A 57,538-nucleotide genomic window follows, 5' to 3' on the forward strand; every position below is an offset into this window, starting at 1 on the left:
GTCGCAAAGGCTCGCGATACGCTCGGCGTCGAGGCACCGCTTCTGGATGAGCGCGCGCTTTCCGAGCGCTTTGCTTGGTTCCGTTTCCCCGAAGGTTTTGCCGGCATCCACGAGGCGCAAGGGGCCGGCTACATCAATCCGCGGGCGCTTGTTCTGGCGCAGACGATCTGCGCGGAAAAGGCCGGCGCCCGGATCGTGCGCAGCGAAGTGGCGACCGTATCGCAAGCCGGCGACCGCGTCGTCGTCACGACGATCGATGGCGCAACGCTCAATGCGGGACGCGTGATCGTTGCCGCCGGTGGCTTCTCCCTTTCCGATACGCTTCTTCCCCGGCCGATCGATCTCGTCGTCAAGGCGCGTACCGTGTTCTTCGCGGAAGTGGCCGATAGCGATCTACCAACCTATGACCATATGCCATCGCTGATCGGTGCATCGCCCGAGCAGGCGAAGAGCTACTATCTGCTGCCGCCGGTCGCCTATGCCGACGGCAAGCATTACATCAAGATCGGCGGCGATCCGACTGACCGCATTCTCAAGAGCGAGCCCGAGGTGCGGGCGTGGTTCCGGGGCAACGCCGGCGCCGGGGCAGCGGAGCACATGGGCGGGTTGCTCGCCGAGGTGATGCCCGGCTTCAAACCCGTTTCGACGCATTTCCGCCCCTGCGTGACGTCGTTCACCCGCCATGGCTTTCCCTATATCGGCTTTGCCGGCGGCGACCGCGTTGCCGTCGTGACGGGCGGCAACGGCCAGGCGGCAAAAAGCTCCGACGAGATCGGCAGGCTCGGCGCCATGCTGGTGATGGACGGCCGGATCGACGACCCGGCCTATGAGACGGATTTCGCCATCTCGTTCCGCTAAGCGCGAAAGTGCCGAGGAGGAAACGTCGAAGCTGCCGTTTTTCTCTGGCGCTCCGCCTTCCGGTCGGTTAAGGACCGCCTGCCAGTTGGCCGGGCAGCCGCGCTCCGCAAGTGCCGAAAGGCCGCGGGGGGAGGAAAGTCCGGGCTCCACGGAAATACGGTGCCGGATAACGTCCGGCGAGGGCGACCTCAGGGAAAGTGCCACAGAAAGCAAACCGCTCCGCTTGCGGAGTAAGGGTGAAAGGGTGGGGTAAGAGCCCACCGCGGACATGGCGACATGGACGGCACGGCAAACCCCACCGGGAGCAAGACCGAATAGGGATGACGCGGACGCGCAAGCGTCCAGCCTGTTTCCGGGCCAGTCATCCGGGTGGGTTGCAAGAGGCTGCGTGCAAACGTAGTCCCAGATGAATGGCTGCCACGTTCTGCTGTCTTCGGGCAGCGGGGCCATACAGAACCCGGCTTACAGGCCAACTGGCAATTTTTCCCCTTTTTTGCCCGGCGATGTTTTCGGCTGCGACGCGGCTTGAGGCGGCACGTGGTTCGGCGTTACCTCTATGCTCGCGGCGCTGGCGGTTGGTGAAAACCGCGCCCACGAAACGCGCGCGCTCCATTTCCGCGATCTTGCTGATATTCTGATTTCCCAACGATTTGAAGCCGTTTGGCCGTCGCATTCCGAGGCATCGGGGGTGCTTTCGTAACTCTTCATTAAACTTAACAGCTTATCAATTTTTGATCAGTCCGACGGCTGTTTGAGACCCAATCCCATTGACGCCCATATGGTCCCATGATATCCCATAATGGTACTGCGCAAGGGCCGCTTCGTGGCCCATCATCGCAAAATTCCAAGGTCTCCCGGGTTCGGGAGATGGGCGGACATGTTGGTGTCCGGCGGGGGCGTTTTGTGAGTGTGGTTGAGTGTTCTCGCGGGTCGATGATTATGGCCCGTCAGTCTTGGGCGGCCGTTTCGCGTCATGAACCGCTTCTTGTCAAATGCCACCAATCGGATCGATGCAAAGGGGCGGGTGTCCGTGCCTTCGGCGTTTCGATCCGTTCTGTCGGATGGGGGCGTCCGAGAGTTATACTGTTTCCAGGATTTCGTCTTTCCGGCGATCAGCGTCGGCGGGCCGGAGCTCCTGGATCGGTTCGAGAGGCAGATGGCGGCCGAGGATCCATTTTCTCCGGCGGCCAACGAGATGTCGCTGCTCGTTCACGGGGGCGGGGTCTTCGTCAAGCTCGATCCGGAAGGCCGGTTGATGGTGACGGATTTCATCCGCGACTTCACCGGTATCTCGACCGACGTGATGTTCGTCGGGCGGGGCGATTATTTTCAGCTCTGGGAGCCGCAGGCCTTTGCAAAGGCGCAAGCGGCGGCCCGGGAAGGGCGCAAGTCACGGGGGTTGCGTCCGGAATAGAATGGAGAGGCGGAATGGTGACGGAACAAGGCGGAGGGACTTCTGAAGCCGATGGCGGACCGGTCCGTCACATTCCCGTCCTCTTGAGCGAGGTTCTCGCCGCGCTCGATCCGGCCCCCGGCAAGGTCATTCTCGACGGCACGTTCGGTGCCGGTGGTTATGCATCCGCCATCCTCGATGCTGGCGCCGATGTGATCGCGCTCGATCGCGATCCGACGGCGATCGCCGCGGGCCAGCCGATGGTTGCGGCTGCGGGTGGCAAGCTCAAGCTCATTCACTCCCGCTTTTCGCAGCTCGCCGAGCATGCGCCAGCCGGCAGTCTCGATGGCGTGGTGCTCGATATCGGCGTGTCGTCGATGCAGATCGACGAGCCCGAGCGCGGCTTCTCCTTTCAGAAGAAAGGCCCGCTCGATATGCGCATGTCGGCAGCCGGCGTCTCTGCCGCCGATGTCGTCAACCGGGCCAAGGTTTCCGACCTCATCCGCATCTTCGGCTTCCTCGGTGAGGAAAAGCAGTCGGGCCGGATCGCCCGCGCCATCGAAAAGCGCAGGGCAGAAACGCCGTTCGAGACCACCCGCGATCTCGCCGGGCTCATCGAAATCGTCACGCCGCGCAAGGCCAAGGACAAGATCCATCCGGCCACGCGCGTTTTCCAGGCGTTGCGCATTTTCGTCAATGACGAACTCGGCGAGCTCGCCCAGGCGCTTTTTGCCGCCGAGCGGGCGCTGAAGCCGGGCGGCCGCCTCGTGGTCGTCACCTTCCATTCGCTCGAAGACCGGATCGTCAAGGCCTTCTTCCAGGATCGCTCGGGCAAGGCTGCAGGCTCGCGGCATCTGCCGCTGGTGACAGCGCGTGCGGCAACCTTCACACCAGTTGGAAAGCCTATGGTGGCTGCCAGCGAGGAAGAAGCGTCCCTCAATCCGCGCGCCCGGTCTGCCAAGCTCAGAGCCGGTATTCGCACGGAAGCGCCATCGCCGGGAAACGATCTATCCATTTTCAATCTGCCGGAACTGGCGAGCCTTGCACGGTTGGGGGGCTGAGAGAGATATGCTGCGAACACTCGACATAGTCCTGATCGTCGTCATGACGGCAGCCGCCACGGTCACCTACACGATCAAGCATCGTGCCGAAAACAAGCTGGAAGAGGTGCGCAAGCTAGACGCGGCCATCAAGCTCGAAGAGGACACGATCGATCTTCTGCGTGCCGACTGGGCGCTGCTGACGCAGCCGAACCGTTTGGAACGTCTGGTTGGTGCCTTCGGCGCCGATCTGCAGCTGGCGCCGACGCCGTCCACCCAGCTCGTCCGCCCGCAGGAGCTGCCGATGCTGAAGGCCGATCTGCCGCCGACGGAAGAAGAAAAGAAGCTCGCCGCCGAAATGGCGTCGGAAAAGACGACCGATAATATCGCAACAGGTTCGGTGGCGCGCTGATGTCGTTTCTCTCCCGCATCATGGTTCTGAAGAGCAAGGCGCATTTCTCCGCAGGCGGCAACAACCTGCCGGCCGAGGCCAAGCTCAACGTCACTTTCCAGGGCACGCGCAAGAAGACCACCAATCAGGCGAAGAACCGCGTCGCGATCATCATCGCCAGCTTCGGCATCGTCTATGCGGTCATCGGCGGCCGGCTGGTGCAATACGGCATGGCGCAGCCGGAGACGGTGTCGAGCATCGGTCGCGCCGACAACCTGATGGCCTCGCGCCCCGATATTCTCGACCGCAACGGCGAGATCCTCGCCACCGACATCCGCACGGTCTCGCTTTATGCCGAGCCGCACAAGATCGTCGATGCCGACGAGGCGGTCGAGCGTCTGGCAACGGTTCTGCCCGATCTCAATGCCCGCGACATCTACAACAAGCTGAAATCTAAATCGCGCTTCCAGTGGCTGCGCCGCCAGTTGACCCCGAAGCAACAGAGCGAGATCCTGGCGCTCGGCATTCCCGGCGTCGGCTTCCGTCCGGAAAAGCGCCGCTTCTATCCCGGTGGCCCGACCGCCGCGCATATCCTCGGCCACGTCAACATCGACAACCGCGGCGTTGCCGGCATGGAACGCTACATCGACGGACAGGGGCTCGCCGATCTCGCCGCCATCGGCATGACCAGCGATGCCAAACTCGAGCCGGTCAAGCTGTCGATCGACGTTCGGGTGCAGAACATCGTGCGCGACGTCATCGACTCGGGCATGAAGAACTACCAGGCGCTGGCCGCCGGCGCCGTCGTGCTCGACGTCAACACCGGTGAAGTGCTGGCGATGGCGTCAGTTCCAGACTACGATCCCAACAAGCCGGCCGAAGGTGCGGAAGAAGGCTGGATGAACCGCATGTCGAACGGCACGTTCGAGATGGGCTCGACCTTCAAGACCTTCACCATCGCCATGGGGCTTGATTCCGGCAAGGTGACGCTGAACGACAGCTTCGACGCCACAGCACCGATCCGCATCGGCGGCTTCACCATCAAGGACTTCCACGGCAAGCGCCGCGTGCTGACGGTTCCGGAAATCTTCCAGTATTCGTCGAACATCGGCACGGCGAAGATCGCCGACCTCATCGGCATTCCCGGCCACAAGGAATTTTTGACCCGCATCGGCCTTCTGTCGAAGCTGCCGACCGAATTGCCTGAGGTCAAATCGCCGAGCCAGCCGCGCGAATGGAAGAAGATCAACTCGATCACCATCTCCTTCGGCCACGGCGTCTCGACGACGCCGCTGCAGACGGCGGTTGCCGGTGCAGCACTCGTCAACGGCGGCAAGCTGATCCCGCCGACCTTCCTGCCGCGCTCGGAGGCACAAGCCGACGAACTGGCGACCAACGTCGTCAAGAAAAGCACCAGCGACGACATGCGCTTCCTGCTGCGCTGGAACGGCATCGCCGGCTCGGGCAAGCGCGCGCAGGTGCCGGGCTTCAACGTCGGCGGCAAGACCGGCACCGCCGACAAGGTCGTCAACGGCCGCTATGCCAGCGACCAGAACTTCAACGCCTTTCTCGCAGCCTTTCCGATCGACAATCCGAAGTACATCGTGCTGACTTTCATCGACGCGCCGAAGACCGGCGAAGGCGGCGGACGGACCGCCGGCTCGAATGCCGCGCCCATGGTTCGCGACATCATCAGCCGCTCTGCACCGCTTCTCGGCGTCGAACCGAAGTTCGGAGAAGATGGTTCTGCCATGCTTGTGTCTTATTAGGCATGAAATGAGAATGCGGGACGATTCGCGATTCCGGCGGATTGAGAGCGATGTGAGACGTGCGGTTCATGAAGATAATAGACCTGGCGGGAACGAGCTTCCCTGAACTTTCTGCGCAACTGGATGGCGCTTCCTCGCAGATCGAGGTTGCCGGCATTACGGCCGACAGTCGGCATGTGCAGCCAGGGGATCTTTTCGTTGCCGTCTCCGGCACCAAGGCGAACGGCACCAGCTATATCGCCGATGCGCTGGCGCGCGGCGCCGTGGCCGTCGTTGCCGAAACCAATGCAAAGCCGGATGGCGCTTCAGCGCCCGTTCTCTCACTCGGCAACCCGCGCGCTTTTCTGGCGCGCGCGGCCGCTGCCTTCTACGGCCGCCAGCCAGAGACGATGGTTGCTGTGACAGGGACTGCCGGCAAGACCTCAGTCGCCTCCTTCACCCGGCAGATCTGGGCGCACTCGGGCCTCGCGGCCGCGATGATCGGCACCACAGGCGTGGTTGCGCCCGGCCGCAACGACTATGGCTCGCTGACCACGCCCGATCCTGTTTCTCTGCACAAGCTTCTCGCCGAGCTCGCTGACGCCGGTGTCACCCATGCGGCGATGGAGGCTTCCAGCCACGGCCTCGACCAGAGCCGGCTCGATGGCGTCAAGCTTTCGGCAGCCGCCTTCACCAATCTCGGCCGCGACCACATGGACTACCACCCGACGGTCGAGCACTACATGGCCTCCAAGATGCGGCTGTTTGAAGCGTTGCTGCCGACGGGCGCGCCCGCGGTGATCTTTGCCGACGACCAGTGGTCGCAACAGGCGATCGCCGCTGCCCGCAAGGCCAAGCTCGATGTGCGCACCGTCGGCCGCAAGGGCGAATTCATCTCGCTGAAGCGGGTCGAGCATTTCCGCCACAAACAATCTGCTGAAGTCCATGTCGGCGACGACATCTTCGAAATCCACATTCCGCTTGCCGGCGACTTCCAGGTTGCCAACGCGCTTGTCGCCGCTGGCCTGGCGATCTCGACCGGCATCAGCGCCAAAGCGGCGTTCTCGGCGCTTGAAAAGCTGCAGGGTGCCTCCGGCCGCCTCGAACTGGTCGGCCAGACGCGCGATGGCGCGCTCGCCTATGTAGACTACGCCCACAAGCCCGATGCGCTCGAAAACGTGCTGGCGTCGGTGCGGCCGTTCACGACAGGCCGGGTGATCGTGGTCTTCGGTTGCGGCGGCGACCGCGACAAGGGCAAGCGGCCGATCATGGGCGAGATCGCCACGCGGCTTGCCGACGTTGTGATCGTCACGGATGACAATCCGCGCTCGGAAGTGCCGGAGGTGATCCGCTCGGAAATCATGGTTGCTGCTCCAGGCGCGACCGAAATCGGCGACCGTGCCGAAGCGATCCGCGCCGCCGTCGGCATGCTGGCTAGCGGCGACACGCTCATCATCGCGGGCAAGGGACATGAGGAAGGCCAGACGGTCGGTTCCGTCACGCTGCCGTTCTCGGATCATGCGGAAGTCCGCAAGGCATTGGGAGGTCTGTGATTTGAACTGGCTCTGGACAAGCAGCGATCTTCTGGCCGCAATGAACGGCCGTCCGGTTGGAAACCTGCCCGAAGGAGTAAGCGGGATATCGATCGACAGCCGCTCGGTCGGCAAGGGCGAAGCCTTCTTCGCGATCAAGGGCGATCGGGTCGACGGCCACGACTATGCCGGCCTTGCGCTCGCCAATGGCGCCGCACTTCTGGTGGTCAGCGAAGGCAAGCTGCCGGCGCTCGGCCGCCTCAGCGCGCCGATGATCGTCGTCGACGACGTGCTTGAAGCGATGATCCGGCTTGGATGTGCGGCGCGCGATCGCAGCGCCGCCAAGATCATCGCCGTCACCGGTTCGGTCGGCAAGACCACCACCAAGGAGATGCTGCGGCATGTGCTGGTGCCGCAGGGACGCGTGCATGCCTCCGTCGCCTCGTTCAACAATCATTGGGGCGTGCCGCTGACGCTTGCGCGCATGCCCGAGGCCACGGATTTCGGCATTTTCGAAATCGGCATGAACCATCCGGACGAAATCCGGCCGCTGACGAAGATGGTCCGCCCGCATGTGGCAATCGTCACCAGCATCGCGGCCGCCCACCTCGGAAACTTCGAGAGCCTGGACCAGATCGCCGAAGCCAAGGCCGAGATCTTCGAGGGCGTCGTCAACGGCGGCCACGCGGTCATCAATCACGACAGTGCCCAGTACAAGCTGCTCGAGAAGGCCGCCGGCACGGCAGGCGTCAGCTATATCCACTCGTTCGGCGTCAACCCGAAGGCGGAGTTCCGCCTCGTCGAGTTTGCCGGTGCTGCGGATGGATCGGTACTTTGGGCAGCCCTTGGCGGCCGGACGATGGAAATCACCATCGGCGCTCCCGGCCGTCATATCGCCGAAAACGCCCTTGCGGTGCTCGCAGCCGTGAAGCTCGTCGGCGCCGATGTCGACTACGCCGCCTCGTCGCTCGCGACCATACAGGCCGAAACGGGCAGGGGACGCAGGCACCAATTGCTGGTTGGCCCCAGCACGCTGACGCTGATCGACGAAAGCTACAACGCCAATCCGACCTCAATGCGCGCGGCGATTTCGCTGCTGCAGGATGCTGCACCCGCACCTGGCGGGCGCCGCATCGCCGTGCTCGGCGACATGCTGGAGATGGGCGACCACGCGGTCGACGTTCACGCAGCACTCGCCAGGCCGCTGGTCGAAGCCGGCATTACCGATGTCTGGCTTGCCGGGCCGCTGATGGCGCACCTGCGCGACGCGCTGCCGCCGGAAGTCTCCGTCGTCTACCGCGAAACCGTCGACGATCTGAAGGCCTATGCACTCGGCGCGGTTGCGGCCGGCGACGTGGTGATGGTCAAGTCTTCGAAGGGCACGGGCTGCGTCAAGATCGTGCACGCACTGATCGAAGCCTATCCGGAGCCTGAGGCCGAGGGGAACGAAGCGACTGCGTGATTGCCGTGCCGCAAGCGGTTCAGGGGCGATGACGCAGCCGACGAAATGACTGCCGCGACCTCCGCGCGCCTCTTGCAGCGCGCAGCGTTGCGGTGGTCGCCGCCGATGCCGGCGGCGGTGGATACAGCCTTGGGTTAGGCAGCGCGGCCTAACACTTTTGTATACAAGCGCGTATCGTTTTTCAGATGATTCTGTTGGACGGTGTCCGATTTTAAACCTTTGGGGAAAGGTCCCTTAATGCTCATCTGGCTCGTGGAACTGGCGGACCACTTTCAATTTTTCAATCTCTTTCGCTACATCACGTTCCGTACCGGTGCAGCGCTTTTCACTTCGGCTTTGATCGTTTTTCTTTTCGGTCCGCGCATGATTGCCTCGCTCCGCATCCGTCAGGGCAAGGGCCAGCCTATCCGCGCCGATGGACCGCAGACGCATTTCAAGAAGGCCGGCACGCCGACGATGGGCGGGTTGATGATTCTGGCGGGCATCGTCGTGTCGTCGCTTCTGTGGGCCGATCTTTCGAGCGTCTATGTGGTGTCGACCCTTCTCGTCACGCTCGGTTTCGGCGCCATCGGCTTTTATGATGACTACCTCAAGGTCACCAAGCAGTCGGACAAGGGCTTTTCCGGCAAGGCGCGCCTCGGTTTCGAGTTCATCATCGCTGCGATTGCGGTGTTCTTCATGATGCAGGCATCGCTGTCGGGCGGTACCGCCGGCTCGACCTTCGGCTCCTCGGTCACGTTCCCCTTCTTCAAGGATCTGGTGATCAATCTCGGCTATTTCTTCGTGCTGTTCGGCGGCTTCGTCATCGTCGGCGCCGGCAATGCGGTGAACCTGACGGACGGTCTCGACGGGCTTGCCATCGTGCCTGTCATGATCGCCGCGGCCGCCTTCGGCCTCATCGCCTATCTCGCCGGTAACGCCGTTTTCGCCAACTATCTGCAGATCCATTTCGTGCCCGGTACGGGCGAGCTTGCCGTCATCCTCGGCGCGGTCATCGGCGCCGGCCTCGGCTTCCTATGGTTCAATGCGCCGCCGGCGGCCATCTTCATGGGCGACACCGGTTCGCTGGCGCTGGGCGGCCTGATCGGCACCGTTGCCGTCGCCGTCAAGCACGAATTTGTCATGATCATCATCGGTGGCCTGTTCGTCATGGAAACGCTGTCGGTGATCATCCAGGTGTTCTGGTTCAAGCGCACCGGCCGCCGCGTCTTCCTGATGGCGCCGATCCACCACCACTTCGAAAAGAAGGGCTGGACGGAAAGCCAGGTCGTGATCCGCTTCTGGATCATCGCCGTCATCCTGGCGATGGTCGGCCTGTCCACCCTGAAGCTGCGGTGATCAGACGATGATTGCGGTCAGCACATTCAAGGGCAGGAAGGTCGCTCTCTTCGGGCTCGGCGGCTCGGGGCTGGCGACCGCGCAGGCGCTGGTCGCCGGCGGGGCCGAGGTAACGGCCTGGGACGACAATCCCGACAGCGTCGCCAAGGCCGGCGAAGCGGGTGTGCCGACGGCGAACCTGCACGGCATCGACTGGCGCGCCTTTGCCGCCTTCGTGCTTTCGCCCGGCGTGCCGCTAACCCATCCGAAGCCGCACTGGACCGTTGACCTCGCGCATGCCGCCGGTGTCGAAATCATCGGCGACGTCGAGCTTTTCGTGCGCGAGCGCCGGGCCCAGGCGCCCGATTGCCCGTTCATCGCCATTACCGGCACCAACGGCAAATCGACGACCACGGCGCTGATCGCCCATATCCTGAAGGAAAGCGGCCGCGACACGCAGCTCGGCGGCAATATAGGCACCGCCGTGCTGACGCTCGAACCGCCGAAGGCTGGCCGCTTCTACGTGGTCGAGTGCTCGTCCTACCAGATCGATCTGGCGCCGACGCTCAACCCGACGGCCGGCATCCTGCTCAATCTCACGCCCGATCATCTCGATCGCCACGGCACCATGCAGCATTATGCCGAGATCAAGGAGCGGCTGGTGGCCGGCAGCGGCACGGCGATCGTCGGCGTCGACGACAGTTTCTGCGCGCTGATTGCCGACCGCGTCGAGCGGGCGGGCACCAAGGTGGTTCGCATCTCGCGCCGGCATGTGCTGGCCGACGGGTTCCATGCCGACGGCTCGCGCATCCTGTACGCGCAAGGTGGAACCTCGCGCCTCTTCGTCGATCTCGATGGCATCCAGACGCTGCGCGGCGGCCACAATGCGCAGAATGCGGCAGCCGCAATCGCCGCCTGCCTTTCCGTCGGTGTCAGCGAGGATGAGATACGCCAGGGGCTGAAAAGTTTTCCCGGCTTGAAGCATCGCATGCAGCCGGTCGGCCGCAAGGGCGCGGTGGTGTTCGTCAACGACAGCAAGGCGACCAATGCCGATGCGGCGGCGCCGGCGCTGTCGAGCTACGAGCGGATCTACTGGATTGCCGGCGGCCTGCCGAAGGAGGGCGGAATCACCTCGCTGTCGCCGTTCTTCCCGAAGATCGTCAAGGCCTACCTGATCGGCGAGGCCGCACCGGCCTTTGCCGCGACGCTCGGCGAGGCTGTGCCATTCGAGATATCCGGCACGCTGGAAAAGGCCGTGGCCCATGCCGCGGCGGACGCGGAAGGGGACGGCAAGGGCGCTTCGGCGGTGATGTTATCCCCGGCTTGCGCAAGCTTCGACCAGTATAAGAACTTTGAAATACGCGGCGATGCCTTCGTCGGACACGTTAGGGCATTGCAGGGCGTGACGATGCTGATCTGACGCTGCCCCGACCGCGCGCTCATCCGGCGCGCGACGGGTCTGTGATGCCGGGGTTTCGGACGTTTGGCGCAGGCGCGCCTGATAAAGGGGACTGACAAGATGGTAAGCCGAGCCGAACGTGGCCCTGTGGCCGACTGGTTCTGGACAATCGACAGGTTCTTCCTGGCGACCTTCATCCTGTTGATGGGCGTGGGCTTCATGCTGTCCTTCGCGGCAAGCCCGGCGGTCGCCGAACGCATCGGCCTCGACAGCTTCCACTTCGTCAAGCGCCATGCCGTCTTCCTCCTGCCCTCGCTGGTGGTGATGGTCGCGATCTCCTTCCTCTCGCCAAGGCAGGTGCGCCGCGCCGCGATCATCCTGCTCGGCGTCTCGCTTGCCATGATGGTGCTGGTCCTGTTCATCGGCCAGGAGGTCAAGGGCTCGATGCGCTGGATCTCGATCGCCGGCATTTCCATCCAGCCCTCCGAATTCATGAAGCCGGCCTTCGTGGTCGTCTGCGCCTGGCTGTTCTCTGAACATGCGCGCCAACCGGAAATTCCCGGCAATCTCTTTGCGATCCTGCTTTTCGGCATCGTCGGCGCGCTGCTCGTCGCTCAGCCCGACCTTGGCCAGACGATCCTGACGACCGCGGTCTGGGGCGGCATGTTCTTCATGGCCGGCATGCCGTGGCTGTGGATCATCGTGCTCGCCGGTGCTGCCTTCGGCGGCTTCTTCGTCGCCTATACCATGCTGCCGCACGTGGCCGGCCGTATCGACAAGTTCCTGACCGGGGAGGGCGATACCTTCCAGATGGACACGGCGCGCGAGGCGATCATCCGCGGCGACTGGTTCGGCCGCGGCCCGGGCGAAGGCATCGTCAAGCGCATCATTCCGGATAGCCACACCGACTTCGTATTCTCGGTGGCAGCCGAGGAATTCGGCATCGTCTTCTGCATGCTGATCGTGATGATCTTTGCCTTTCTGGTGCTGCGCGGGCTCAACCACGCCTTCCGTGAGCGCAACGACTTCAACCGCTTCGCCGTTGCCGGTCTCGTGCTGCAGATTGGCATCCAGTCGATGATCAACATCGGCGTGAACCTCGAACTGCTTCCGGCTAAGGGCATGACCCTGCCGTTGATCTCCTATGGCGGCTCGTCCATGGTGGCGATCTGCGTCACCGCCGGCTTCATCCTGGCGCTCACGCGCCATCGCCCGGAGAAGCGCGCCGTGGAGCGCAGCCTGTTTCGGTCCGGCATTGGCGTGCCGGCGGAGTAAAATATGACCAAAGGCATTATCCTTCTTGCCGCCGGGGGTACCGGCGGCCATCTGTTTCCAGCCGAGGCGCTTGCGCACGAGCTGAAGGCCAACGGCTATTCGGTGCATCTGGTGACCGACAGCCGCGCCGAACGTTTTGCCGGCAAGTTTCCGGCCGACGAGGTGCATGTGGTGCCGTCGGCGACGATCGGCTCGAAGAACCCCATTCATGTGGTGCGCTCGCTGTGGACGCTGTGGACCGGCATGCGCGCTGCGCGCCGGCTGATTGCCCGGCTGCGGCCGAAAGCCGTCGTCGGCTTCGGCGGATACCCGACCGTGCCGCCGCTTCTGGCGGCAACGGGCATGGGCGTGCCGTCGATGATCCATGAGCAGAACGCGGTGATGGGCCGTGCCAACAAGGCGCTCGCGTCCCGCGTCAAGGCGATCGCCGGCGGCTTCCTGCCCGAGGGCACCGGCGCCTTTGCCGCAAAGACGGTGACGACGGGCAACCCGGTGCGCCCGGCCGTGCTCGAGGCTGCCAAGGTCCCCTATGTCGCGACGGCCGGTGAGGCGCCGTTCCACCTCGTCGTCTTCGGCGGCAGCCAGGGCGCGCAATATTTTTCGAAGGCGATCCCGCAGGCGATCTGCCGTCTGGACGACGCGCTTCGCCAGCGGCTGAAGGTGACGCAGCAGGCGCGCCCGGAAGATCGTGACGGCGTCGTCGCCACCTATGAGAAGCTTGGTGTTCCCGCCGACGTGTCACCGTTCTTCACCGACATGGCCGAGCGCATCGCCGATGCCCAACTCGTCATCTGCCGCTCTGGCGCCTCGACGGTTTCAGAACTTGCCGTGATCGGCCGGCCGGCGATCCTCGTTCCCTATCCTTACGCGCTCGATCACGATCAGGCAGCCAATGCAGCGGCGATTGCCGCCAAGGGCGGCGCAAAGGTGATCACCCAGGCGGAGCTGACCGCCGAGCGCCTTGCCGGCATTCTTGCCGATGCCATGGCCAATCCGCAATCGCTGGCGCAGATGGCCGCCCATGCGCGCGAAACCGGAAAGCCGGATGCCGCACGCTTGCTTGCATCCCTGGTAGAGGCTATTGCCAGCGGTTTGACAGTCGAGACATTCAAGGAAAAGCGCTCATGAAAATGCCGAAGACGATCGGTCTGGTCCATTTTATCGGTATCGGCGGTATCGGCATGAGCGGTATCGCCGAGGTGCTGCATAATCTCGGTCACCGGGTGCAGGGCTCCGACCAGTCTGATAGTGCCAATGTCCAGCGCCTGCGCGACAAGGGCATCGAGGTGTTCGTCGGCCACAAGGCCGAAAACATCGGCGATGCCGAAGTCGTCGTCGTTTCGACCGCGATCAAGAAGGATAATGCCGAGCTGATCGCCGCGCGCGAGAAACTGCTGCCGGTCGTGCGCCGCGCCGAGATGCTGGCCGAGCTGATGCGCTTCCGCAACGCGATCGCCATCGGCGGCACCCACGGCAAGACGACGACGACCTCGATGGTCGCCGCCCTTCTCGATGCCGGCGAGCTCGATCCGACTGTGATCAACGGCGGCATCATCAATGCCTACGGCACCAATGCCCGCATGGGCGAGGGCGAGTGGATGGTGGTCGAGGCCGACGAGTCCGACGGCACCTTCCTCAAGCTGCCTGCCGATGTCGCCGTCGTCACCAATATCGACCCTGAGCATCTCGACCACTACGGCAATTTCGACGCCGTGCGCGCCGCGTTCCGCCAGTTCGTCGAGAACGTACCGTTCTACGGCTTTGGCGTGCTCTGCCTCGATCACCCCGAAGTGCAGACCATGGTCAGCAAGATCGAGGACCGCAAGGTCGTCACCTACGGCGAAAACCCGCAGGCCGACGTGCGCTTCCACAACATCCGCATGGACGGCGCCACCTCCGTCTTCGACATCGAGATCCGCCGCCGCCGCACCGGCCAGGTGATCACGATGAAGGACCTGCGCCTGCCGATGCCCGGCCGGCATAACGTGTCGAACGCCACGGCTGCGATCGCGGTCGCTCAGCGCCTCGGCGTCAGCCCCGAGGCGATCGCCAAGGGACTTGCCTCCTTTGGCGGCGTCAAGCGCCGCTTCACCTTTACCGGCGACTGGAACGGCGTGCGCGTCTACGATGACTACGGTCACCATCCGGTCGAGATCAAGGCCGTGCTCAGGGCGGCGCGCGAGGCCTGCCAGGGCCGAATCATTGCCGTGCACCAGCCGCACCGTTTCTCGCGCCTCGCGAGCCTGTTTGAAGATTTTTCCGCCTGCTTCAACGATGCCGACACGGTTCTGATCGCGCCTGTTTATGCGGCCGGCGAGGAAGCGATCGACGGCGTCAACGCCGAAGAACTTGTCAACCGCATCAAGGCCGGCGGTCATCGCGACGCCCGGCATGTGGTCGGACCCGAAACAATCGCGCCGGTTGTCAGCAAGATTGCGCAGCCGGGTGATTTTGTGGTTCTCTTGGGGGCTGGCAGCATCACCTACTGGGCCGCTGCCCTGCCACGGGAACTCGCAGACATTTCAGGAAATTGAGCATGAAACAGGTCAACGGTCAGAAACTACTCGAAGCGCTCGGAAGCGGGGTCAACGCTGTTCGCGGCCGCATCACGCCTGATGCGCCGATGGATCGCGTGACCTGGTTCCGCGCCGGTGGTCTTGCCGAGCTGATGTTCCAGCCGCACGACACCGACGATCTCATCACCTTCCTGAAGCTGGTGCCCCCTGATGTGCCGGTCATGGTCATGGGCGTCGGCTCGAACCTGCTGGTGCGCGATGGCGGCATTCCGGGCGTCGTCATCCGGCTTTCGGCAAAGGGTTTTGGCGATCTCGAACTCGTTGGCGAGAACCGCATCAAGGCCGGCGCCATCTGCCCGGACAAGAACATCGCAGCAATGGCGCTCGATAACGGCATCGGCGGCTTCTACTTCTATTACGGTATTCCCGGCGCGATCGGCGGCGCATTGCGCATGAACGCCGGCGCCAACGGCTCGGAGACGCGCGAGCGCGTGGTCGAGGTCCATGCGGTCGATCGCCAGGGCAATTCGCATGTGCTGTCGAATGCCGACATGGGCTACGGCTATCGCCATTCCGCGGCGGCCAAGGACCTGATCTTCACGCACGCCATCTTCGAAGGTTATGCCGAAGACAAGAACAAGATCCGCACCGACATGGACGCCGTGCGCCAGCACCGCGAAACCGTGCAGCCGATCCGCGAGAAGACCGGCGGCTCGACCTTCAAGAACCCGGACGGCCATTCGGCCTGGAAGCTGATCGACGAAGCGGGTTGCCGCGGCATGATGATCGGCGGCGCGCAGATGTCGCCGCTGCACTGCAACTTCATGATCAACACCGGCCAGGCGACCGGCTACGAGCTGGAATATCTCGGCGAGACCGTGCGCAACCGCGTGCTCGAACATGCCGGCGTTCGGCTGGAGTGGGAGATCAAGCGCATCGGCACCTTCATGCCCGGCTACGAGATCAAGGAATTCCTCGGCCGCGGCATCGCCTGAGCTCGAGCGAACAAGTCATTTGAGAAGGGCCGCAGCGGCAACGCTGTGGCCCTTTTGCGTGTCTGGTGCCCCTCGCTCCAGAGATCTCCCTCTCTCCGTCATGCTCGGGCTCGACCGGAGCATCCACAGTCTCAGTTGGACACCCTTACGCGGAGGCTGGATCCTCGGGGCAAACCCGAGGATGACGGAAGGCGAGGTCGAGGGTGACAAATTGAGAGCCCAAGAGTGACGGGCGGAGGGCCGAGGTTCGGGGAGGAGGCATTGAGGCTGATGGTATGACACGCCGAGGCGGCGGGAGGAAAAGCCGAAGCAGGGGGAGATTGACGAACTTGCAATCAACGCAAAAGGGCCGCAGCGTTACCGCTGCGGCCCTTCGTGATTGGGTGTCTGCCGCGCCGAAACGCTGACGATGCGGTCAGGCCGAGACTTCTTCCTCGGTGGAGAGCACCAAGCATACCAACGTGATCGCAGCGGCCGCCAGCAGGTAGTAGCCGACATGGTCGAGGCTGTAGTTGGTGGCGAGCCAGGTGGCGATATAGGGCGCGAGCGACGCGCCGAAGATGCCGGCGAGGTTGAAGGTCATCGACGCGCCGGTATAGCGTACCGAGGTCGGGAACGGCGCGGCGAGCGCAGCACCGATCGGACCATAGGTGAGCCCCATCAGGCCGAGGCCGAGGATGGAGAACAGGAAGGCACCGCCGAGACCGCCAGCCAGCAGCGGAGCCATGACCAGGCCGAAGGCGCCGATGGCGATGGTGGTGACGATCAGCACCAGGCGGCGGCCGTAACGGTCCGACAGGATGCCCGAAACCGGGATCATCAGGCCGAAGAACACGACGCCGGTCATCTGCACCACGAGGAACTGCTCACGCGAATAGCCGAGTTTGGCCGTGCCCCAGGACAGCGAGAATACCGTCATCAGATAGAACAGCACGAAGGTGGCAAGCGCCACGAAGGTGCCGAGCACGAGGCTGCGCTTGTGGAACCGGAAGATCTGCGCGATCGGAACCTGGACGCGCTCGCGCTTGTCGATCGCCTTCTGGAATTCCGGCGTCTCGGTGATCTTCAGGCGGACATAGAGGCCGACGATGACCAGCAGGATGCTGGCAATGAAGGGCACGCGCCATCCCCAGGCGAGGAAGGCCTCGTCAGTCATGACTTCGCCGAGGATGAGGAAGGTGCCCGCCGACAGGATGAAGCCGATCGGCGCGCCGAGCTGCGGGAACATGGCGTACCATGTGCGCTTGCCCTCGGGCGCGTTCTCGGTTGCGAGCAGCACTGCGCCGCCCCATTCGCCGCCGAGGCCGAGACCCTGGCCGAAGCGGCAAAGGGCGAGCAGCAGCGGGGCCGCGACGCCGATCGACGCATAGGTCGGCAAGAGGCCGATGACGACGGTGGAGATGCCCATGGTCATCAGCGCTGCGACCAGGGTCGCCTTGCGGCCGACCTTGTCGCCGAAATGGCCGAAGATCACCGCGCCGAACGGACGGGCGAAAAAGGCGATGGAGAAGGTGGCGAAGGACTGCAGCATGGCCGATGTCGGATCGGCGGTCGGGAAGAAGAGATGCGGGAATACGAGCACCGCTGCGGTGGCGTAAACGTAGAAGTCGAAGAATTCGATGGTGGTGCCGACGAGGCTGGCGAACAGCACCCGGGCAGGGGAGTTCACTGCCGGCGTCTGCAACGCGTTATCCTTCGGCGACAGGGAGGTTGTCGCGTCTGTCATTGTTATCGTTCCTGATATGGATGTCATGCCGTCTTGGGAGGCGGTCGGGGCGTCTTAGCGCAAGTTTCCGCATGATGAAACCCTGGAATCGTAAGAAATGCGAACGAAACCGAGGAGTGACGCAGCATTATTCCGAGGCTGCATGGCTCGCGCGAATCGCAACCGCCGCTGCTTCCAAAATAGGCAGATCAGCGAAGGTCCGGCGTGCGGTTTCGTGTTTTACGGGCGATGACGCTCCCGTCACAACCGGGGTTGACCGGAATCAAAATGTGGCAAACTCTGGGCAGCTGAAGCGATGGGCTTCGGTTTTCGGGAGAGAATGCATGTTCAAGAAGCTTTCTGCGGAATTTCTCGGTACATTCTGGCTCGTTTTCGGCGGCTGCGGCAGCGCGGTGCTGGCGGCCGCGTTTCCGGCGGTTGGCATTGGCCTGCTCGGTGTCTCCTTCGCCTTCGGCCTCACCGTTCTCACCATGGCCTATGCCGTCGGCGGCATTTCCGGCGGCCATTTCAACCCGGCCGTTTCCGTTGGCCTGACCGTTGCCGGCAAGTTCCCGGCCTCCAATCTCATCGGCTACATCATCGCCCAGGTTCTGGGCGCGATCGTCGCGGCAGCCGTTCTCTACATCATTGCCAGCGGCAAGGCGGACTTCCAGCTCGGCGGATTTGCCGCCAACGGCTATGGCGAGCATTCGCCCGGTGGCTATTCGCTGACCGCGGCGCTGGTGATGGAAGTGGTGATGACCTTCTTCTTCCTGTTCATCATTCTCGGCGCCACCCATGGCCGCGTGCCCTCGGGCTTTGCACCGATCGCCATCGGCCTGGCGCTGACGCTGATCCATCTGGTGTCGATCCCGGTCACCAATACGTCGGTCAATCCTGCCCGTTCGACGGGGCAGGCGCTGTTCGTCGGAGACTGGGCACTGGCGCAGCTGTGGCTCTTCTGGCTGGCGCCGATCGTCGGCGCAGCGATCGCCGGAATCGTCTGGAAGATTGTCGGCGAAGACGACGCATCGCTCGCGCATAATTCCCTTAAGGCCGAACTGGCCTAACGAGAATATCATGCAAGTTTGAGCCGTTCAGCGTCCTTAGCGCATCATGTTTCAGGCGCGGCGCTGTCAGCTGAAAATACCGCCAATCACTGTGACCCCGCATCGAATTGGTGCGGGGTCTTCATTTTTTAGCACTTTGCGTTTTGTGTAAACAGGTAGCGCCAAGGCGCTGATTTCGCGCCAGAAAGCGTTGTATTCGCTACGTTTTCACGTGGCCGTTCCGGTCGTTTCCCGACTAAGGTTAACAAAAGTAAACGGTTCATTAACTATAATGCCGTTCTAGTGCCCCCGATGGCCACCGGCGACTCGCGATGCCGGAACAAGCCAGGCGCAAGCAAGCGTTGCGATAGTGGCGTATTTTCGGGGGTATGAATGAACGGCAAGCATGTAGCTGTCCTTATGGGCGGATTTTCTTCGGAGCGACCGGTGAGCCTGTCGTCCGGGGCTGCATGCGCCGATGCTCTGGAGCTGGAAGGTTTCCGCGTCACGCGTGTAGACGTCGCGCGCGATGTCGCTTCGGTTCTTGCCGAACTGCGCCCGGATGTCGCCTTCAATGCCCTTCATGGTCCGTTCGGTGAGGACGGTACGATCCAGGGCATTCTCGAATATCTGGAAATTCCCTACACCCATTCCGGCGTCCTGGCTTCGGCGCTCGCCATGGACAAGGCGCAGGCAAAACACGTTGCTGCCGCGTCGGGTATCCCGGTCGCCGAAGCGCTTGTCATGGATCGCCAGGCTTTCGGGCCGAAGCATCCGATGAAGCCGCCTTACGTCGTCAAGCCCGTCTGCGAAGGCTCGAGCTTCGGTGTCGTTATCGTCAAGGAAGATCAGTCGCACCCGCCGCAGGTCGTCACCTCGAGCGAGTGGCGTTATGGCGACCGAATCATGGTCGAGCGTTATGTCGCGGGCCGCGAACTCACCTGTGGCGTCATGGGCGACAAGGCGCTTGGCGTCACCGAAATCATCCCGCAGGGCCACGCCTTCTACGATTACGATTCCAAATACGTAAAAGGTGGCTCGCAACACGTCATTCCGGCACAGGTTTCACCAAATATTTACCAAAAAATACAAACACTCGCATTGAAGGCGCATCAAGCAATCGGTTGCCGGGGCGTCAGCCGATCCGACTTTCGCTTCGACGACCGTACCTCCGGTGAAGGCGAATTGATCTGGCTGGAAATCAACACCCAGCCCGGCATGACCCCAACCTCCCTGGTGCCTGAAATGGCTCAGCATGCGGGCCTTGGTTTTGGCGAGTTTCTGACTTGGATGGTGGAGGACGCTTCGTGCTTGCGGTGAGGGGCAAAAGGGGCAAGAGAGTTCGTGACCCGCTGGGCGCAGTTGCGGCCGAGGCGGATGGCGCGCGCGTTCTGCCGCGGCCGCTTCGCAAGGCTGCTCGCTTCCTGGTCAGCCTCGGCAGCGGGCGCGTCCGCTTTCCCGCCCATACCGGCACGATCGCTGCTGTCGCTTTTTTTGCCGCCACCGGCTTTTACGGCATGTCGCTCGGCGGCCACACGCAGAACGTCGCGCAGGCATCGACGACCGCGGCCGGCTTTGCCATCGAGGACGTGCGTGTCTCCGGCAACGAGCAGACCTCCGAGATCGATATCCTGCAGCAGCTCGGCCTTGACGGCACGACGTCGCTGGTGGCGCTCGACATCATCGAGGCGCGCAAGCTGATCGCCGAACTGCCCTGGGTGCAGGGCGTTACGGTCCGCAAGGTCTACCCGAGCACGATCGAAGTCACGCTCACCGAACGCAAGGCCTTCGGCATCTGGCAGCACGGCTCCGACCTGTCGCTGATCGAGCGCAGCGGCAGCGCGATCGCGCCGCTGCGCGACAACAAGTTTGCCGCCCTGCCGCTGTTCGTCGGCCGCGATGCCGAGACGGCTGCTGCCGATTTCTACGACGAGTTTTCCCGCTGGCCGGAGATCCGGTCGCGGGTGAAAGCCTTCGTGCGCGTCGCCGGCCGTCGCTGGGATCTGCGCCTCGACAACGGCATCGTCGTCAAGCTGCCGGAACACGACGTCGCCCGCGCGATGCAGGTTCTGTCTGACATGGAAAGCCAGCATCAACTGCTCGAGCGCGACATCGCCGCCGTTGACCTGAGGCTGGAAGATCGAACCACAGTTCAATTGACGCCGGATGCAGTCACCCGGCGCGAAGTTGCCTTGAAGGCGAGGGACAAGATGCTGAAGGCGCAGGAGACGGAGAGAAAGAAAGAGGGGCGGATATGAGTTTGTTCGGTTCCTCCAGCTTTGGCCTGCCGCGCCTGAAGCCGCTTTCTTCGAAGCGGTCTCATGTCGTCTCGGTGCTGGATATCGGCTCGACGAAGATCGTGTGCATGATCGGCCGGCTGACGCCGCGCGCCGAAAGCCAGATCCTGCCGAATCGCACCCATAGCGTCGAGATCATCGGCATCGGCCACCAGAAATCCCGCGGCGTGAAGAACGGCGTCGTCGCCGATCTCGATGCGGTCGAAAGCGTCGTGCGGCTCGCCGTCGATGCCGCCGAGCGCATGGCCGGCCTCACGATCGACAGCCTCATCGTCAACATCTCTGCCGGCCGCCTGCAGAGCGATGTCTATACCGCGACCATCGATCTCGGTGGCCAGGAAGTCGATGCCAGCGACCTGAAGAAGGTGCTGTCGGCCGCCGGCCAGCAGTCGCTGCGTTCCGACCGCGCCATCCTGCATTCGCTGCCGACCGGCTTCTCGCTCGACGGCGAGCGCGGCATCCGCGATCCGCTCGCCATGTTCGGCGACGTTCTCGGCGTCGACATGCACGTGCTGACCGCGGAGCGGGCGGCGCTGAAGAATCTCGAACTTTGCGTCAACCGAGCGCATCTCTCGGTCGAGGGCATCGTTGCGACGCCCTATGCCAGCGGTCTGGCGGCTCTCGTCGATGACGAAGTCGAACTCGGCTGCGCCGCGATCGACATGGGTGGCGGCACGACGACGATCTCGGTCTTTGCCGAGGGCAAGCTGGTTCACGCCGACGCGGTCAGCCTCGGCGGCCATCATGTGACGACGGATCTGGCGCGCGGTCTTTCGACCCGCATCGAAGACGCCGAACGGCTTAAGGTCGTGCACGGCTCGGCCCTGCCCAACAGTGCCGACGAGCGCGACATTGTCTCGGTCCCGCCGATCGGCGAGGACGACCGCGACCAGCCGACCCACGTGCCGCGCGCGCTCGTGTCGCGGATCGTGCGCGCTCGCATCGAGGAAACGCTGGAGCTCATTCGTGATCGCATCCAGCGCTCGGGGTTCAGCCCGATCGTCGGCAAGCGCATCGTGCTGACGGGCGGTGCCAGCCAGCTGACCGGCCTGCCGGAAGCGGCCCGCCGCATCCTCGCACGCAATGTTCGCATCGGCCGTCCGCTCGGGGTTTCCGGGCTGCCGGCTGCTGCCAAGGGACCGGCGTTCTCCACGGCTGTCGGCCTGATGATCTATCCGCAGGTCGCCGACCTCGAAACGCATGCAGCCCAGGGCGGCGTGTTCTCGGGGCTCGGCAACGGCAACGGCCGCATCGCCCGCATGGGCCAGTGGCTGAAAGAGAGTTTTTGAGTAGTGCCGCGCGTCCGCAAGGACGCGCAAAGGACGCTCTAAGGCTTTGTAACGCGCATAAGCCTTTCCGAAAATCGCTGGCGATTTTCGGGGTCATGCGCGGAGTACGGTCGGCACCGAACAGGGACGGTGCTGGACGAAGACAATTTTTGGAATTTCAAGGATTTGGTCGGCTCGGCAAGGCGGCCAGAAAACAGAAGGAACGGGTACTATGACTATCAACTTGCAGAAGCCGGATATCACGGAGCTGAAGCCCCGCATCACCGTCTTTGGTGTTGGCGGCGGCGGCGGCAATGCCGTCAACAACATGATCACCGCGGGTCTGGAAGGCGTCGACTTCGTCGTTGCCAACACCGACGCGCAGGCGCTGACCATGACCAAGGCAGAACGGGTCATCCAGATGGGTGTCGCCGTGACCGAAGGTCTGGGCGCCGGCTCGCAGCCGGAAGTCGGCCGCGCGGCCGCTGAAGAGTGCATCGACGAGATCATCGATCACCTGCACGGCACCCACATGTGCTTCGTCACCGCCGGCATGGGCGGCGGCACCGGCACCGGTGCAGCCCCGATCGTCGCGCAGGCCGCCCGCAACAAGGGCATCCTGACTGTCGGCGTCGTCACCAAGCCTTTCCATTTCGAAGGCCAGCGCCGCATGCGTCTCGCCGACCAGGGCATTGCCGAACTGCAGAAGTCGGTCGACACCCTGATCGTCATTCCGAACCAGAACCTCTTCCGCATCGCCAATGACCGCACGACGTTTGCCGATGCGTTCGCGATGGCCGACCAGGTTCTCTATTCGGGTGTTGCCTGCATCACCGACCTCATGGTCAAGGAAGGCCTCATCAACCTCGACTTCGCCGACGTCCGCTCGGTGATGCGCGAAATGGGCCGCGCCATGATGGGCACCGGCGAAGCCTCGGGCGAGGGCCGCGCAATGGCCGCTGCCGAAGCTGCGATCGCCAACCCGCTGCTCGACGAAACCTCGATGAAGGGCGCACAGGGCCTCTTGATCTCGATCACCGGTGGCCGCGACCTGACGCTGTTCGAACTCGACGAAGCTGCGACCCGCATCCGCGAAGAAGTCGACCCGGACGCCAACATCATCCTCGGCGCCACCTTCGACGAAGAACTCGAAGGCCTGATTCGCGTATCGGTCGTTGCGACCGGTATCGATCGCACGGCCGCGGAGGTAGCCGGTCGTTCGGCTGACTTTCGTTCGGTAGCAGCCCAGAAGCCGATCGTCCGTCCGTCTGCAGCCATTCCGGCGCAGCAGCCGGCCGTTGCCCAGCACCAGCCCGCTCCGGTCCAGCAGCCGGTTGCCCAGCCGGTGCAGCAGCAGAACTCCGTCGACCAGATCGCACTTGCGATCCGCGAAGCGGAAATGGAACGCGAACTCGACATCGCGACCCGCGCCGCCACCCAGGCTCCGGCCCCGATGCAGCAGGCCCACGACGACTTTCGTCCGCAGAGCAAGCTGTTTGCCGGTGCAGCACCGGTAGAAGCCGCTCCGGTCATGCGCCAGCCGGCTCCGGTTCAGCGCCCGGTCGAAATGCCGGTTCACGCACAGGTTCAGCCGCAGCCGGTTCAGCGCCAGGAGCCGATCGCTCCGGTGGTGCGCCAGCAGGCCGAGCCGGTTCGTATGCCGAAGGTCGAAGACTTCCCGCCCGTCGTAAAGGCCGAGATGGACCAGCGCGCTCAGCCGGCGCCGCAGATGCAGGAAGAGCGCGGGCCCATGGGCCTTCTCAACCGCATCACCAGCTCGCTCGGCCTGCGCGACAAGGAAAGCCACAGCGTCAACGCCGACATGACGGCCGGTGCGCCGAGTGCTGCTTCCCAGCAACGCCGTCCGCTTTCGCCGGAAGCCAGCCTCTATGCGCCGCGTCGCGGCCAGCTTGACGATCACGGTCGCGCCGCTCCGCAGGCGCGCTCGCACGAAGATGATCAGCTCGAGATCCCGGCGTTCCTGCGCCGTCAATCGAACTGATTTGAAGGCCCGTTCCTTCACCTTGCCGAATGCCCGGGCTACCGCCCGGGCATTTTTGCATTTCGAACATCGTTCCAATAGGTTGCGTCGTTTGATCGGCACTTTACAAATGCGTAACAAATCGAAACGAACAGTGATTTGGAATGGTGCCTCAGAATCTCTATTTTCAGACTCGGAATTGGGGATGCATGCGATTCGATCACGCGCTGTCTGTTCGAAACGCAGAGTTCCGACCTTTGTGTCGAAACTCTCGGGCGCTTTTCTTGCGCCCTGAAAACCGCTGCATCCGCCTGATGTTTGGGCCATATGGCCATAGGTATTGAAAGTGACGACGAGAATGGGAATCGAACTGCTCGGATTTCAGACCACGATTGCTAGCCCGGTAACGCTCAAGGGAATTGGCGTTCATTCGGGCGCCGAGGTGGAAATCACTTTTCATCCGGCCGAAGCCGATGCGGGCATCGTTTTCCAGCGCGTTCTCGCTAATGGCCGCCTGAGCGAGTTCAAGGCGGTTTCCTCGCAGGTCGGCAACACCGATCTCTGCACCGTCCTCGGTATGTCGCCGGCCACCTCGATCGCAACCATCGAGCACGTTATGGCCGCCATCTATGCGCTCGGCCTCGACAACCTTACGATCGAAGTTCACGGCGCCGAGATGCCGATCATGGACGGCAGCTCCGAACCCTTCATCGATGCGATCGAGCAGGTGGGCGTTCAGGCGCTTGCGGTCAAGCGTCGTTACATCCGCGTGATCAAGCCGGTGCGGATCGAATCAGGCGCCTCCTGGTCGGAATTCACGCCCTATGACGGCATGCGCTTCGAGGTCGAGATCGATTTCGACTGCCCGCTGATCGGTCGCCAGGCCTGGAAGGGCGACATGACGCCTTCGGTGTTCAAGCGCGAATTGTCGCGTGCCCGCACCTTCGGCTTCATGCGCGACGTCGAGCGCCTCTGGGCTGCCGGCTACGCGCTGGGCTCGTCGCTGGAAAACTCGGTCGTGATCTCCGACGACAATTCGGTCATCAATGTCGAAGGCCTTCGCTACACGGACGAATTCGCGCGCCACAAGACGCTCGACGCCGTTGGCGACCTGTCGCTTGCTGGCGCGCCGTTCATCGGCTGCTACCGTTCCTACCGCGGTGGTCACAAGATGAACGCAAATGCGCTCAAGGCTCTGCTCAGCGATCCGACCGCCTACGAGGTCGTCGAAACCGCCACGCCACGCCAGCGCACCCGCGCGCGCGACATGGTTGCGGTTGCAGTTCCGGGCTTCGCGCCCTGGTCCGCATAACAACAAAAGGACTATCTCCTCCAGTCGCCGGCCGAAAGGCCGGCATTTTCATGTCGGCGCCGCCACAAATTTGCATGAATCACCGATCATGACGTTGCGGTCTTGAGGCAACTTGCTCTAAAAGCGCATGTCTGGCGGGGTCCATGCCCGCAGAATGGAACGGGAATATCCGATGGTTCTTGCAGTTTCTGTTGATTTGAGAAAGTCAGCGCGTGTGTTCGCCGTGGTAGTCGCGGCCGTTGCCGGCAGCGCCCTGATTACCGCCTGCCAGAACGATCCCGATATCGACATCACCAAGCTGACGGCGGAGACCGATCCGCCGGAGGTGCTGTACAACCAGGGTCTCGCCAACCTCAATGCCGGCAAGACCACGGAAGCGGCGCGCAAGTTCGAAGCGCTCGACCGGCAGCATCCGTTCTCCGAATACGCTCGCAAGGCGCTGGTGATGAACGCCTTCGTCAGCTACCGCAACGGCCAGTACCAGGAGGCGATCAACTCCACCGGGCGCTACCTGAACCTCTATCCGCAGTCGGAAGATGCGGCCTATGCGCAGTACATTCAGGGTCTTGCCTATACCAAGCAGATCCCGGCCGTGACGCAGGACCAGAAGCCGGCCTTCAAGGCGATCGAGGCGATGCAGGCCGTCGTCGACAAGTATCCGGACTCGCAATATGTCGAGGATGCCCAGGCGAAGATCCGCTTTGCGCGCGACCAGCTCGCCGGCAAGGAAATGCAGGTCGGCCGCTATTATCTCGAGCGCAAGGAATACCTCGCCGCCGTGTCGCGTTTCCGTGCCGTCGTCGAGCAGTATCCCAATACCAACCAGGTCGAAGAAGCTCTGGCCCGTCTGGTCGAGGCCTATTACGCAATGGGCGTGACCTCCGAAGCGCAGACCGCTGCGGCGGTTCTCGGACACAACTATCCGGACAGCCAGTGGTATGGTGATTCCTTCAAGCTGTTGCAGTCGGGTGGACTGGAGCCACGCGAAAGCGGCAATTCCTGGATTGCGCGCGCAGGCAAGAAGCTGATCGGCGCCTGACACGGAAGATTTGACCCCGGATGCTCGCCCAGATCTCGATCCGCGATATCGTCCTGATTGAACGGCTTGATCTGGCGTTCGAAGCCGGCCTGTCCGTGTTGACCGGTGAGACCGGCGCAGGAAAATCGATTCTGCTCGACAGTCTGTCGCTGGCCCTTGGCGGGCGCGGCGACGGCTCGCTCGTGCGCCACGGCTCGGACAAGGGCCAGGTGACGGCGGTCTTCGACGTGCCGATGGGGCACTCGGCACGGCTGATGCTGCGCGACAACGGCATCGACGACGACGGCGATCTGATCTTCCGTCGCGTGCAATCGGCCGATGGCCGCACCAAGGCTTTCGTCAACGATCAGCCGGTCAGCGTGCAGCTGATGCGGCAGCTTGGCCAGACGCTGGTCGAAATCCACGGACAACATGACGACCGCGCGCTGGTCGACATCGACGCGCATCGCACGCTGCTCGACGCCTTCGGCGGAACGACCGACGAGGCAGAGCAGGTCTCCGGCCTCTATCGCGCCTGGAAAGATGCCGAACGCGGACTGAAGAAGCATCGCGAGCGCGTAGAGGCGGCAGCACGCGAGGCGGATTATCTGCGCTCCTCGGTCGAGGAACTGGAAAAGCTCAGCCCGCGCGATGGCGAAGAGGATGAGCTTGCCGAAAAGCGCGCCCGGATGATGAAGTCCGAGCGCATCGCCGGCGACATCAACGAAGCCTCCGAATTTCTCAACGGCAATGGCTCGCCGGTTCCGCTGATCGCCTCGCTGGTGCGTCGGCTCGAGCGCAAAAGCCACGAGGCGCCGGGGCTGCTCGAAGAAACCGTCGAGCTGCTGGATGGCGCGCTGAACCAGCTTTCCGATGCGCAGATGGCCGTCGAGCGGGCGCTGCGCAACACCGAATTCGACCCGAAGGAGCTGGAACGGGTGGAGGAGCGCCTGTTTGCGCTTCGTGGTGCCAGCCGCAAATATTCCGTGCCGGTCGCCGAGCTTCCGGCACTGGCCGTCCGGATGATCTCGGACCTGGCCGATCTCGATGCCGGCGAGGAGAAGCTGAAGCAACTCGACGCGCAGGTCGGGGCTGCACGGGTGGCCTTCGACGCCGCCGCGCGCACCTTGTCCGAAAAGCGGCACAACATCGCCTCCGCGCTGTCTGCTGCCGTCATGGCCGAGCTGCCGGCGCTGAAGCTCGAGCGTGCCCGCTTCATGGTCGAAGTGCAGAGCGATGCGGCGCAGCCGACTGCCGACGGCTTCGATCTCGTCGAATTCCATGTCCAGACCAACCCAGGCACCCGGCCGGGGCCGATCATGAAGGTCGCATCGGGCGGCGAACTTTCGCGTTTCCTGCTGGCGCTGAAGGTGGCGCTTGCCGACCGCGGCTCGGCGCCGACGCTCGTCTTCGATGAAATCGACACCGGCGTCGGTGGTGCGGTGGCCGATGCCATCGGCCAGCGGCTGAAGCGGCTTTCCGGCACGGTGCAGGTGCTTTCCGTCACCCACGCGCCGCAGGTCGCTGCGCGGGCGGCAACGCATCTGTTGATCTCCAAGGGGCCATCGAGCGAAAAGGCCGAGATGATTTCGACCCGCGTCGCCCGGATGGACGACAGGGCCCGCACCGAGGAAATCGCCCGCATGCTCGCCGGTGCCTCGATCACAGAAGAGGCGAGGGCGGCCGCCGCCCGATTGCTGGCCGGCAACGGTTAGGGCCCTCTACGCCTTCTCGCCAAGTTGTCGCCCGGTCGCGCACGTGTCTTTATTAGGCATTGCGCGGATATGCGAGCTTTGGCATGTGGGAACAGCTCCAGCAGCGAATTCAGCTTCGACTGGACCAGATGCGCAAGCATCCGGAACTGATCCTGCTCTATTCTCTCGCCTTCGTCGGTTACATCCTGACGATGAAGGAAGCCAACAAACAGCTGGGGATGATCGGCATCCTGGCGGTGGTCGCCGGCACGGCGTTCATCCCTTATCTGGCGGCGCGCCTTCGCGGCGCGCGCAGCATTGAACTGCCGGACGAGAAGGACGATGGCGCCGCACCGCTCGGGTTTCTGCGCTCCAGCGCCGAAGATGATCGCCCCTATCTGGTGCGTATCCCGCCATCGACGGCGGTTGCCTATGATGTGATCCGCAAGGCGCAGGACGTCTTCCAGAGCGACGCGATCGATCCGGAGGAGGATATGAAGGCGTTCTTCTCCGATCCTTACAGCCTGATCTGCCTGCAGGATTCCGACGACAACATCTTTGGTTTCACCGATTATTACGCCTTCGAGAAGAACCACTTCAAGCTGTTCCTGCAAGGCGACTACGGCTTCGACGACCTGCTTGCCAACGGGTTGCTCGCTCATCCGAAGGCGCGCAAGGCCAAGGTGGTCTATCTCGCCACCATCCTCAATCTCAGCTATCTGCTCGATTCCATGCGCAGCGAGCGCCGGCGGCAGAACGGCATTCTCGTCTGGGCGACAGTCTCGGCGATCCTCGAATATCAGGAGTTTCCGCCCGAAGGCATCGACCTCTATGGCATCGGTTGGGACAAGGGCGGCGCCGCCATCCTGAAAATGTTCGACCTTGAGCCGGCCGGCCGCGTCATGCGGGGGCTCGCTGAAGGCAAATGGATCTACCGCCGCCACGGCGTCCAGAGGCAGGATCTGGAGGCGATACGCGCACGTTACCAGAAGCGATACGAGCGTTGGTGCGAACTGGAGATCCGGCGCTGCGCCGATGTTGCCCCAAGTGCGGCTGCTGCTGGATGATCAGGGGAGACCGCTTGCGGTTGCTCTTTTCTTTCCCGGCAGTTGCTCTAAAAAACGACTCCCAATCCGGAGTCGTCGCGCATGTCCAGTGAACTGAAACCCGTCGAGAACCTGAACGAAACGGAAGCCGCCGAGGCGCTGGCATTTCTCGCCTCCGAGCTTGCCCGGCACGATGCGCTCTATCATGGCAAGGACGCGCCGGAGATCACGGATGCGGATTATGACGCGCTGAAGCGGCGTAACGACGCGATCGAGGCGCGGTTCCCGGCGCTGATCCGCGAGGACAGTCCGTCGAAAAAGGTGGGGGCAGCACCTTCAGTCACTTTCCAGCCGGTCGTTCATGCCCGGCCGATGCTGTCGCTCGACAACACGTTTTCCGACGAGGACGCCCGCGATTTCGTCGCTTCGGTCTACCGCTTCCTCGGCCAGCTGCCTGACAATTCGATCGCCTTTACCGCCGAGCCGAAGATCGACGGCCTCTCGATGTCGCTGCGCTACGAAAACCGGCGGCTGGTGACGGCGGCGACCCGCGGCGACGGCACGACAGGCGAAAACGTCACCGCCAATATCCGCACCATTGGCATGATCCCACAGACGCTGCCGGCGGGCGCACCCGATATCGTCGAGGTGCGCGGCGAAATCTACATGGGCAAATCGGACTTTGCCGCCCTCAATGCCGAGATGGCAGCGCTCGGCAAGCCGCTCTACGTCAATCCGCGCAACACGGCTTCGGGCTCGCTGCGCCAGCTCGACGCGAAGGTGACTGCGAGCCGCAAGCTGCGCTTCTTTGCCTATGCCTGGGGCGAGATATCGGAAATGCCTGCCGATACGCAATTCGGCATGGTCGAGGCGTTCAAGGCCTGGGGTTTCCCGGTCAATCCGCTGATGCAGCGGATTTCATCGGCCGACGAGCTGCTGGCGCACTACCACCACATCGAACGCGAGCGCCCGGATCTCGACTATGATATCGACGGCGTTGTCTACAAGGTCGACCGGCTCGACCTGCAGGCGCGGCTCGGCTTCCGTTCGCGCTCGCCCCGCTGGGCGACGGCGCACAAGTTCCCGGCCGAGCAGGCGTTTACGCGGCTGACGGCCATCGACATCCAGGTGGGGCGCACCGGCGCGCTGACGCCGGTCGCAAGGCTGGAGCCGATCACCGTCGGCGGCGTCGTCGTCACCAATGCCACGCTGCACAACGAAGATTACATCAAGGGGCTCGGCAACAGCGGCGAGCCGATCCGCGAGGGCCGCGACATCCGCATCGGCGACATGGTGATCGTCCAGCGGGCCGGCGACGTTATCCCGCAGATCGTCGACGTAGTGATGGACGAGCGCAAGGAGGGGAGCGAGGCTTATCGTTTTCCGACGACATGCCCGGTCTGCGGCAGCCATGCTGTGCGCGACATCAACGAGAAGTCCGGCAAGGTGGACGCAGTGCGCCGCTGCACTGGCGGCTTCGTCTGCCGGGCGCAGGCGGTCGAGCACCTCAAGCATTTCGTCTCGCGCAACGCCTATGACATCGAAGGCCTCGGCTCCAAGCAGATCGAGTTCTTCTTCGAAAGCGAGGATCCGACGCTGTCGATCCGCACGGCCGCCGACATCTTTACGCTGGAAAAGCGCCAGGAGACGTCGCTGACGAAGCTTGAGAATATCGACGGCTTCGGTCGCGTCAGCGTGCGCAAGCTCTATGACGCGATCAACACCCGCCGCTCGATCGCGCTCCACCGGTTTATCTACGCGCTCGGCATCCGCCACGTCGGCGAGACCACGGCCAAGCTGCTGGCGCGCTCCTATGGCACCTATGAAGCTTTCGGCGCGGCGATGAGCGAAGCCGGCACCTTTGCCGGCGATACGTGGAACGAGCTCAACAGCATCGACGGCATCGGCGAAGTGGTCGCCCGCGCCATCGTCGAGTTCTACAAGGAGCCGCGCAACCTCGAAGTGGTGACGCGATTGCTCGCGGAGGTCACGCCTGAAGGCGCCGAGAAACCGGTTGCCAGCGACAGCCCGGTTGCGGGCAAGACCGTCGTCTTTACCGGTTCGCTCGAAAAGATGACGCGCGACGAGGCCAAGGCCAAGGCGGAAAGCCTCGGCGCCAAGGTGGCAGGCTCGGTATCGAAGAAGACTGATATCGTCGTGGCGGGCCCAGGGGCGGGCTCCAAGCTCGACAAGGCGCGTGAACTCGGCGTGCAGACGATGGACGAGGACGAATGGCTGGCGCTGATCGGGGGCTGATGCCCACGATCAGATGCAGGCGGTGTCGTTATACCCGTTCGGCGTCATAGGCTTCGGATGCAGCCTTCAGCGCGGCAATGTCGTCGGCGCAGATGAAGCGGCGCAGCGCGTCGAATTTTGACCTCTCCCACCGGTAGATGCCGAGTGCGAGCATCGTCTCGATATCGGCCTCGGGAAAACGCTGGCGAACGGGGCGGGCGGGATTTCCGGCAACGATGGTGTAGGGCGCCACGTCCTTGGTGACGATCGCGCCTGAAGCGATGACGGCGCCTTCGCCAAGCGTGACGCCCGGCATGATCATGGCGCGCATGCCGATCCAGGCGCCGTCGCCGATGATGGTGTCGCCCTTGCCGATATAGGCCTCGCCGATCATATCCAGAAAGGGATAGAGGCTGACCCAATCGGTGCGGTGGGTGTGGTTGCCGCCCATCAGGATCACCGCCTCGGCGCCGATCGCCACATAGTCGCCGATCCGCAACTGGTCGATCGGCCATTGCGGCTCCCAGGCCTTGAGGCTGTAGTCATCGCCATAGAGGTAGCGGACGGCGCTTTCTTCGAAGGAACCGGTCCAGGCGTTGCTGTAGTAGCTGTTGGTGCCGCGCACATGGATGTTCGGGTTGCGCACGGTCTCGTGCAGAAGCTCGACCTTCGACCAATGCTTGGCTTCGACATTCGTGGACATGGGGCTTCCTCGTTCTGCATGCTTGCAAGCATCGCCTATGGCGCGCTCGCCCTTCTCGACGTTTAGGCTCTCCAACTATCGGATTTCTCGAGCAATTTCTCCCCCAAACCGCCGCGACCGAAAGCCTCGTTCGTTGTTCCTGTCGTTGGAACACGCAAAAACGCCCGCCGCGAAAAGCGGCGGGCGCAAGACAAGGGGGTATTGTGTCAGATCAGGAGGCCTGCTGTTGGGCGGCTTCCTGGTCCATCCACATGAATTCCCAGACGTGACCGTCGAGATCCTGGAAGCTGATGCCGTACATGAAGCCGTAGTCGAGCGCCGGCTTCCATGGCTTAGCACCGGCAGCCAGTGCCTTTGCGAGCATGTCGTCGCATTCGGCGCGGCTCGAAGCCGAAAGGGCGGTGATGACCTCGGTGGCCTTCCTGGCGTCGCTGATCTCGCCGGTGATGAAGTCGCGGAACTTCGGTTCAGTCAGAAGCATGACGAAAATATTGTCCGAGATCACCGTGCAGGCGGCCGTGTCGTCGGAGAACTGCTCGTTGAAGGTGAAGCCAAGCGCGCCGAAGAACGCGCGCGACGCCTTCAGGTCCTTGACGGGCAGGTTTACAAAAATCATGCGCATGGAATGCTCCTCGTAGGGATTTTCTTGATTGGACATAACAAGGACGTTCGGCGTCACACGCAGCCGACAGCCGGTCAGACATTTTTTTGAGGAATGCGATGTGTCCCTGCTGATGTGGCGTGCAATCGGGGGCTTTCAAGATTCCATGTTTCACCCGAAGCCGATCAGGGCTGTGGGGTACATGGCGGATACGCATCATTTGCGCATCGCGCGTTTCTGACCGATGTTCCGTTGGCTCCAAGCCTTGCGAAGAGGTGCGGTGAGAAACAATGGCGCGGGCTGTCGGCGCTCAGGATGTAAGGGGATACGATGCGTTTGAACCAAGTGACGGTGACGATGCCCGATCTTGATGCGGGGTGGGAGTTCTACCGCACGCTCGGGCTCCAGCCGATCGTCGATGCCAGGCCGCATTATGTGCGCTTCGTCTGCCCGGATGGTGGTAGTTCCTTTTCGGTGCATCAGGGCGAGGCGCGAGGCGGCGGCACAACCATCTACTTCGAGTGCGACGACGTGGATTTGACCGTCAGCCGGCTGATCGAGGCCGGCATTCTGTTTGCAAGCGGCCCCACGGACAAGAGCTGGCTCTGGCGGGAGGCCGAGGTCTTCGATCCCGCCGGTAACCGCATCGTGCTCTATTTCGCAGGCGTCAACAGGCTCGATCCGCCCTGGCGGGTGCCGAGTTCCGCAGAGCTGTGAGTCTGCGGATGCTCAAAGCCGCAATCCACCCATGGATGGTTGATGGGCCACCGATGCTGGGTTCGTCCCATTCGCAGCGGGACCAATTCCGTTTGTCTTTTTGCGCTGCACAAGATAGAGGTTTGCAGCCAAATTTTGTGCAATTGCCTTTCGCGGAGCGGGCCACAAGAGCCACAGGCCGCGATGCAGGGCGCTAGCGGCGCCTTCGCGGATTGGAGGGTCCGGATTTGAAGACCATTACCACCATCACCGAGCTGCGCGCAGCCCTTGCCGAATACCGGCGGGCCGGCAAGACGGTCGGGCTCGTGCCGACCATGGGCTATCTGCATGTCGGCCATATGGAGCTTGTGCGCCGTGCACGCGGACAAAACGACGTGGTCGTAGCCAGCATCTTCGTCAATCCGCTGCAGTTTGGCCCTAACGAGGACTTGAGCAAATATCCGCGCGATCTCGCCCGCGACCAGGCGATGCTGGAGGAGGGCGGGGTCGACTTCCTGTTTTCGCCCGGCGTATCCGACATGTATCCGCGCCCGATGGAAACGGTGGTCGACGTGCCGAAGCTCGGCTCCGAGCTTGAAGGCTCGGTGCGCCCCGGCCACTTTGCCGGCGTTGCCACCGTCGTCACCAAGCTGTTCAACATTGTGCAGCCGGACCGCGCCTATTTCGGCGAAAAGGATTTCCAGCAGCTGCAGATCATTCGCCGCATGGTCGAAGACCTCGCCCAGCCGGTCGAGATCATCGGCGTGCCGACGGTGCGCGAGGCCGACGGGCTCGCCTGTTCGTCGCGCAATGTCTACCTGACCACTGAAGAGCGCCAGGCGGCTGCCATCGTGCCCAAGGCGCTGGCCGAGGCCGAGCGGCTGGTCGCGTCCGGAATCACCGATGCCGGCGACGTGGAAAAGGCCGTGACGGCTTTTCTTTCGACGGAGCCGCTCGCCCGACCCGAGGTCGTGGCGCTGCGCGATCCCGAGACGCTCGAAACCATTCACGAGATCGGCGACAAGCCGGTGCTGCTGTTGTTGTTCGTGCGTTTCGGCACGACGAAGCTACTCGATAACCGCGTGATTGCCGCTAAATCCGCCCGTTTTGCAAAGGTCGCCTGAGAATGAGCGTACAATCGTCCAGACGCCGCCTGAGCCCTGCCAATATCGAGGCGCTGAAGGGCGAGCGACCGATCGTCAGCCTGACGGCCTATACGACGCCGATCGCCCGGCTGCTCGATCCGCATGTCGATTTCCTGCTGGTCGGCGATTCGCTCGGCATGGTGCTCTATGGCCTCGACACCACCGTCGGCGTCACGCTCGACATGATGATCGCGCATGGCCAGGCGGTCATGCGCGGTTCGGAGCGCGCCTGCATCGTCATCGACCTGCCTTTCGGCTCCTACCAGGAATCCAAGGAACAGGCCTTCCGGAGCGCGGCCCGCGTTCTGAAGGAAACCGGCTGTAGCGCCGTGAAGCTCGAAGGCGGCGCCGAGATGGCCGAGACGGTCGAGTTCCTCGTCAGCCGCGGCATTCCGGTCCTCGGCCATGTCGGTCTGATGCCGCAGCTCGTCAACACCACCGGCGGCTATCGCTCGGTCGGTCGCAACGAGAAGGAAGTGGCCAAGATCCGTCGCGACGCCAAGGCGATCGACGATGCCGGCGCTTTTGGGATCGTCGTCGAAGGCACGGTCGAGCCGGTTGCGCGCGAAATCACCAGCGAGCTGCGCTCGCCGACCATCGGCATCGGCGCATCGCCGGCCTGCGACGGCCAGATCCTCGTCTCCGACGACATGCTCGGCCTGTTCAATGATTTCAAGCCGCGCTTCGTCAAGCATTTCGCCGAACTGGCGCCGGCGATCTCCAAGGCGGCCGAGGAATACGCCAACGAGGTCAAGGCGCGCACATTCCCGGGTGTCGAGCATACGTTTCAAGTGAAGCGCTAACCAAGCCCGCGGTCCGGCACTCTCGCCGCGCCAAGCGAAGGCGCGGCGGACGGTGAGAAAACCGCGCCGGCTCATCGGGCCCATGCGCATTTCGTTCAAGCCTGCGGCCGGCAGGCATCATAAAATTCAATCATTGTATAAGCGCAATTGAATTGTTGGTCAGGGGCGAAGCGCCTATCTGTCCGGCATAGGACGACAGCATGCGCGCCTCGAGGCGCGCGACGACCGTTGTCGAAAATTTGAAATGCTGCATGTGGCCTTGATCGATCCCGATTAAAGGCGGCATGCCGCGGGCGCCCATTGTCGGTGCCGCGGGAGGACTTCATGAGAAAAGACGAATTCTGGGAGGGCGTGCGCGGCGGCTTCCCGATCATGCTGGCGGCGTCGCCCTTTGGCGCGCTGTTCGGCGCGCTTGCGGTCGACAACGGCTTCACCATCGCCGACACAGTCCTCATGAGCGCGACGGTTTATGCCGGCGCCAGCCAGATGGTCGGCATCGAGCTGTTCGGCAACCACGTCCAACCCTGGCTGGTGGTGCTTTCGGTCTTTGCCGTCAACTTCCGCCACGTGCTCTATTCCGCCTCGATCGCCAAATACATCCGGCATTTCACCCCGGCACAGAAGTTCTTTGCCTTCTTCCTGCTGGTCGATCCGCAGTATGCCGAAACGGAAAAGCGCGGCGAGCGTGGCCTGCCGGTGACCTTCCCCTGGTATCTCGGCTTCGGGCTGGTGATCTATTTCCCCTGGATCTTCAACACGCTGCTTGGCGCGATCTTCGGTCAGCTGATCGGCGATCCCAAGGCCATCGGCCTCGACGTGCTCTTGCCGATCTATTTCCTCGGTCTGGTGATGGGCTTCCGCAAGCGCGACCGCTTCCTGCCGATCGTTGCCGTTTCCGCCGTGGCCTCCGTTGCCGGCATGCATTTCGTCGGCTCGCCCTGGCATGTCAGCATCGGGGCGCTGGCGGGCGTTCTGCTCGCCGCCTGCCTGCCGCCGGCCGAGACGGTTACAGCGCCACCCGCCGCCATCGAGAAGGAGGCTTGAGCCATGGACCCGCAACACCTCAACCTCATCTATCTCATCATCGCGGCCGCCGTTGCCACCTTCGTCACTCGCATCGGCGGCTATGTGCTGATCACCCAGATGAAGCAGATCCCGCCGCGGCTTGAAGCGGCGCTGAACGCCGTTCCGGCGGCGGTGCTGACGACGCTGGTCGCGCCGGCCTTCGTCTATGGCGGCTTCGACGTCGCGGTCTCGATGTTCGTCGCCTTCGCCATTGCGCTCGGGTTCAATCTTTCGACCCTGCGCATGCTCGTCATCGGCTGGGTGGTGGTGATGCTCATCCGGCATCTGGTGATGTAGGCAATTCCCGTGACGCCGCGGCGTCCCGGGCGGGGCATTGAGTTGGCCCGGGTAGCCAGGACCACCCTCATTTCTGTGCCTGTCACAGAAATGTCTAGCAGTTCCAATGGAACTGCTGACCAGCCCAAGTCTTTGGGCTGAAAAGTCCGTTGACCCGACAGACGTCGGGTCGCTGGATCCCCGCCACAAGGGCGAGGATGAGTATGGGGTGACCGCCGTGCGCCAAACAAGCGCTTCGAGCCTTGTCGACATGCAAACGCCGCGGTTCTGATGAACCGCGGCGTTTTCGTTTTGTCGCCGATCTTGTTCCTGACTTAGCGGGTCAGCGCTTCGGTCGCAGACTTCAGCCAGTTGCGGGTCTCGTCGCTCGCCAGCAGCGGCATCAGCTTCTCGCGCGTCTCGGCGTGGTAGGCGTTGAACCAGGCCAGTTCCTCGTCGGTCAAGAGCGTCGGCAGCACCAGGCGGCGGTCGATCGGGCAGTAGGTGATCGTATCGAAGCCAAGCATGGCAAGGTCGCCGCCGGCGATGTCTTCGGCCGGCTGCACGACGATGAGGTTTTCGATGCGGATGCCGAAGGCGCCGGGGCGGTAGTAACCCGGCTCGTTCGACAGGATCATGCCGGGCAGCAGCTCCTGGGTGGAAAGCCGGGCGATGCGCTGCGGGCCCTCATGCACCGAGAGGTAGGAGCCGACGCCGTGGCCGGTGCCATGGGCGTAGTCGGCGCCTGCCTTCCACAAAGCGATACGGGCCAACGGGTCGAGATCGACGCCGCGCGAGCCCTTGGGGAAGCGCGCAGTGCTGATGGCGATCATGCCCTTCAGCACCAGCGTGAAGAAGCGCTTCTGCTCTTCCGGCACCGCGCCGATTGCCACCGTGCGGGTGATGTCGGTGGTGCCGTTGATGTATTGCGCGCCGGAATCGATCAGGAACATCGTGCCGGCTTCGATGGCGCGGTCGGTGTCGGTGGTCACGCGGTAGTGCATGATCGCCGCATGCGAGCCGGCGCCGGAGATGGTGTCGAAGGAAATGTCCTTGAGCGGGTTCTGCATACGCTCGCCGACGGCCGCACGGGCAGCTTCCAGCTGATTGGCGGCGCCGATCTCGGTGACAGTGCCTGGCTCGGCCTTGTCGAGCCAGGCAAGGAATTCGACCATGGCGGCGCCGTCCTGCAGATGCGCGCGGGTCGAGCCCTCGATCTCGGCCTTGTTCTTCTGGGCGCGGGGCAGGCGGGCCGGGTCGACCGCCTCAATGACCTTGCCGCCCTTCGAGCGGATCAGCTCGGAAATGGCGAATGAGGCAAGGTCCGGGTCGAGCATGACGGCAGCGCCGGCGGCACCCAGCGCGGACAGGCGGTCGTCGAAGGTCGAGGGTGCTGCGATCTCGGCAATCTGGGTGAGATAGGCTTCCTGCTCGATGCCGGTCTTGCGCTTGTCGAGGAAGATCTCGGCGCGGCCGTCGGCATGGATGATGGCGCGGGCGAGCGGATGCGGCGTGTGCGGCACGTCGGTGCCGCGGATATTGAAGGTCCAGGCGACGGAGGAGGGGTCAGTCAAGACGACGGCGCCGGCACCGGCCTTTTCGAGACCGGCAGCGATGGTCGCGATCTTGTCCTTGGCAAGCTCGCCGGCTTGCTCGATCGGCTGGATGGAGACGCGGCCGAGCGGGGCTGCCGGACGTCCGGTCCAGATGCGGTCGAGCGGGTTGTGGTCGAGGAAGACGAGGGCGCCGCCGAGGACGGCAAGCGCCTTTTCCAGCCGGCGCACTTCGGCGCCGGTGTGCAGCCACGGATCGATGCCGAGCTTGAAGCCCTTGGTGCCGTTGTTTTCCAGCCAGAGATGCGGCGGTTCGCCGATGAGGTCGCCGCCTGTAAAGACTTGGCCGTCGACCTGTTCCTTCAACTGCGTCACGTAGCGTCCATCGACGAAAACGACAGCCTGACTCTGCGTAATCAGGGCGACGCCGGCGGAACCGGTAAAGCCGGTCAGCCAGGAGAGCCGCTCGGAGGAGGCCGGCACATACTCGCCCTGGAACTCGTCGGCACGGGGTACGAGAAAGCCGTCGATGCCGAGGTTCGGGAAGGACGCGCGCAACGCTTCGGTACGCTCCTTGCCGAACTGCGGCGTGGAGGTGACTTCAAAGGACTGAAACATGAGGGATTTCCGGTAAATTGGGCGGAGAACCGCGGGAAAGATGCGCGATCTTAGCGGAAACGACCCTTGCGAGGAAAGAGGCGAGATCCTGCCGGGCATGTTCGTGGCGGGGCGTGCACAGAATTACTGCATAATCGCTTGAAATCGGATTCGATTGAAGGGAAATATTATGCAGCAAATTTAACGCGTTACAGTGGAATTGTTGCGTCATATTTGACGCGCGGCGCCGTATCGGGCAATTGCTCATTTACCATACATATGCGCTTTGTGCATGGCTCCTATGCCAAGAAGCCGCTATCTCTATCGGAATAATAGTTTATAAGCCGCCTCAACGAACACGGACGAACATCCGGTGGTTCAAAAGCCTGCAGTTCCGAGAATAGTTGGTCACTCTGTTCTCCTCCTCCCTCAAGGGTGGTCAATTTCGGAACGGTAGACGCCCGCTCGAGCGCTCCTCCTCCTCAGGCTCGCGGGCATGGTCGGTCTCAAGCCGACCAGCAGGCGATGCCCCTGGCATCGCCTTTGTTTCGAAGGGCCGCCCGTCATGATAGACGTGGCGGCCTTTTCGTTTTTCCGGGTTTTGAAAGTGTAGGTCGCGCTCGTCTGTTTTGAGGGGTGCAGGTGTCTTTCCGGTGCGTGCTCGAAGCGCTCGCTCGGCTTGTGTCCGTCATGTCGGCCCAAGTTGCGACGGGCGAATGCCCCTCACCCTAACCCTCTCCCCGCAGGCGGGGCGAGGGGACGTGCGTGACGGCTGACTCGGTGGGAAATGGGCGCGGCAAGACAGCGCCGCAATTGCCTTCTCCCCGCATGCGGGGAGAAGGTGCCGGCAGGCGGATGAGGGGCGGCCCCGATAGTGAGCGCGCCTGCGGCCGCCGCGATCACTTCTCCAGGTGGATGGTCACCCAGCCGTTGCGCCAGATGGTGCGCACGTGGCGCAGGTGCTGGCCGTTGTAGTGCGCAAGCACCTTCCAGCGTTGTTCGGCGAGAATGCCGGAAAGGATGACCGAACCGCCGGGCGCGAGATTTGCGGTCAGTTGCGGCGCCATCTTCATCAGCGGGCGGGCCAGGATATTGGCGATGATCAGGTCGAAGGGGCCGTTGCCGCTGAAGGCGGTGGAGTGAAAGCCGGGCGCCGTCGCAAAGGTCATGCCGGTGACGACGCCGTTGCGTCGGGCATTTTCCTCGGCAACGCGGGTGGCGATCGGGTCGATGTCGGTGGCGAGCACCGGCACATGCAGGAGCTTCCAGGCGGCGATCGCGAGCACGCCGCTGCCGGTGCCAAGGTCGAGCACGTTACGCACCGTGCGGGTGCGCGCCACGGTCGCCAGCACTTCGAGGCAGCCGGCGGTGGTGCCATGGTGGCCGGTGCCGAAGGCCTGGCCGGCTTCGATCTCGATGGCGATTTCGCCGGTGCGGACCTTGTCGCGGTCATGGGAGCCATGCACGACGAAGCGGCCGGCACGCACGGGCGCCAGCCCTTCGAGCGACTTGGCGATCCAGTCGATATCCGGCAGAACCTCGCGCTCGACGGCAAGGGTTGAGAAGTCGTCTGCCAGCGCGTCGGTCAAACGCTCGTTCACGCTCTCCTCGTCGGCCGCCATCATGTAGATCGAGGCTTCCCAGACATCGCGCTTTTCGTCGACTTCCGTCGTGCCGATCGCAAAATCCTCTTCGCCGAAAACCTCGCTCAAACGGTCGAGCACGGCTTCTGCCTGCTTCTCGGTGGTGGTGACGAAAAGTCTGATCTCGCTCAAGGCTCTGTCCTTCGGCTGACACTGCATAATCTTCGCGCGCCTGATCCGGCGCGCGGCGCAGCAAGCCCCCGCCGCTACCATGAATGCCGGGCAAACGCAAAGCGCCGGACGGTGCCAGCGCTTTCAAAAATGTTCGATCGATGCTGGAGCCGTCCTCAGCCCTTGGCGAGATTTTCGAGCTTCTTGACCGCCGTCTCGGGGTTTTCCTCGTAGGCGATCGTGCCTGAGAACTTGCCGTCGGCGTCGAGCAGGAACACTGACGCCGTGTGGTCCATGGTGTAGTCGCCGTCAGGCTTTTCGGCGTCGAGCGGCACCTTCTTGGCGTAGACTCGGTAGCCCTTGACCATATCAAGCACCTTGTCGGCCGGTCCGGAAATGCCGGTAATGCGCTTGGAGACGTTGGAGACGTACTGGCCGAGAATTTCGGGCGTGTCGCGCTCGGGGTCGACGGTGATGAAATAGGCCTGCAGCTTGTTGCCTTCCGGATCGACCTTTTCCAGCCAGCCGTTCAGCTCGAACAATGTCGTCGGGCAGACCTCGGGGCAATGGGTGAAGCCGAAGAAGAGGGCGGTCGGCTTGCCGGTGAAAGCCTTTTCGGTGATTTCCTTGCCGTCCTGCGCCACCAACGTGAAGGGCACGCCGAAAGGGCCGGAGGCGGCCTGCTGCTTCGACTGGGTCATCTCATAGGTCAGCCAGCCGAGAACGCCGGCCATGACGACGACGGCGGCCCAAAGGGCGATGCGAATGGTTTTCATGGGTGCTACCGATTGTGTTGGGGCCTTGGCCGGCCATAGCAGGTTGATCGGCTGTTGATACCGTCTCCGCCGCAGCCAGGCAAATGGGACAATTGCCGCAGGCAATCTCTTGGTGTTGACGCATTTCCGGACGGAAAGCCGCTTCGCACATTTCCCGGAAATGCTCCGGCCGCAAGGTTCATCAGATCAGAAGCACCAGGCAAGGCCGGACTGAGCGAGCGCCAGGAACATATCGGCGCCGTTCGCCACCCAGCCGCGGAAGGCGAGAAGCGTCACGATGGCAAGCGCCATCGCAAGACCCGCAAGCAGCGGCAGCCGGATCGATCTCTGCGTTCTCGTGTTCATGACGCCATCATAACATCAGAAGCGCCAAGGGGAAGGGATCTCCGACAGCGCCGGAGGAGCAGGCGGCTCTGATACGCTTTCGCGAAGGCGCGACCGCAGTTTTCTGAAAGCATCGTGCAGCAAGCCTTTCTCCCCAGGATTCGGGGGGCGGCTTAGCGAATGCTTAAGGTCTGTTTGCCAGTGTTTTGCCAACGCGGGTGAAGTGCTTCACCTCTACATGACATGACGTCATCCGGTTTGATCGAGCCCGGCTTTCCGCATCGATTTTAACGGAGGACTTCGCCTGGTTTTGGCAGGTCCGTGACCATGGACTGCTTTATGACCGCAACGTCTGCGCCCCTGAAAAAGAACCTCTCCGTCAGCCAACGGCTTGCCACGCTTGCCGGTGCCGCCTTTGTCGGCTTCGGCTCCGTGCTCGGCGTCGGCTGGTACGAGGACATGCGCTCGAACGAGGCGCTGAACGGCGCCATCACTGCGCAGCGCGGCCTGAACACCGTCGACGAAATGCGGCTCGCCACCACCAACCTCGTGCTCAACGCGATGGATACCATCGTCGACCGCGACGAAGGCGTCATCCATCCGGAACGCGCCGCCGGCATCGCAACCACGCTTGGCCTTATCGAGGCAGGCAAAGCGAATATCAAGGCCCTGGCGGCCCTGCTCGGCCGGGCTGACGCGCTTTCGAGCTTCGACGCGGATCTGGCCGAACTTCGCCAGGCAATCGGCGTCGACCTGAAGGCGCTGGTCGAAGGCAAGGCCTCGACGGAAGAATTCGGCAAGATCGACGATGCGATCGACGGTGCCGGCGAACGGCTCGGTACTGCACTTGCACAGCTCTCCGAAGCTGCAACGCAACTGGTTCAGACGCGGGTCGACGAAGCGCGTGCCGTATCGGCCGATGCGCTTTTGCTGCAAACGGCAGCCGGCCTGCTCGCCATGGCGACGTTGCTCGGCCTTCTCTGGTTTCACGGGGCCACGCTGCGCCGCGGCATCCTCGGGCTTCGCGACAGCATGCAGCGCATCCAGAAGGGCGAGCTCGGCTCCAAGGTCGACGCGCTCGATCGCGGCGACGAAATCGGCGTCATGGCCCGCTCCGTCGACCTCTTCCGCGCCTCGGCCATCGAAAAGCAATCGCTCGAGCAAAATGCGGCGGCCAGCCGCCGCGAGATCGAGAAGGAACGCGAACAGCAGCAAAGCGAGCGCGACGAAGCGGTGCGCCGCATTCAGGCCGCTGTCGACAGCCTCGGCCTGGCGCTGACGCAGCTTGCCGAAGGCGATCTGGCCGTCACCATCGATCGACCCTTCGACGGCAATCTCGACACGCTGCGCCGCAATTTCAACCAGACGGTCGGGCGCCTGCGCGACGTGCTCTTCAACGTCAAGGAAAACGCGCTCTCGATCGAATCGAACGGTCGCCAGATGCGCACCGCCGCCGACGACCTGGCGCGCCGCACCGAAAAGCAGGCCGCATCGCTGGAACAGACCTCCGCCGCGCTCGACGAGATCACGGTGACCGTGCGCACGGCGACCCAGCGCGCCGAAGAGGCGAGCCGCATGGTCGACGACACCCGCACCAATGCGCAGGAATCCGGCCGAATCGTCGGCGAGGCGATCGATGCCATGGCCCGGATCGAGGATGCGTCGAGAGAGATCGGCAAGATCATCAACGTCATCGACGAGATTGCCTTCCAGACCAACCTTCTGGCGCTCAACGCCGGCGTCGAGGCGGCAAGGGCAGGCGAAGCCGGCAAGGGCTTTGCCGTCGTGGCGCAGGAAGTGCGCGAACTGGCGCAGCGTGCTGCCGGTGCCGCCAAGGATATCAAGACGCTGGTCAGCCGCTCCGGCAACGAGGTCGGCACCGGCGTCCGGCTGGTGCAGGCAACGGGCGAGGCGCTCGGCCGCATCGGCGTCGATGTCGCGCGCATCAACGAACACATGAGTTCCATCGTCATGGCGGCACGCGAGCAGTCGACCGGGCTCAACGAAATCAGCACGGCCGTCGGCCAGCTCGACCAGATGACGCAGCAGAACGCGGCAATGGTCGAACAGACCAACGCCTCCAGCCACACGCTGGCGCAGGACGCGGAAAAGCTGACGCAGCTCGTCGGTCAGTTCCACGAGGGCCGCGCGGTTCACGCGTCGATGCGTTCCAGCGCGCCATCGCAGGTGGGTTCGAGCGTGAAGCCGGCAACTGCTCCTCCTGTCCAGACGAAGACGGCAGCAGCGACGACGCCGGCATCGACGAGGCTCGTACCCAGGGGCATCGACAGAGCGGTGCCTTTGCGCAACCTCGCTTCGGCAAAATCGACTTCGCGTCCAGCTCCATCCCCCGCCAAGGCCCTCATGGGCAAGCTTGCGGGCGCATTCGGCAACCAACCGGGCTCCGTGCCATCGACTTCGGCCTCCGGTGAGAATTGGGAAGAATTCTGATCATGTCCAACGCAATCAAGCAGTCCGGTGCCTATCTCGAAATCGTTTCGTTCCATCTGGGCGACCAGGAGTTCTGCATCGACATCATGGCGATCCGCGAAATCCGCGGCTGGGCGCCGGTGACGCCGATGCCGCACACGCCGCCCTACGTACTTGGCCTCATCAACCTGCGCGGCGCGGTGATCCCGGTCATCGACATGGCCTGCCGTCTCGGCATGAAGATGACCGAACCGTCGGAACGGTCGGCGATCATCGTCACCGACATCGCCGGCAAGCTGGTCGGCCTGCTCGTCGAGCAGGTATCCGACATGATGACCATCAAGAGCGAAGATCTGCAGCCGGCACCGGAGATCATTCCGGAGGCACAGCGCGCTTTCTGCCGCGGCATCGTCGCGCTGGAAAAGACCATGGTCTGCTTCCTCAACCTCGACACCGTGATTGCCGACGAACTCGCCCAGGCGGCCTGATCGCAGCCATATCGCACCGCCATTCGCGACGGCTCGGGACAAAGTTCCGGGCCGTTTGCTTTTTTGCTTCTCCGGAACTTTTCACGATGGGGGACGGTTTTGTTTGTGACGCCGTCAAAAAGGGCGAAACTGGGGACAGCGCCGCAGTCGTCGTGTGCCCTTTGTGTTGCGGAAAATCCCGAACTTTCAAACGCTTGCCGAATTGACCCTGCGTCACGGGCTGGGTGTGACCGAGCGGGTCAAGTTACAGTTGCGTAATGTCCATCACGGTTGCACGAGATAATGTGAGCGAAACGTCATCTTCGACCGGGGAACAAGTGGGTGTATGGTACGTTCTTGCTCCTACCCGAACGGAGGCCGGGTGATGCAAAGACAACGACATAGGAGTTGATGTCATGAAAATGTCTCTGAGAAACTCACTTGCTGCACTAGTCCTATCGACGGCGGTCGCTGGTATCGCGGCTCCGGCATTTGCCGATAGCTATTACCAGGGTATCGACCCGCACAACCCTCCCGGAACGCAGCAACGCGTCAGGGTCGCCCCGATGGGCACCAGCGTCGCTCCGGTGGACCGCATGTCGACCGGCAGCATCTACAGAACCGCGCCGCCGCGTGTCATCTACCAGCAGCCGGGTAATGACCGCTATCAGGGTGGTGACGGCGACTACTACCAGGGTATCGTGCCACCTACCTATTGAGCATCGAACCTTCCAAGCAAAGAATGGCCGACGCCAGTTGGGGGACTGGCCAATGACAAAGCCCTCCCGGAACGTGATTTCGGGAGGGCTTGTTTTTAATGCATTTCGCCTGAAAGAGTGGTCGCCGGGGGCGCTATTTCAGGGCTGGGGCTTGCCTTCCTGCCAGTTGACGGTCTGCCCGTAGAGCGGGATCGTCGTGATCGACATCTTGGCCGAACCGTCGGTCAGTTCGCGCGAGTGGGCAAGATAGATCAGCGTGTCGTTCCTGCGGTCGTAGATCCGGGTAACGAGCAGGTCTTTCCAGATCAAGGACAGGCCGGAGCGGAACACTTCCTCGCCTTCCTTGGAAAGATCGATATCGCCGATCTCGATCGGGCCGGTCTGGCGGCAGGCGATCGAGTTGTTGGAGGGATCCTCGAACCAGTTGCCGTTCTTCAGCCGGTCGATGACGCCGCGATCGAAATAGGTGACGTGGCAGGTCACGCCCTTGACCTTGGGATCGCTGACCGCGTCGACGATGATGTCGTTGCCGAGCCAGTCGACACCGACTTCGCCGACGGTTTCGGCGCGGGCGGGAGCGACTGATGTCACGAGAGCGGCAAGGCCGGCCAGGATCGAGACGCGGAACGAACGGGACATGAATTTCCTCCGGTGGATTGCACCGTTCACATAGGTTTTGCCCCCATCAATGCAAGATGGGCAGTGCAAGAAGGGCACTGCAAGGTGGAACACGCGAACCGGGCTTGGCGGAGTTTCGCGGATCAGCCGGTATCGCGCAGCAGCTGCGGTGCGAGCGAATAATTCTCGGCAGCGCGAAGCTGCGCCGCGGCAGCGGCAAGCACGCGAGCGCTCGCATCGGGCTGCAGCCGCCCGGCGATCGTGCAGCGGTCGCGGCCATCGGCCTTGGAAGCGTAGAGCGCCATGTCGGCCCGCACCATTACGTCGGTCATGGTATCGGCCTCGCTCGCGCTGGCAATGCCGATGCTGACCGTCAACCGGATCGGTTGGCCGAAACGGCCGACAGGGGTATCGCGGACCGTACGGCCGATCTCTTCGGCCAGCAGAAACGCTTCCCCCTCCGTATGATCGGAAAGAACGATCCCGAATTCCTCACCGCCGATGCGCCCGAAGGTGCCGCGCCCGGCAACGCAGGCAGCGACCGTGTCGGCGAAGTGGCCGAGCGCGGCATCGCCGGCCGCATGGCCATAGCGGTCGTTGATCTGCTTGAAATAGTCGAGGTCGAGCAGCAGGAAGGCGGCGGGGCGCGCGTGAGCCGTGCACGCGGCGAAGATGCGTTCGCCAAGTTCGATGAAGGCGCGCCGCGACAGCGCTCCCGTCAATTCGTCGCGGGCGATCGTGGTCTTGAGATCGGCGATGACGCGGTCATGAGTCATGAGGATGACACCGAGAAACAGGATGGGCAGGTAGAGTAGCCACATCGCAGCCAGCAGAAAGTTCCAGGCAATAAGGATAGCCGGGCCCGCCTCGTTCACGGGGGAAGGGGGCGAGATCGCGGCGATATGCAGGAGCGTGACGCTGGCAATGGCGGCACCGATGACGATGGATTTCCGTGTCGTCGGGTCGCTCGCTGTGCGCAGCCTCAGGACGGAAATGGAGGCGACCACGAAGACGGCGGCGGCGACACCGAGCGCGATCAGCGCCCGAGCCGCGGTACTCTGCGCGCCGAACGCAACCAGAACCGAGATGGTTGCAACCATCGTTGCGCCGAGCGGCAGGATTGCCGGCCTCCAGCTGGGCAAAGCGAAGAACGAGCGGAAACCGGCAAGAACGAAGAGACAGGCTATGGCGAGAAACGCAAAACCGACAAGCAGCAGCGGCCGGAGGGACGGGATCTCGGCCAGCATCACCAATGCCATGGCTATGGCTGTCATCGCGCAGCTGGAAGCGAACTCCGCAGCGCCCGGCATCGATGATTTCCGCAGCGAAAGCAGTACCGGCAGCATCACCAGCAGGGATATGATCGATAGGGCGGGGAGAAAGCTCATTTCGAAACGGCCTGTCGTGCTAAAATCGAGGAAGGCGGCTTGCGTCAAAGCCAAATATGCAGGGTCAATTGGTAGCTTTCGCGCCTTAACGAAATCCGGCGAAAATCGCTGCAATTTTAGCGACAGCCGAGATTGGCACGGTTGTCCACCTATGCGGAGTGACAACTGCCGGACGGTCAGTGGTCTCGTCGACGGTGACGCGGTTCCAGGCGGTTCAGGCGGCCTTCTGCGGGCCGGGAGAGGCGACATGTTCACAGGACCGGTGTTGTTCGAGGATAGGGCCGACGCCGGCCGCCGGCTGGCACAGGCAGTGGCCGTCGAGGCGCCGCCCGAGCCCCTGGTGATGGGGCTGCCGCGCGGCGGCGTTCCGGTTGCCTTCGAGATTGCCATGCATCTCCACGCGCCGCTCGAGGTGTTGATTGTGCGCAAGATCGGCGCGCCGGGTCATCTGGAATTCGGACTTGGCGCATTGGTCGACGGCGAAAAGGCGGAGCTGGTTCTGAACCGCGGGGCCGTGCGCCTGGTGCGGCCTCCGCGCGGCTACATCGCCGCCGAAACCGAGCGCCAACGCGCAGAGATCGCAAGACGGCGGGTGCTCTATCTCGGCGACCGCGAGCCGCATTCGCCGAGGGATCGCAATGTGGTGCTCGTCGACGACGGCATTGCCACTGGCGGCACGATCCGCGCGGCGATCCAGGCGCTGCGCCGGGCCGGCGTGCGCAGCCTGCTGCTGGCGGTTCCGGTCGCGCCGGCGAGCGCGATCGCAAGCCTGCGGTCGTCGGTCGACGGTATCGTCTGTCTCTCCACCCCCGCCTTCTTCCGCGCCGTCGGCCTCCATTACCGCGACTTCGAGCAGACGTCTGACGCCGAGGTCATGACCTTGATCGGCAAGGCGAGGGCAGACAGGTGCGACGGCGCATGAGACGGAGGTGCCAGCGCCATCATTTGCCCCCGGCCGTATTGAAACATTGGGACCGCCGCGCCACATTCCCGGTGCTTGATTGAAGCGTCGGGGACGGCCGCCGGAGGAGGTGGGCCGGAAGAGGGGATGATGGCAGTTTCAATGGACATTGGGAAAACGCTTGCCGATTTTTGCCGACCGGACCGGATGGCGCTGGTGGTCTATGACATGCAGGTGGGGATCACCAATCAGGTCAAGAATGGCCCGGCGGTCCTGGCCGAGGTGCTGAAGGTTCTGGAGGCGGCGCGGGCCGGCGGCTATCCCGTCATCTTTCTGCGGCACCTGTCGATGCCGAAGCCGCTGATGGGGGCGTTCCAGATGCGCCAGGCAATGGCCTGGCAGCGCACGGATGATCCCGATGCAATCCAGCCCTGGTTCCTGCGCGGCACGCCGGGCTTCGAACTGGTGCCGGAACTGGCGCCACGCGAAGGCGAGGCGATCCTGGACAAGATCACGTTCTCGGCCTTCGAGGGCACGCCGCTTGCCATTATCCTGCGCGATCTCGGGCTCACCTCGTTTGCCATCTGCGGCATTGCAACGGAAATCGGTATCGACCCGACCGTGCGCCATGGCGCCGATCTAGGGCTGGTGCCGATCGTCATTCGCGACGCCTGCGGCGCCGGCCACCATGAGGCCGGCGAACGCTCGATGGACAACATCGCCTTCATGGGCGACGCGATCCTGACCGGCGTCGACGAGATCGTCGGGGCGATGACCAAGGCTCAGAGATAAAGAAAGCCTTTGCCGTCGACACAGTCCCGCGAGGCCGTGTCGGCGGGTATCCACCGTTCGGGTCTGCACGCAACCGCCAGGAGCGTGGCATCTCCACCGGTAAGGTCTGCGCATGCGTTGCGCAGGCATGGAAAGGCATCACGCCATCCTTTCCACGCTACATTCGCATTGATTCAGCAGGACAGAGATATGACCGACGCGCTTCGCATCCGCCCGCTTGCCCGTAGCGATTACGGCGAATGGCTGCCGCTCTGGGATGGTTACAACGCCTTTTATGGTCGCTCGGGTGCAACGGCGCTCGATGCTGATATCACCGCCATGACCTGGTCGCGATTCTTCGATGCCTATGAGCCTATGCATGCGCTGGTGGCCGAAAACGAGGGACGGCTGGTCGGGCTCACCCACTACCTCTTTCACCGCAGCACGACGTCCATCGGACCGAACTGCTATCTTCAGGATCTGTTCACCAGCGAGGGTGCGCGCGGCAAGGGTGTCGGCGCGGCGCTGATCGAAGGCGTCTACGCGGCGGCACGCAAGGCTGGCTCGGCGCGCGTCTATTGGCAGACGCACGAGACCAACGCGACGGCGATCGCGCTTTACGAGAAGATGGCGGAACGCCCGGGCTTTATCGTCTACCGCAAGATGGTCTAGGTTTCAGCTTGGCTGGGGCTGTGTGACAATGGGCAACTGGGGTGCGCCATGGACAACGTGCAGGTTTCGACGATCGGCTTCACAAAATCGTCGGCCGAAGATTTCTTCGATCGCCTCCAGAAGGCCGGCGTCAAGACGATTGTGGATGTGCGATTGCACAATACCTCGCAGCTTGCCGGTTTCGCCAAGGCCAATGATCTAGCCTTCTTCCTGAAGAGGATCGGCGGCATCGACTATGTGCACCAGCCGCTTTTCGCGCCGACCGAGGCGATCATGAAGGCCTACAAGACCGACAAGGGCGACTGGAAGACCTTTTCGCGGGACTTTCTCGACCTCATGGCAGAGCGCAAGGTCGAGCAGCAGGTGAAGCCGGAGGCGCTGCAGGGCGCCTGCCTGCTCTGCGCCGAGGACAAGCCGCACCGCTGCCATCGGACCCTCGTCTGCGAATATCTCAACGACCGCTGGGGAGGTCGCCTTCGCGTCGAGCACCTTTAGGCGTCTGATAGCCGTTGAGGGGATTTTCCGCTCACACCTTCTCGACGAATCCGTCCAGCACACGCTTCTGGCCGGCCTTGTCGAAGTCGATGGTCAGCTTGTTGCCTTCGATGCCTGAGATGTTGCCGTTGCCGAACTTCATGTGGAAGACGCGGTCGCCGACCGTGAAGCGTGACGGCTCGGTGCTGGTGGATTTCGCCACCAGTTCGCCGTCGATGGTGCGGCTGCGTGGGCCGCTTTCGCCGTAGCCGATGCGCTCGACCGCGTGGCCGGAGCGCGAGCCCCAGTTGTCGCGCGTTGCATCCGAGCGGTGCTGCTGGGCGCGTTTCCAGCCGGGGGTGGAGTAGTTGTTCTGGAAGGGGTCGGCCTTGTCGAAGCGCGACTGACCGTAGCCGCCGCGGCCGTAACCGCCGTAGGACTGCTCGGTCTCGGCGACCTCCACATGGGTGTTCGGCAACTCGTCGAGGAAGCGCGAGGGCAGGGTCGACTGCCACAGCCCGTGGATGCGGCGGTTGGAGACGAACCAGATGTGGCAGCGGTGCTTTGCCCGGGTGATGCCGACATAAGCGAGGCGCCGTTCTTCCTCGAGGCCGGAGCGGCCGCCTTCGTCGAGGGCGCGCTGGTGCGGAAACAGGCCTTCCTCCCAGCCGGGCAGGAAGACGGTGTCGAACTCCAGCCCCTTGGCCGAATGCAGCGTCATGATCGAGACGGCATCGAGGTTTTCGTTCTGCTCGGCGTCCATCACCAGCGAGACGTGTTCGAGGAAGCCGCGCAGGCTCTCGAAGGCTTCCATTGAGCGGATGAGTTCCTTGAGGTTTTCGAGCCGGCCCGGCGCTTCGGCCGATTTGTCGTTCTGCCACATCGCCGTGTAGCCGCTCTCGTCGAGGATCTGCTCGGCAAGTTCGGTGTGCGGCGTGGTTTCGAGCAGGCTCTGCCAGCGGCGGAAATCGGCGACGACATCGAACAGCCCCTTGCGGGCCTTCGCCTTCAGCTCGTCGGTCTCGATGATATCTGTTGCAGCGGCAAGCATCGGCACGTCGCGGGCGCGGGCATAGTCGTGCAGGGTGCGAATGGTGGTGTCGCCAAGGCCGCGCTTCGGCGTGTTGACGATACGCTCGAAGGCAAGGTCGTCGGCCGGCTGGCAGACGAGCCGGAAATAGGCCATGGCGTCGCGGATCTCGAGGCGCTCGTAAAAGCGCGGGCCGCCGATGACGCGGTAGTTCAAGCCCAGCGTGACGAAGCGGTCTTCGAACTCGCGCATCTGGAACGAGGCGCGCACCAGGATAGCCATGTCGTTGAGCTTGTGGCTCTTGCGCTGCAGTTGCTCGATTTCCTCGCCGACGGCGCGCGCTTCCTCTTCGGAATCCCAGGCGGCGTGCACCTGGACCTTTTCGTCATCCGGGTCGGTGCGTTCGGTAAACAGCGTCTTGCCCAGCCGCCCCTCGTTGTGGGCGATCAGGTGCGCGGCGGCGCCGAGAATATGCTCGGTCGAGCGGTAGTTGCGCTCGAGCTTGATAACCTTGGCGCCGGGGAAATCCTTCTCGAAGCGCAGGATGTTGTCCACTTCCGCGCCGCGCCAGCCGTAGATCGACTGATCATCGTCGCCGACGCAGCAGACATTCTGCGGCACGCCCTTGGCGCGTTGCGCCAAGAGACGCAGCCACATGTACTGCGCCGTGTTGGTGTCCTGATACTCGTCGACGAGGATGTAGCGGAACTTGTCGTGGTACTCCTTCAGCACATCCGGATTGGTACGGAACATGCGGATCGGGTGCAGCAGGAGATCGCCGAAATCGCAGGCGTTCAACGTGCGCAGCCGGTTCTGGTAGGCGGCGTAGAGTTCGCGGCCCTTGCCATTGGCAAAGGCGCGGGCATCGCCCTCGGGGATCTGCGCCGGGTCGAGGCCCTTGTTCTTCCAGCCGTCGATCATGCCGGCGAATTGTTTGGCCGGCCAGCGCTTGTCGTCGAGACCTTCGGCCTGGATGATCTGCTTGATCAACCTGACGACGTCGTCGGTGTCGAGAATGGTGAAGTCGGAGCGCAGGCCGACGAGTTCGGCGTGGCGGCGCAAAAGCTTGACGCCGATCGAGTGGAAGGTGCCGAGCCAGGGCATGCCTTCGACCGCGTGACCGACGAGCACGCCGACGCGCTCCTTCATCTCGCGCGCCGCCTTGTTGGTGAAGGTCACCGCAAGGATCTGCGAGGGGAAGGCGCGGCCGGTGGAAAGAATATGGGCGATGCGGGTGGTGAGCACCCGGGTCTTGCCGGTGCCGGCGCCGGCCAGAACAAGCACCGGGCCATCGAGCGATTCCACCGCTTCGGCCTGCTCCGGATTGAGGCCGGAGAGATAGTCCGGGCGCTGCTGGCGGTCGCGCGCCGCCATGGCGCGCGCGGCGATGCCGCCCGTTGCCGGCGGCTGTTTGCGCGGGGCCGGCTCTTCGTCGAAGAAGGGAATGTCGTCGAAACCACTCATCATGCGGCTCAATGTAGTGATTCGGAGGCGAAAGGCCAGAAAGGATGTTCTTCTTTTATTCCGTTTTCTGCGCCACCCGCACCAAGCCTGTGGAAAGACAGGCGATTTCGAAGCCGCTTATCCTCCGCGCGACCGTCGTCAGGCCGTCCTGTCGAAGGTGGCGTCCACCGGCACCTGCAAAGCGGTCGCGAGCTGGTTGGTTCTGGCGGCAAGCGAGATCACCCGCAAGAGATCGGCATGCTCGGCATTGGTCATGCCTTTGGCCAGGGCGGCAGCCGTGTGGGAATGGGCGCAGTAGCCGCAGCCGTTGCTGACGGACACGGCGATATAGAGCATTTCCTTGACCAGCGGATCGAGCGCGGAGGGCGTTGCCATCACCGCCTTGACGTCGCGCCAGGTCTGTTCCAGCAGGTCCGGATCGAAGGCGAGCCACAGCCACATATTGTTGATGAAGTCCGATTTGCGCGTGGTGCGGATGTCGTCGAACACGGCTTTTACGCGTGGATCGGATTCCGGATCGGCCGGTGGGGTAATGGTGCTCATGACGTCTCCTGAGTAAGCATCGCCGGCGGCAGGGGCGCCGCCGGATGTTCGGGGCCAAGGGATCAGACCAACGCAAACACGCGGGCAGGGCCGCCGGTGCCGCCGCGGTGCTTCGGCGCGCCAAGCACGAGGGTCGCGCCCTTGGCCGGCACCTTGTCGAGGTTGGCGGCCGCCTCCAGCCCCCAGCGACCTTCCGGCAGCCAGGCGTAGTGGGTGGCGAAATCGGCCGAGGCGCCGTGGTCGAGCGAGAGCGTGTCGACGGCAATGCCGGCCGCCTTGGTCTCTTCCAGCAGATATTTTGCCGCCTCGACGTGGAAGCCGGGGAAGTGCAGCTTGCCGCCGCCATCGGCGTTGCGGAATTTTTCGGTGCCGAGATGCGCACCCCAGCCCGAGAGCATGGCGACGCAGGCATTTTCCGGGACCTCGCCATTTGCAGCGACCCAGGCCTTGATGTCGTCAGGCGTCACCTGCGCATCGGGGTCAGTGGATGCCTTCTGGCGGATATCGACGACGCAGAGCGGTACGACGAGCTTTTCGACCGGCAGTTCGGCGACCGACAGCCCATCGGCGGAGAAATGCAGCGGCGCATCGACATGGGTGCCGGTGTGCTCGTTCACCCTGAGCTCGAACAGGTTGAACTTGTCCTTGGCATAGGTGAACTTCGCCTCGCGGAAGAACTGCTGTTGGCCGAAAAAGGTCGGGAACTCCTCGTAGAGCTCGTGGGTGAGGTCGGTGACACTGGAGTGACCCTGGGCGAGCGCCGGCGGAGCGATGCCCGCGCTTGCCGCCGCGATCCCGGCCGTTCCGACGGCTGCTGCCTTGAAGAAGCTGCGGCGGGACAGCATCTTCTGCTTTACGGATTCCATGACGCACGCATCGCACATGTCTTTGCTCCCCTCTCGAGAACCGGTCGAAACCGGGCGGCAATGGCTGCCAGCGGTTGCAGGATACCGCAGGGAGGATCGCTGTAAACGGTGTTTATCCCGTGCGTTTTCATGGAATGGCGCGGCGATCGTGACTGCCGGCGCACGATGGCGCTGATGTCATCATGCCGCCAACAAATACGCTTTTATTACAATTGCGTAATGATGGCATTCCGCCGTTGCCCACAAAGGTGCGAACAACGATACTCAGGGCAAATCGGAACGTTCCGCCGGCGCGTGCCGCGCAGGAGCGTGTTTTGCATATTTGGAGACATGAATGCGGGTTTGGAAACAGCTGGCGGTAAGCGCCGTTGTGCTTTTGGTGGGCGCCGGCGTCTGGGTGCGGTTCGTACCCGGGGCAGGCGAAACGCTGGCTGCGATCGGTGTCTCGCATCCGCTGATCGATGCGATCTCCAAGCAGGACGGCGGCGCCGGGGGTGAGGGCGGACAAGGCAATGGCGGAGGCAGGCAGGGCGGCAACGACGCCATCCTCGTCATGGTGCGCCCCTCGGCAACGTCTGTCGTCAACGACCGGCTGAACGCGATCGGCAACGGCGAGGCGATCCACTCCGTCACCGTGACGCCGACGGCTACCGGCAACCTCACCGAAATTCTCGTCCGCTCCGGCGAAAAGGTGGCGCAAGGCCAGGTGATCGCCAAGCTCGACAGCGACGACCAGAAGATTGCCGCCGACCAGGCGCGACTGACGCGCGACAGTGCGCGGGAAAAAATGGAGCGCTATCGCAACCTCAGCACGGCGCGCGCAGTAACGGCAGTGGACGTGCGCGACGCCGAAATCGCCATGCAGGCGGCCGAACTTGCGCTCAAGACAGCAGAACTCGATCTCAAGCGCCGCGATATCGTCGCGCCGTCGAAGGGTGTCGTCGGCATCATCACCGTCAATGTCGGCGACTACGTCACCACGACGACGCCGATTGCCGTGGTCGACGACCGTTCGGAAATCCTCGTCGACTTCTGGGTGCCGGAGCGTTTCGCCAACAAGATCGTCGTCGGCCAGCCGGTGACCGCGCACGCCATCGCCCAGCCGGGCAGCCAGCTCGACGGCGTCATTCACGCCATCGACAATCGCCTCGATCAGGCAAGCCGGACCCTGCGCGTGCGGGCGCGGCTGGAAAATCCAGAGGACACGCTGCGGGCTGGCATGTCCTTCTCCGTGACGATGGCGTTCGACGGCGACACCTATCCGACCGTCGATCCGCTTGCCATCCAGTGGAGTTCGGAAGGCTCCTACGTCTGGCGCGTCAGCGGCGACAAGAGCGAGAGGGTGCCGGTCAAGATCATCCAGCGCAACCCCGACAAGGTGCTGGTCGACGCGGCGTTGAGCGAAGGCGACGAAGTCGTCACCGAAGGCGTGCAGCGGCTGCGCGACGGCGGCGAGGTGCGCATTGCCGGGCGCGAGCGCCGCGACGCCGCGCAGAAGGTCGCGGAGGACGTGAAGTGAGCGGCGCGAAGGAACCGGGCCACCAGACCGCTCGCGAGGCCGGCAAGACCGGCTTTACCGCGCTTTTCATCCGCCGGCCGATCTTCGCGCTGGTGGTCAACACGCTGATCGTCGTTGCCGGCCTTGCCGCCTGGAACGGCATCGAGATCCGCGAGCTGCCCCAGGTCGACCAGCCGGTCATATCGGTGACGACGACGCTCGATGGCGCGGCGCCCGAGACCATGGATCGCGAGGTGACCTCGGTGGTCGAAGGTGCGGTATCGCGCGTTCAGGGCATCAAGGACATTTCCTCGACGTCCAACTTCGGCCGCAGCCGCGTGACGCTGCAGTTCTCCGACACCACCGATATCGGCCAGGCGGCTAACGATATCCGTGATGCGCTCGGCCGCGTGCGCAACCAGTTGCCCGAGGATGTCGACGAACCAAGTATCGTCAAGGCGGATGCCGACAGCCAGCCGATCATGCGCCTGGCGCTGACATCCGATACCATGACGATGGAAGACATGACGCTGCTGGTCGAAAACGAGATCAGCGACCGGCTGGCAGCCGTCGAAGGGGTCGCCGACGTTGCCGTCTACGGCGACCAGGAAAAGATCTTCCGCATCGACCTCGACCAGGCCAAGCTCGCCGGGCGCGGCGTGACGGTCGCAAATCTCAGGACGGCGCTTGCCAACGCCTCCTACGACGTGCCGGCCGGCAAGCTGACCAGCGCCAGCCAGGACATTTCGGTGCGCGCGACCGCCGACCTGCAGACGCCGGAGCAGTTCGAAAACCTCATCCTCGTCAACAATGTGCGGCTGCGCGACATCGGCACGGTGACGCTCGGGCCCGATTCAGGCACGACGGCGCTTCGCTCCAACGGCCGCCAGGGCATCGGCCTCGGCATCATCCGCCAGGCGCAATCCAACACCGTCGATATTTCCGAGGGCGTGCGCAAGGTCGTCGAGACGATCCAGACGCAGATCCTTCCCGAGGGCACGCAGCTGCGGATCACCAGCGACGACGCCGTCTTCATCAACGGCGCCATCCACGAGGTCGAGATCGCGCTGGTCGTGGCGATCTTCATCGTCACCCTCGTCATCTACATGTTCCTGCTCGACTGGCGTGCGACGCTGATCCCGACCATCACCATGCCGATCGCGCTGATCGGTACGGTGGCGGCGATCTATATGGCCGGTTTCTCGATCAACATCCTGACGCTGCTCGCCATCGTTCTGGCGACGGGGCTCGTGGTCGACGACGCGATCGTGGTTCTGGAAAACATCGTGCGGCGACGCGCCGAAGGGCTGGGGCCGAGGGCCGCGGCCGTGCACGGCACGCTGGAAGTGTTCTTCGCAGTGCTGGCGACGACGGCGACGCTTGCGGCCGTCTTCGTACCGCTCTCGTTCCTGCCCGGCCAGACCGGCGGTCTCTTCCGCGAATTCGGTTTCGTGCTTGCCTTCTCGATCCTGCTTTCGTCCTTCGTGTCGCTGACGCTCTGCCCGATGCTGGCGTCGCGCATGCTGACGCAGGAGAACCATTCAAAGCCCGGGCCGATGCGCCGGTTCGGCGCGCGTGCATCCGAATTCTACCGCGTCACCCTGCGCGGCTGCCTCAATGCACCGCTGATCGTCTTCGTCGTTGCCGCCTTCTTCACCGCCATGGGCGGTATCGGCTTCATGACGCTGAAATCGGAGCTGACACCGAGTGAAGACCGCTCGCAGGTGATGATGCGCATCAATGCGCCGCAGGGCGTGTCGCTCGAATATGCGCAGGCGCAGATGCGCCGGATCGAAGACGGGCTGCAGCCGCTGGTCAAATCCGGCGAGATCGACAACATCTTCTCGATCTCCGGCCAGGGCGGCTCGGCCAA

General features: G+C 63.3%; 49 protein-coding genes and 1 other RNA gene (2 of these 50 only partly in view). 38 read left to right on the forward strand and 12 right to left on the reverse strand.

Features of this window, described 5'->3' with window-relative positions; all coding sequences use genetic code 11:
• From ABIE33_RS11855 to murB, 14 genes are all read left to right on the forward strand, one after another.
• Positions 1 to 858, forward strand: the 3' portion of a protein-coding gene (locus ABIE33_RS11855) for an NAD(P)/FAD-dependent oxidoreductase (protein WP_429125018.1). 333 nt of this gene lie to the left of the window's left edge; the window shows 858 of its 1,191 coding nt (coding positions 334–1,191); its start codon lies beyond the left edge, outside the window; it ends in the stop codon at positions 856 to 858.
• Between the two features lie 81 nt (positions 859 to 939).
• Positions 940 to 1,339, forward strand: an RNA gene (rnpB, locus tag ABIE33_RS11860) — RNase P RNA component class A.
• Between the two features lie 492 nt (positions 1,340 to 1,831).
• Complete coding sequence (gene mraZ / locus ABIE33_RS11865) at positions 1,832 to 2,272, forward strand: division/cell wall cluster transcriptional repressor MraZ (RefSeq protein WP_025427736.1); 441 nt, start codon at positions 1,832 to 1,834, stop codon at positions 2,270 to 2,272.
• A gap of 14 nt (positions 2,273 to 2,286) precedes the next feature.
• The gene (rsmH, locus tag ABIE33_RS11870; protein ID WP_429125020.1) at positions 2,287 to 3,312 is read left to right on the forward strand and encodes a 16S rRNA (cytosine(1402)-N(4))-methyltransferase RsmH; all 1,026 of its coding nucleotides are present in this window, start codon (positions 2,287 to 2,289) and stop codon (positions 3,310 to 3,312) included.
• Positions 3,313 to 3,319: 7 nt separating this feature from the next.
• The gene (gene ftsL / locus ABIE33_RS11875; protein ID WP_429125022.1) at positions 3,320 to 3,703 is read left to right on the forward strand and encodes a cell division protein FtsL; all 384 of its coding nucleotides are present in this window, start codon (positions 3,320 to 3,322) and stop codon (positions 3,701 to 3,703) included.
• On the forward strand, positions 3,703 to 5,451 hold the full coding sequence (locus tag ABIE33_RS11880; protein ID WP_429125024.1) for a peptidoglycan D,D-transpeptidase FtsI family protein: 1,749 nt from the start codon (positions 3,703 to 3,705) through the stop codon (positions 5,449 to 5,451). The genes ftsL and ABIE33_RS11880 overlap by 1 nt, the downstream gene beginning before the upstream one ends.
• Before the next feature lie 68 nt (positions 5,452 to 5,519).
• A complete protein-coding gene (locus ABIE33_RS11885) occupies positions 5,520 to 6,983 on the forward strand; it encodes a UDP-N-acetylmuramoyl-L-alanyl-D-glutamate--2,6-diaminopimelate ligase (RefSeq protein WP_429125026.1) in 1,464 nt (487 codons plus the stop codon).
• 1 nt (position 6,984) lies between these two features.
• Positions 6,985 to 8,424, forward strand: coding sequence for a UDP-N-acetylmuramoylalanyl-D-glutamyl-2,6-diaminopimelate--D-alanyl-D-alanine ligase (locus ABIE33_RS11890; protein ID WP_429125028.1), 1,440 nt, complete (start codon positions 6,985 to 6,987; stop codon positions 8,422 to 8,424).
• A 237-nt stretch (positions 8,425 to 8,661) separates the two neighbouring features.
• Positions 8,662 to 9,762 (forward strand): phospho-N-acetylmuramoyl-pentapeptide-transferase, encoded by a 1,101-nt coding sequence (gene mraY, locus ABIE33_RS11895; protein WP_429125030.1) that lies wholly within the window; start codon positions 8,662 to 8,664, stop codon positions 9,760 to 9,762.
• Between the two features lie 7 nt (positions 9,763 to 9,769).
• Entirely contained in the window at positions 9,770 to 11,161 is a 1,392-nt protein-coding gene (gene murD, locus ABIE33_RS11900; protein WP_429125031.1) for a UDP-N-acetylmuramoyl-L-alanine--D-glutamate ligase, read from the forward strand.
• Positions 11,162 to 11,260: 99 nt separating this feature from the next.
• Positions 11,261 to 12,415 (forward strand): putative lipid II flippase FtsW, encoded by a 1,155-nt coding sequence (ftsW, locus tag ABIE33_RS11905; protein WP_025427728.1) that lies wholly within the window; start codon positions 11,261 to 11,263, stop codon positions 12,413 to 12,415.
• 3 nt (positions 12,416 to 12,418) lie between these two features.
• Positions 12,419 to 13,543 (forward strand): undecaprenyldiphospho-muramoylpentapeptide beta-N-acetylglucosaminyltransferase, encoded by a 1,125-nt coding sequence (gene murG, locus ABIE33_RS11910; protein WP_429125034.1) that lies wholly within the window; start codon positions 12,419 to 12,421, stop codon positions 13,541 to 13,543.
• Complete coding sequence (gene murC, locus ABIE33_RS11915) at positions 13,540 to 14,949, forward strand: UDP-N-acetylmuramate--L-alanine ligase (RefSeq protein WP_429125037.1); 1,410 nt, start codon at positions 13,540 to 13,542, stop codon at positions 14,947 to 14,949. Before murG ends, murC begins: the two co-directional genes overlap by 4 nt.
• Positions 14,950 to 14,951: 2 nt before the next feature.
• Positions 14,952 to 15,926, forward strand: a complete 975-nt coding sequence (gene murB / locus ABIE33_RS11920; protein ID WP_429125040.1) for a UDP-N-acetylmuramate dehydrogenase — start codon at positions 14,952 to 14,954, stop codon at positions 15,924 to 15,926.
• Between the two features lie 415 nt (positions 15,927 to 16,341).
• On the opposite strand, the gene ABIE33_RS11925 is transcribed toward murB, so the two are convergent.
• Positions 16,342 to 17,652 carry an MFS transporter gene (locus tag ABIE33_RS11925; protein ID WP_429125043.1) on the reverse strand — a complete coding sequence of 437 codons (1,311 nt, stop codon included), beginning with the start codon at positions 17,650 to 17,652 and terminating at the stop codon, positions 16,342 to 16,344.
• Positions 17,653 to 17,975: 323 nt separating this feature from the next.
• Between ABIE33_RS11925 and aqpZ the strand changes: the two genes are divergently transcribed.
• The 10 genes from aqpZ to ligA all read left to right on the forward strand — a co-directional run bounded on the left by aqpZ (position 17,976) and on the right by ligA (position 31,552).
• The gene (aqpZ, locus tag ABIE33_RS11930) at positions 17,976 to 18,701 is read left to right on the forward strand and encodes an aquaporin Z (RefSeq protein ID WP_429125046.1); all 726 of its coding nucleotides are present in this window, start codon (positions 17,976 to 17,978) and stop codon (positions 18,699 to 18,701) included.
• Positions 18,702 to 19,073: 372 nt separating this feature from the next.
• Positions 19,074 to 20,000, forward strand: a complete 927-nt coding sequence (locus ABIE33_RS11935; RefSeq protein ID WP_429125049.1) for a D-alanine--D-alanine ligase — start codon at positions 19,074 to 19,076, stop codon at positions 19,998 to 20,000.
• Complete coding sequence (gene ftsQ / locus ABIE33_RS11940; protein WP_429125546.1) at positions 19,997 to 20,938, forward strand: cell division protein FtsQ; 942 nt, start codon at positions 19,997 to 19,999, stop codon at positions 20,936 to 20,938. Before ABIE33_RS11935 ends, ftsQ begins: the two co-directional genes overlap by 4 nt.
• A complete protein-coding gene (ftsA, locus tag ABIE33_RS11945; RefSeq protein WP_429125051.1) occupies positions 20,935 to 22,266 on the forward strand; it encodes a cell division protein FtsA in 1,332 nt (443 codons plus the stop codon). The genes ftsQ and ftsA overlap by 4 nt, the downstream gene beginning before the upstream one ends.
• A gap of 211 nt (positions 22,267 to 22,477) precedes the next feature.
• Positions 22,478 to 24,247, forward strand: a complete 1,770-nt coding sequence (gene ftsZ / locus ABIE33_RS11950) for a cell division protein FtsZ (RefSeq protein ID WP_429125054.1) — start codon at positions 22,478 to 22,480, stop codon at positions 24,245 to 24,247.
• Positions 24,248 to 24,584: 337 nt separating this feature from the next.
• A complete protein-coding gene (gene lpxC, locus ABIE33_RS11955; RefSeq protein WP_429125057.1) occupies positions 24,585 to 25,538 on the forward strand; it encodes a UDP-3-O-acyl-N-acetylglucosamine deacetylase in 954 nt (317 codons plus the stop codon).
• A gap of 172 nt (positions 25,539 to 25,710) precedes the next feature.
• The gene (locus tag ABIE33_RS11960) at positions 25,711 to 26,577 is read left to right on the forward strand and encodes an outer membrane protein assembly factor BamD (protein ID WP_429125060.1); all 867 of its coding nucleotides are present in this window, start codon (positions 25,711 to 25,713) and stop codon (positions 26,575 to 26,577) included.
• Positions 26,578 to 26,597: 20 nt separating this feature from the next.
• Positions 26,598 to 28,271 (forward strand): DNA repair protein RecN, encoded by a 1,674-nt coding sequence (gene recN / locus ABIE33_RS11965; protein ID WP_429125063.1) that lies wholly within the window; start codon positions 26,598 to 26,600, stop codon positions 28,269 to 28,271.
• An 83-nt stretch (positions 28,272 to 28,354) separates the two neighbouring features.
• Positions 28,355 to 29,317: a hypothetical protein gene (locus ABIE33_RS11970; protein WP_429125066.1), complete on the forward strand. Its 963-nt coding sequence runs from the start codon at positions 28,355 to 28,357 to the stop codon at positions 29,315 to 29,317.
• 81 nt (positions 29,318 to 29,398) lie between these two features.
• Entirely contained in the window at positions 29,399 to 31,552 is a 2,154-nt protein-coding gene (gene ligA, locus ABIE33_RS11975) for an NAD-dependent DNA ligase LigA (RefSeq protein WP_429125068.1), read from the forward strand.
• Positions 31,553 to 31,580: 28 nt separating this feature from the next.
• On the opposite strand, the gene ABIE33_RS11980 is transcribed toward ligA, so the two are convergent.
• Together ABIE33_RS11980 and ABIE33_RS11985 are read right to left on the reverse strand one after the other, a co-directional pair.
• Positions 31,581 to 32,234, reverse strand: a complete 654-nt coding sequence (locus ABIE33_RS11980; protein WP_429125071.1) for a CatB-related O-acetyltransferase — start codon at positions 32,232 to 32,234, stop codon at positions 31,581 to 31,583.
• Between the two features lie 211 nt (positions 32,235 to 32,445).
• Positions 32,446 to 32,856 carry a VOC family protein gene (locus tag ABIE33_RS11985; protein ID WP_429125073.1) on the reverse strand — a complete coding sequence of 137 codons (411 nt, stop codon included), beginning with the start codon at positions 32,854 to 32,856 and terminating at the stop codon, positions 32,446 to 32,448.
• 309 nt (positions 32,857 to 33,165) lie between these two features.
• Between ABIE33_RS11985 and ABIE33_RS11990 the strand changes: the two genes are divergently transcribed.
• The 5 genes from ABIE33_RS11990 (at position 33,166) to ABIE33_RS12010 (ending at position 36,841) form a co-directional block, all read left to right on the forward strand.
• Positions 33,166 to 33,552, forward strand: a complete 387-nt coding sequence (locus ABIE33_RS11990; protein WP_429125075.1) for a VOC family protein — start codon at positions 33,166 to 33,168, stop codon at positions 33,550 to 33,552.
• A gap of 227 nt (positions 33,553 to 33,779) precedes the next feature.
• Positions 33,780 to 34,655: a pantoate--beta-alanine ligase gene (gene panC, locus ABIE33_RS11995; RefSeq protein WP_429125078.1), complete on the forward strand. Its 876-nt coding sequence runs from the start codon at positions 33,780 to 33,782 to the stop codon at positions 34,653 to 34,655.
• Between the two features lie 2 nt (positions 34,656 to 34,657).
• Positions 34,658 to 35,479: a 3-methyl-2-oxobutanoate hydroxymethyltransferase gene (panB, locus tag ABIE33_RS12000; RefSeq protein WP_429125081.1), complete on the forward strand. Its 822-nt coding sequence runs from the start codon at positions 34,658 to 34,660 to the stop codon at positions 35,477 to 35,479.
• A gap of 324 nt (positions 35,480 to 35,803) precedes the next feature.
• A complete protein-coding gene (locus ABIE33_RS12005; RefSeq protein ID WP_429125084.1) occupies positions 35,804 to 36,523 on the forward strand; it encodes an AzlC family ABC transporter permease in 720 nt (239 codons plus the stop codon).
• Between the two features lie 3 nt (positions 36,524 to 36,526).
• Positions 36,527 to 36,841 carry an AzlD family protein gene (locus ABIE33_RS12010; RefSeq protein WP_429125087.1) on the forward strand — a complete coding sequence of 105 codons (315 nt, stop codon included), beginning with the start codon at positions 36,527 to 36,529 and terminating at the stop codon, positions 36,839 to 36,841.
• Between the two features lie 314 nt (positions 36,842 to 37,155).
• Here ABIE33_RS12010 and ABIE33_RS12015 read toward each other — a convergent pair whose 3' ends face one another.
• From ABIE33_RS12015 to ABIE33_RS12030, 4 genes are all read right to left on the reverse strand, one after another.
• On the reverse strand, positions 37,156 to 38,991 hold the full coding sequence (locus tag ABIE33_RS12015) for an aminopeptidase P family protein (RefSeq protein ID WP_429125090.1): 1,836 nt from the start codon (positions 38,989 to 38,991) through the stop codon (positions 37,156 to 37,158).
• An 878-nt stretch (positions 38,992 to 39,869) separates the two neighbouring features.
• Complete coding sequence (locus tag ABIE33_RS12020) at positions 39,870 to 40,745, reverse strand: 50S ribosomal protein L11 methyltransferase (protein ID WP_429125092.1); 876 nt, start codon at positions 40,743 to 40,745, stop codon at positions 39,870 to 39,872.
• 155 nt (positions 40,746 to 40,900) lie between these two features.
• Positions 40,901 to 41,500, reverse strand: coding sequence for an SCO family protein (locus ABIE33_RS12025; protein ID WP_429125095.1), 600 nt, complete (start codon positions 41,498 to 41,500; stop codon positions 40,901 to 40,903).
• 186 nt (positions 41,501 to 41,686) lie between these two features.
• Positions 41,687 to 41,845, reverse strand: coding sequence for a hypothetical protein (locus ABIE33_RS12030; protein ID WP_429125098.1), 159 nt, complete (start codon positions 41,843 to 41,845; stop codon positions 41,687 to 41,689).
• Positions 41,846 to 42,163: 318 nt separating this feature from the next.
• Here ABIE33_RS12030 and ABIE33_RS12035 point away from each other — a divergent pair, with 318 nt between their 5' ends.
• The 3 genes from ABIE33_RS12035 (at position 42,164) to ABIE33_RS12045 (ending at position 45,440) form a co-directional block, all read left to right on the forward strand.
• Entirely contained in the window at positions 42,164 to 44,275 is a 2,112-nt protein-coding gene (locus ABIE33_RS12035; protein ID WP_429125100.1) for a methyl-accepting chemotaxis protein, read from the forward strand.
• A 2-nt stretch (positions 44,276 to 44,277) separates the two neighbouring features.
• On the forward strand, positions 44,278 to 44,742 hold the full coding sequence (locus ABIE33_RS12040) for a chemotaxis protein CheW (RefSeq protein WP_018326507.1): 465 nt from the start codon (positions 44,278 to 44,280) through the stop codon (positions 44,740 to 44,742).
• Positions 44,743 to 45,137: 395 nt separating this feature from the next.
• Positions 45,138 to 45,440: a hypothetical protein gene (locus tag ABIE33_RS12045; RefSeq protein WP_429125105.1), complete on the forward strand. Its 303-nt coding sequence runs from the start codon at positions 45,138 to 45,140 to the stop codon at positions 45,438 to 45,440.
• Between the two features lie 138 nt (positions 45,441 to 45,578).
• On the opposite strand, the gene ABIE33_RS12050 is transcribed toward ABIE33_RS12045, so the two are convergent.
• The gene (locus ABIE33_RS12050; RefSeq protein ID WP_429125108.1) at positions 45,579 to 46,079 is read right to left on the reverse strand and encodes a CreA family protein; all 501 of its coding nucleotides are present in this window, start codon (positions 46,077 to 46,079) and stop codon (positions 45,579 to 45,581) included.
• Between the two features lie 122 nt (positions 46,080 to 46,201).
• Positions 46,202 to 47,446, reverse strand: a complete 1,245-nt coding sequence (locus tag ABIE33_RS12055; RefSeq protein ID WP_429125111.1) for a diguanylate cyclase — start codon at positions 47,444 to 47,446, stop codon at positions 46,202 to 46,204.
• Between the two features lie 247 nt (positions 47,447 to 47,693).
• Between ABIE33_RS12055 and ABIE33_RS12060 the strand changes: the two genes are divergently transcribed.
• From ABIE33_RS12060 to ABIE33_RS12075, 4 genes are all read left to right on the forward strand, one after another.
• Complete coding sequence (locus ABIE33_RS12060) at positions 47,694 to 48,368, forward strand: phosphoribosyltransferase (RefSeq protein WP_429125113.1); 675 nt, start codon at positions 47,694 to 47,696, stop codon at positions 48,366 to 48,368.
• Between the two features lie 129 nt (positions 48,369 to 48,497).
• Positions 48,498 to 49,139: a cysteine hydrolase family protein gene (locus tag ABIE33_RS12065; RefSeq protein ID WP_429125115.1), complete on the forward strand. Its 642-nt coding sequence runs from the start codon at positions 48,498 to 48,500 to the stop codon at positions 49,137 to 49,139.
• Between the two features lie 189 nt (positions 49,140 to 49,328).
• Entirely contained in the window at positions 49,329 to 49,790 is a 462-nt protein-coding gene (locus ABIE33_RS12070; RefSeq protein ID WP_429125118.1) for an N-acetyltransferase family protein, read from the forward strand.
• Positions 49,791 to 49,838: 48 nt separating this feature from the next.
• The gene (locus ABIE33_RS12075) at positions 49,839 to 50,285 is read left to right on the forward strand and encodes a DUF488 family protein (RefSeq protein ID WP_429125121.1); all 447 of its coding nucleotides are present in this window, start codon (positions 49,839 to 49,841) and stop codon (positions 50,283 to 50,285) included.
• 31 nt (positions 50,286 to 50,316) lie between these two features.
• On the opposite strand, the gene ABIE33_RS12080 is transcribed toward ABIE33_RS12075, so the two are convergent.
• From ABIE33_RS12080 to ABIE33_RS12090, 3 genes are all read right to left on the reverse strand, one after another.
• The gene (locus tag ABIE33_RS12080) at positions 50,317 to 52,761 is read right to left on the reverse strand and encodes an ATP-dependent helicase (protein WP_429125548.1); all 2,445 of its coding nucleotides are present in this window, start codon (positions 52,759 to 52,761) and stop codon (positions 50,317 to 50,319) included.
• Positions 52,762 to 52,896: 135 nt separating this feature from the next.
• Positions 52,897 to 53,301, reverse strand: coding sequence for a carboxymuconolactone decarboxylase family protein (locus ABIE33_RS12085; RefSeq protein ID WP_429125124.1), 405 nt, complete (start codon positions 53,299 to 53,301; stop codon positions 52,897 to 52,899).
• Positions 53,302 to 53,363: 62 nt separating this feature from the next.
• Positions 53,364 to 54,185, reverse strand: coding sequence for a cyclase family protein (locus tag ABIE33_RS12090; RefSeq protein ID WP_429125126.1), 822 nt, complete (start codon positions 54,183 to 54,185; stop codon positions 53,364 to 53,366).
• A gap of 316 nt (positions 54,186 to 54,501) precedes the next feature.
• Between ABIE33_RS12090 and ABIE33_RS12095 the strand changes: the two genes are divergently transcribed.
• The gene (locus ABIE33_RS12095; RefSeq protein WP_429125129.1) at positions 54,502 to 55,686 is read left to right on the forward strand and encodes an efflux RND transporter periplasmic adaptor subunit; all 1,185 of its coding nucleotides are present in this window, start codon (positions 54,502 to 54,504) and stop codon (positions 55,684 to 55,686) included.
• Positions 55,683 to 57,538, forward strand: the 5' portion of a protein-coding gene (locus ABIE33_RS12100; protein ID WP_429125132.1) for an efflux RND transporter permease subunit. Its footprint extends 1,282 nt past the window's final position; 1,856 of the gene's 3,138 nt are visible here — the first part of the coding sequence; the start codon lies at positions 55,683 to 55,685; the stop codon falls past the right edge of the window. Before ABIE33_RS12095 ends, ABIE33_RS12100 begins: the two co-directional genes overlap by 4 nt.

The organism is Ensifer sp. 4252 (genome assembly GCF_050434565.1).
Lineage (GTDB): Bacteria > Pseudomonadota > Alphaproteobacteria > Rhizobiales > Rhizobiaceae > Ensifer.

Bases quoted from the DNA above. Each gene is read 5' to 3' on its own strand.
- ABIE33_RS12045 (WP_429125105.1), top strand. From the start codon at position 45,138: ATGAAAATGTCTCTGAGAAACTCACTTGCTGCACTAGTCCTATCGACG.
- rsmH (WP_429125020.1), top strand. From the start codon at position 2,287: ATGGTGACGGAACAAGGCGGAGGGACTTCTGAAGCCGATGGCGGACCG.
- ABIE33_RS12025 (WP_429125095.1), bottom strand. From the start codon at position 41,500: ATGAAAACCATTCGCATCGCCCTTTGGGCCGCCGTCGTCGTCATGGCC.
- murB (WP_429125040.1), top strand. From the start codon at position 14,952: ATGAAACAGGTCAACGGTCAGAAACTACTCGAAGCGCTCGGAAGCGGG.
- ABIE33_RS12015 (WP_429125090.1), bottom strand. From the start codon at position 38,991: ATGTTTCAGTCCTTTGAAGTCACCTCCACGCCGCAGTTCGGCAAGGAG.
- ABIE33_RS12050 (WP_429125108.1), bottom strand. From the start codon at position 46,079: ATGTCCCGTTCGTTCCGCGTCTCGATCCTGGCCGGCCTTGCCGCTCTC.
- ABIE33_RS11960 (WP_429125060.1), top strand. From the start codon at position 25,711: ATGGTTCTTGCAGTTTCTGTTGATTTGAGAAAGTCAGCGCGTGTGTTC.
- ABIE33_RS11885 (WP_429125026.1), top strand. From the start codon at position 5,520: ATGAAGATAATAGACCTGGCGGGAACGAGCTTCCCTGAACTTTCTGCG.
- ABIE33_RS12055 (WP_429125111.1), bottom strand. From the start codon at position 47,446: ATGAGCTTTCTCCCCGCCCTATCGATCATATCCCTGCTGGTGATGCTG.
- mraY (WP_429125030.1), top strand. From the start codon at position 8,662: ATGCTCATCTGGCTCGTGGAACTGGCGGACCACTTTCAATTTTTCAAT.
- murD (WP_429125031.1), top strand. From the start codon at position 9,770: ATGATTGCGGTCAGCACATTCAAGGGCAGGAAGGTCGCTCTCTTCGGG.
- ligA (WP_429125068.1), top strand. From the start codon at position 29,399: ATGTCCAGTGAACTGAAACCCGTCGAGAACCTGAACGAAACGGAAGCC.
- ABIE33_RS12065 (WP_429125115.1), top strand. From the start codon at position 48,498: ATGGCAGTTTCAATGGACATTGGGAAAACGCTTGCCGATTTTTGCCGA.
- ABIE33_RS12075 (WP_429125121.1), top strand. From the start codon at position 49,839: ATGGACAACGTGCAGGTTTCGACGATCGGCTTCACAAAATCGTCGGCC.
- ABIE33_RS12085 (WP_429125124.1), bottom strand. From the start codon at position 53,301: ATGAGCACCATTACCCCACCGGCCGATCCGGAATCCGATCCACGCGTA.
- aqpZ (WP_429125046.1), top strand. From the start codon at position 17,976: ATGTTCAAGAAGCTTTCTGCGGAATTTCTCGGTACATTCTGGCTCGTT.
- murG (WP_429125034.1), top strand. From the start codon at position 12,419: ATGACCAAAGGCATTATCCTTCTTGCCGCCGGGGGTACCGGCGGCCAT.
- ABIE33_RS12070 (WP_429125118.1), top strand. From the start codon at position 49,329: ATGACCGACGCGCTTCGCATCCGCCCGCTTGCCCGTAGCGATTACGGC.
- ABIE33_RS12090 (WP_429125126.1), bottom strand. From the start codon at position 54,185: ATGTGCGATGCGTGCGTCATGGAATCCGTAAAGCAGAAGATGCTGTCC.
- ABIE33_RS11980 (WP_429125071.1), bottom strand. From the start codon at position 32,234: ATGTCCACGAATGTCGAAGCCAAGCATTGGTCGAAGGTCGAGCTTCTG.
- ABIE33_RS11880 (WP_429125024.1), top strand. From the start codon at position 3,703: ATGTCGTTTCTCTCCCGCATCATGGTTCTGAAGAGCAAGGCGCATTTC.
- ftsW (WP_025427728.1), top strand. From the start codon at position 11,261: ATGGTAAGCCGAGCCGAACGTGGCCCTGTGGCCGACTGGTTCTGGACA.
- ABIE33_RS11990 (WP_429125075.1), top strand. From the start codon at position 33,166: ATGCGTTTGAACCAAGTGACGGTGACGATGCCCGATCTTGATGCGGGG.
- ABIE33_RS11925 (WP_429125043.1), bottom strand. From the start codon at position 17,652: ATGACAGACGCGACAACCTCCCTGTCGCCGAAGGATAACGCGTTGCAG.
- mraZ (WP_025427736.1), top strand. From the start codon at position 1,832: ATGAACCGCTTCTTGTCAAATGCCACCAATCGGATCGATGCAAAGGGG.
- ABIE33_RS11935 (WP_429125049.1), top strand. From the start codon at position 19,074: ATGAACGGCAAGCATGTAGCTGTCCTTATGGGCGGATTTTCTTCGGAG.
- recN (WP_429125063.1), top strand. From the start codon at position 26,598: ATGCTCGCCCAGATCTCGATCCGCGATATCGTCCTGATTGAACGGCTT.
- ABIE33_RS12005 (WP_429125084.1), top strand. From the start codon at position 35,804: ATGAGAAAAGACGAATTCTGGGAGGGCGTGCGCGGCGGCTTCCCGATC.
- ABIE33_RS12035 (WP_429125100.1), top strand. From the start codon at position 42,164: ATGACCGCAACGTCTGCGCCCCTGAAAAAGAACCTCTCCGTCAGCCAA.
- ABIE33_RS12060 (WP_429125113.1), top strand. From the start codon at position 47,694: ATGTTCACAGGACCGGTGTTGTTCGAGGATAGGGCCGACGCCGGCCGC.
- murC (WP_429125037.1), top strand. From the start codon at position 13,540: ATGAAAATGCCGAAGACGATCGGTCTGGTCCATTTTATCGGTATCGGC.
- ABIE33_RS12040 (WP_018326507.1), top strand. From the start codon at position 44,278: ATGTCCAACGCAATCAAGCAGTCCGGTGCCTATCTCGAAATCGTTTCG.
- panB (WP_429125081.1), top strand. From the start codon at position 34,658: ATGAGCGTACAATCGTCCAGACGCCGCCTGAGCCCTGCCAATATCGAG.
- ABIE33_RS12095 (WP_429125129.1), top strand. From the start codon at position 54,502: ATGCGGGTTTGGAAACAGCTGGCGGTAAGCGCCGTTGTGCTTTTGGTG.
- ftsA (WP_429125051.1), top strand. From the start codon at position 20,935: ATGAGTTTGTTCGGTTCCTCCAGCTTTGGCCTGCCGCGCCTGAAGCCG.
- ABIE33_RS11985 (WP_429125073.1), bottom strand. From the start codon at position 32,856: ATGCGCATGATTTTTGTAAACCTGCCCGTCAAGGACCTGAAGGCGTCG.
- ABIE33_RS11970 (WP_429125066.1), top strand. From the start codon at position 28,355: ATGTGGGAACAGCTCCAGCAGCGAATTCAGCTTCGACTGGACCAGATG.
- lpxC (WP_429125057.1), top strand. From the start codon at position 24,585: ATGGGAATCGAACTGCTCGGATTTCAGACCACGATTGCTAGCCCGGTA.
- ABIE33_RS12080 (WP_429125548.1), bottom strand. From the start codon at position 52,761: ATGATGAGTGGTTTCGACGACATTCCCTTCTTCGACGAAGAGCCGGCC.
- ABIE33_RS12030 (WP_429125098.1), bottom strand. From the start codon at position 41,845: ATGAACACGAGAACGCAGAGATCGATCCGGCTGCCGCTGCTTGCGGGT.
- ftsZ (WP_429125054.1), top strand. From the start codon at position 22,478: ATGACTATCAACTTGCAGAAGCCGGATATCACGGAGCTGAAGCCCCGC.
- ftsL (WP_429125022.1), top strand. From the start codon at position 3,320: ATGCTGCGAACACTCGACATAGTCCTGATCGTCGTCATGACGGCAGCC.
- ABIE33_RS12010 (WP_429125087.1), top strand. From the start codon at position 36,527: ATGGACCCGCAACACCTCAACCTCATCTATCTCATCATCGCGGCCGCC.